The organism is Achromobacter sp. 18P8.1.1, from assembly GCF_057799415.1.
The window spans coordinates 57672-115342 of record NZ_JBYOKH010000016.1 but is presented as its reverse complement, the minus strand read 5'-3'; the positions used below and the strand labels follow the sequence as shown (position 1 = coordinate 115342).

Here is a 57671-nt window from a genome sequence, read left to right as displayed (position 1 = left end):
TGCACCCCCACGGTGGGAAACTGATCGGCGCGCTGGATGCCGTACAGGGCGCGCGCTTCCTGCACACGCGCCAACGCCGTGCGCAGATCGCGGTTGTTGACCAGCGCGGTATCGATCAATGCCTGTAGCGCGGGATCGGAGAAGTACGTCCGCCAAGGGATGTGCGACGCGGACAGTTCGGCGGGGTGGGCCGCCGGCGCATCGTAGGCGGCGGGCACGGGCAGGGCAGGCCGGCTGTAGGGCGGCGCCATAGACACGCATCCGGCCGCCATCAGCAGGGCCAGCATGGCGGGCGCGATGCGCAGGGCGGTTTTGACTGGAAGCGGACAACGGGTCATGCATGGGTCTCCAGCGCAGGGTGGGCCGGGCGCGTCCGTGGCGGACAGGCTTGTGGCCCGGCGCCTGGACGGACCCGCTACCCGGGTCATGCAACCATTGTGCCGAGGACGCGGCGCGCATTCCTTGATGCGCATCAAGTTAGCGACTGACCAGTCGGTTTTTAATGGCGGAAATTGTTCGAGGGATCCGCCATGCGCGAGCAACGCCGCCGTTTACCTCCTGCCGTGCGCGTCGGGCAGATTCTGGACGCGGCATTGCAGGCCTTCTCGCAAGCCGGCTATGCCGGCACGAGGATGGACGACATCGCGCTGCAGGCCGGCTTGTCCAAAGGCGGCCTTTACGCCCACTTCTCCAGCAAGGAAGCGGTGTTCGAAGCCTTGTTGGCGCGCCATCTGGACCCGGCCCCGCTGGATGTGGATGCCGTGGTCGACGGCGCCTCGTCGCCCCGCCATCTGGCCGAGCGCATCGTGAACCACTTGTATGCCAGCCTCGCCGACCCGGCCACGGTCAGCACGATGCGGCTGCTGCTGGCCGAAAGCGGCCGCGTGCCGCATCTGGCCGCACGCTGGCGCCGTGAGACCGCCGGCGCGCGCCAGGCGGATATCGGCCGGGTGCTGCAGCGCGCGCGGGCGCGGGGGCTGTGCGGCGATTGCCTGGCGCTTGAGCACCCTTGGCTGCTGTTGGCGCCCGTCATCCACACGATCGTTATGTCGGCGCTGATGGGGCCGCAAGAATGCGTGAACCTGGCGGCGCGGCGCCGGGGGCACGTGGCGCTGATCCGCCGGCTGCTCGAGCCGGAAGTCGTGGCCTGACGCGCAGCAGCCCTTAGGGCAGAATTGCGCCCGGCGCGCAGCCGCCCACCCGCCCACCCGCCCCAAGTTTCTTGACGCTGAGTCTCGCTTGGTGTCCTATCCATGCACGGAGTCATTGCACATTGACGGAATATCCAGCGAGGCGCTTTTGTCGACATCAGGGATGACGGTTCGTGTGCCATCTTGGCGCTATCTGCCGGTGGCGTTCGCCTTGGTTGTTCCCGTCCTGCTGTGCGTGGGCTGGACCTGGCTGCACGCCAAGAACGAGCAGCGCAGCGCGGCTGAAGCCGCGGCGAAGATCGTCCGCGTCCAGGTCGACAACATGCTTTCCCACGCCTGGACCCTGCTGGACCGGGTGGCGGAACTGACGCCCAAGCCCTGCGCCGAAGTACTGTCCTCGTTGCAGCGCTGGAGCTCGCTGAATCCGTATTTCCGGTCACTGATCCTGGCGAACAACGAACATATCTACTGTTCGTCTGTCGTGGGGGACGTGGACTTCACACTTGGAAATTTCCGCCATTGGCTCGACGGCATCCCGCCCGAGCGCTGGCTGTTTTCGGTGGCGGGCACGCCGCTGGCGCCAGGACGCCCCGCGATCCTGCTGGGTAAACCGGGCGCGCCAGGATATAGCGGCGCGGTGGCGGTGGACGGCCGTTACGTGCTGGACTTGCTGAACGCCGTGGCGACGTTGGGCGCTTACCGGTTCGAGCTCACGGTGGGTAAAGGGGCGCCTATTCGCAGCGACTCCTGGAACGCGCGGCAGGGCCCTGCTGAACTCGTATACGAGGACGTCACACGCGACAATGGCCGGGTGGCGCTGTCCATCAAGGTCATGGCGCCATCCGAAAGCGTGGTGAGCGCCTGGCAGCAACTGATGCTGAGCTATTTGCCGGTGGCCATGCTGATCGGCGCCGGATTGGCGTTCGCAGCCTACCGCCTTCAGGTGAACCGGCTGTCGTTCAAAGAGCAATTGCGCCGCGCGATGCAGGCCGATGAATTCCAGGTGTACTACCAGCCGGTGTATGGCCAGTTGACGGGGCAATGCGAAGGCGTCGAGGCGCTGATGCGTTGGAACCGGCCCGGGGTGGGCTTCGTGCGGCCGGACATTTTCATCGCTGCGGCCGAGGCCGAAGACATGATCATTCCGCTGACGCAACACCTGCTGCGGTTGATCGAACGCGACCTGCAAACCTGGCAGACGCCGCCGGACTTCCACATCGGCGTAAACATCGCGCCCGAGCACCTCTCCAGCCCCGGTCTGGTGCCCGAAATCCAGGCCTTCCGGGCGAACGTCGCAGCGCGCCGTCCGTTGATCGTGCTGGAGATCACCGAACGCAGCCTGATCTCGGACAATGGGCAGGCCCGCCGCAATATCGATGCGTTGCGTGCAGAGGGTGTGCGCGTGGCCATCGACGATTTCGGCACCGGCCACTGCTCGCTGTCGTACCTGCAGAAGTTCCCCGTGGATTACCTGAAGATCGACAAAGGTTTCGTGCATGCCATCCAGCCTACGGGCGAAGAGGCGCCGGTGCTGGACGTGATCATCACGCTGTCGCACCGGTTGAACCTGGCCGTCGTGGCCGAGGGCGTGGAAACGCAGGTGCAGTTCGACTACCTGACCTCGCGCGGGGTGGCGTTCATCCAGGGCTACCTGTTCGCGCGCCCCATGCCCTCAGCGGAATTCGTGCCCTGGTACGCGGGGCATTCGCCGCCCGGCTCCCAGCCCGCCTGAAACGCTCAGGCAGGCTTGGCCGGGGTCGCGGCCTTGGCGAAGAACAGGTCGGTGATGGCCTGGCTGTCCATGGGCTCGCCGTTGATGGCGCGCGTCAGCAGTTCGGCGCCCAGCAGTTGCACCGAAAACACCATGTCGGGCTGCACGCGCCGGATTTTCTCCAGATGCTTGCTGGTGTTGACCAGCGCCACCGTCTTGGCGCCGCTGTCGCCGGTGGCTTCTTTGGCCGCCAGCACGATGAACGCGTTCTCGGCATCGTCGGCGCGCAGCGCCAGCACATAGCGCGCGCGGGTCACGCCCGCGGTGTGCAGGACTTCCACGCTTGAAGAGTCGCCTTCGATCAGGTCTGCGGCGGCGGGATATTCTTGCGCCGAACCGGTGGGTACGATGACCGTGACTTCTTCGCCGCGACGCCGCAGGCCGTCGTAGACGCTCAGCGCCAGTGGGGTCTCGCCTGCAATGATGATGTGGTTTTTACGCATGGCGGTGGAGAACCTGCCTTTGACCAGCCGCTTCAGATTCCCGCCGATCACCGGGCCGGCGATCGCGCTGATGGAAGTGGCGAATACGGTGATGCCAAGAATGATAATCGACGCGGTGAAGAGCCTGGCAGTGATGGTGTGCGGCGTGATATCGCCATAGCCCACCGTGGACATGGACACGATCGAGAAATAGAACGCGGTGCCCGCGTCGGTGACGGGCGGATTGAATTCGTTGCCCAGGTACAGCGTGCCGAACACCGCGTAAATAAGCAATGACAGGACGCTGACCAGCGCGAACAGCGAACCCGCGGTGACGCTGGCGCGGTCAAAGCGCCGCCAGTACACAATCAACGCAATGACCAGCACCAGCGTGTAGATGCCCAGCCCCGCGCGGCCGCCGTCACCCAGAATGCCGAAGGTGCCGATGCCGATCAGCAGCACCAGCGAAAACGCCCACGCGATGCGGGCCTTCAGGATCAGGCCCAGGGCAATCACCTGCAAGCCCACGCCTAGCACCAGGCGCGGGATCTCCAGCAGGCCCACCACGCGCATCACTTCATGCCAGTTGTCCAGCGCCAGCCAGAAGGAATACTCGCGGGCGCGCACCTCGCGCAGCACCGGGTGCATGAAGGCGTATCCGTCCAGCGCCACCAGGATGGCCAGGCACCAGTTGGGCGGAAAGAACGCCAGCACTTTTCTGAAACGCTGCCGCAGGGATGGGAGGGTGATGGGCATGGGAAGGCGTGTCCTTTTGCGCCATTTTAGGATGGCGGCTACAACGCTTTGCTATATCTAATAGGTATAGAAGGCTATCAACAAAGAATTACTGGATTCACGTCCGAAGTCCTAAACTTCCCCCATCACGCGGCTATCCAAGAGGAAAACCGCTGATACGGGCGATAAGCCCGCCAGCAGTCAGGGCGGGCCCAGACCCCGGGCGTTGATCACGTTGCAGCTTGTGCGGGGACTAGAGACCCCGCTCAGGTTCACGGTCGGACCGTGCGTGAGTAGTATGAGGCACGAATGTTGGAATCGCGTGATCCAGGTAGAAGGCATCAGTGCCGGCTGATGACTCCGGGTTCACGTGTTGTTTTAGCGCGGCGTCTTACCTCTCGGGGGCAGCGCCGCGTTTTTTTCGCCTGTCGCATTGCGCGACCGGCAGGGCCGCCGGGCCGTGCCGCCCGGTTCGCCTTACGGGTTCGCCTTACGTTGACGCGCTTGCGTCCGCCGTCTCCCGGCGCCAGTCTTCCAGCCCGTCCACGCGGCTGTCATCCCCAACATCCCGATAGTCCAGATCCAGCGTGATGTCCGCGGCGAACATGTAGCCCCAGCCATGCACCGCGCGGATCGGCAGCGTCATCTGATTGGCGGCCGCCTTGCGCCGCAGGCGGCTGATCATCACGTCCACGAAGCGGCGGCGCGTGATGCCGCTGTCGGCATCTTCCGCGCCATCGGCGTAGAAGGCGTCGCGGCTGACTTTGCGGTCGGGCGCCGTCACCAGGCGCGACAGGAAGTCGCGTTCCCCGGTCGTCAGGCCCAGTATGCGGCCCGCCGGGTTGATCAGGGTCCAGCCTTTGTTCGCCAGCCGCCAGGTTTCCTGGACGGGTTCTTCGGCGTGCGTGTCGGGCGTGGCGTCCATGCCGTCCAGCCCCACCGCGCGGCGCACCAGCGCCTGCAGTACCGCGGCTAGCTCCAGCCCGCTGACTTCAGGCGGCAAGCAGGCATCCGCGCCGCAGAGCAGCGTACGGATACGGCTTTCGGTATCCGCGAAGGTGGCGATCGCCACGATGCCCAGGCTTCGATCCACCGCGCGCAGGCGGACGGCGGCGTTGTGGATATCGGGCAGCGGCGCCTCCAGCACGATCAGCGGGCTGGGCCGGCGGGAATAGCGGTCATAGACATCCACGAGGTCGTAGCAGCGGCGGATGCTGAAACCCAGGTGGGACAGGGCGTCCACAAGCCTGGCGTGCCTGGCATCGTCCTGCCCGAGGAAAATGACATCCAGCGTGTTGTTCATTGATGCTTCCAATGAGGTGGCGCGGCATGGAGGCGGCGCTTGAAGAGGAGGCGCGTTGACGTCGGCAGACCTGGCATACCCCCCTCTCCCTAAGCTGCGCGCCATGACGGGACCGTCTGGCGGTGTTGTTTGAATGTGGGCGAGAGGTCTGGACAACTGCCCAGGTTCTATGTGCTTGCGGCCAGCCTTGGCCGGGTCCGGGATCCCGTTCGGCGCGTGGCCGACGCGCTGTCGCCGCTGGCCGCCGATGACCCGATCCTGCATGGAAGTCACGCCCGTGTTTCATTTAAACACGGGCGTGTTTTTTTGTGAAGATACGTTTCTGTAGTTTCTGTTGGTAACTTTGCGAGCAGCCGAAACCCTCAGGAAAGGGTTGAAACACTGTTTGTTTTCGCGTTTGCGACAGTAAATTATTAAGTATTACCGATACATTATTTTCTATTTTTGATCCAAAAATACCCATAAACTTATGCGGGTTTTTGGTGCGCGCAGCGTCCGAGCGCGCGCAGGGATGCCTTGGGCATTCTTGCCTGCAATTGCGGTAAGTCAATGGCGGATATGGGATTTTTGATTTTTCGCCAGCATGGGGTGAAGCGGGGCGAGCCGTGGGTAGCGGCAGGCAAGCAGGCAATTGTTGCGATTTACGGATTAACCCTGAAATTGGGGTGCAATCCGTTTATTTGGCACCAGTATTGAGATGTTTTAATCAAATAAATAAATTCATATTAATGTCTCAGGTTGATCGATTGGACACGTTTAGCCATCGTCTGCGCAACGCAAGAATGCTTCAGGGATGGACTCAAAAGGACTTGGCAGTCGCAAGCAACCTGTCGCAAAGCGCCATCGGCAACTACGAAAGCGGGCAACGCCTGCAACCCTCCAGCGATGCCCTCATCAAGTTGACCCGCGCCTTGCGGGTCAGCCCGATGTGGCTCAGCACCGGAGAGGGGCCGATGCTGAATTCCGGTTATGCCGATCCGCCCGTCAGTGTGGGCGAGGTCGCCCAGCCGCCTGCCTGGCCGTTCGAATCGGTCTCGTACGCGACCTACTCGCGGCTGAGCTCCCAGGAAAAGCGGCAGATCGAGCTTGTGCTGGCCGCCTACATCAAGGCGCGCGGCGAATAGATCCCAACGCTTGTCCCGGTTGCGCGGGCCGCCGCACATCCGCCGCTTGCGCTTGCCCGCGGCCCGGCGGTTCGCTGCGCAACCGGCTGCGCAGGCGTTCCACGGGATCGGCGATCAAGCCGTTCAGCAGCGCCGAGAACCCGATACAGCCCGTGACCACCAGCGCTGCAAAAAGCATGGGCTGATGCACTTCGACCTCGTTCAACAGCCAGCTGAAGAACATGATCACCAGCGAATGGCAGATGTAGATGGGGTAGCTCAATTCTCCGATCGCCTTGTCCAGCCGGTGCCGCGACTGGAACAGGAACGCCAGGGGCAGCAGGGCCGCGAACAGCAGCACCGCCAGCGCGTCGCGTACGTTGTGGTTCAGGCCGATCGAAAAATGAAGCAGGCAATAGACACACAACACGGCGGTGCCCAGTTCCGGCAGGCGGTGGATGCGCCGTGTCCAGGCCTTGCAGCGCGGCAGCAGTACCTGGTGCGACAACGATCCAACCAGGAACAGCGCCAGCTCCGTGGGGAAGAAGCGGTACGTCCACGGGTCGGTCGTGCCGATGCCGGTGGCGACCAGCACTGCGCGCAACGCCAGCGAGGCCGCCAGCAGCGCTATCAGCCGGCGTGGGGAGTGCAGTACGAAGGGGGCCACCAGATAGAAGCTCATCTCCACGCCCAGCGTCCACGCCTGCGGCACCAGCAGCCCCTGATACAAGGGCACTTCGCTATGCGCGAAGCTGCCCGTGAAGACCAGGGCGGAGTGTTCGATGCCGAAGAACATCAGCCAGTCCTGGCCCAGGATGAACAGGTTGGCCAGCACCAGGAACAATTCCGCGGAAAAGGGCAGGGCGTCGTAGATGCGAAAGAACGCACCGCCGCTCATCACGTGCGCCATCAACGTTAGCGCTGCCACCGCCAGATAGATGGGAAACAGCCGCAGGAAACGGTTGGCGTAGAACTTGCCGGTTGCGCCCTGGTAGTTGTCCGTTGCGGTCAGCACATAGGAAATCAGGAAGCCGGAAATCACATAAAACAGCTGCACCGCCAGCCGGCCGCCGACCAGATGGTCGGCATAGCCGCCGCCCAGGTGGTCCAGCACCACTGACAGCGCCAGTAAGGTTCTTAAAAAGCCCATCGCCGTGTCTCCCGGTCGTCTTATTGTTTGGCCCCTCGGGCCGGACACCTGCGTCTGCGGTACCGCTGTGACCGGTGGCGTCTGCCCGTGCTGCACGGGTGGGCCGGCAAGATGGTCTGCAATGATTCTGCGCGTCGCCCGGGGGCGCCGCCATGCGGCATTCGATGCAGCCCTCTGCCTCATCGGCGTGAGTACGGGGGCGGCGCTTGCTGCTTTTGGATACGGCTGTAGGGGGGAGAGAAAGGGCGTTGCGCCCCAGTGCCGGTTACAGTCGAGGGTGTGAATTTCTTAGGAGTCCCATCCATGCTTACTCATTTGTCTTCGCGTTGCCGGTTGCTTTGCCTGAGCCTTCTGACCGTGGCATTGGCGGGTTGCGCGGGGTCCACGGGGGGCGCGCGCGCCGAGGGCGCAGCAGCGGCCAACGCCGCCAGCAGCGCGGATTCCCTGGCGCAGACCAGCTGGGAACTAGTGCGATGGACGCAAGCCGGCGGTGCGCTGCGCGACATCCCGCACGGCGACAACGGCGAACCGGTGCGCCTCACGTTTCTGGCGCAAGGCAAGCAGTACCAGGTGAACGGTTTTTCGGGCTGCAATCGCTACATGGGCTCCTACAAGCTGGAAAGCGGCAAACTCTTCATCAACGCGCCTGCCTCGACCCGCATGGCGTGCGCCGCGCCCGAGCGCGCCAAGCTGGAAGCCGATTACCTGCGGGGCCTAACCATCATCGACACGTTCACGCTGGATAGCGGCGGCGCGCCGCGGCACCTGACGTTCAACCTGCGCGGCGGCGACGTCCTGGAGTTCGAGCGCCGCCAGGATCCCCCCACGCCGTAACGCGCGGCGCAGCGGATATCCGTTTCAGGATGTTTTCGCGCTGAAAACAGGGTCGGGGCACGCCTACAATGGCGCTGCCCGACCCTGGCGTGTCGCCTGGGGCCAGGGAATTCCTTGCATTCCGGGAGACCCCCATGTCCGTTACCGCTTCCTTGCGCTGGCTTCTGCCGTGCGTTCTGTCCTTCGGCCTGGCCGCTTGCGCGTCGCCTCCCCAGCGGGCCGCAGACGGGCAGGATCCTCGCTACCAGCCGGCCTCGGCGTCGGACATCCTGGCGCAGACCAGTTGGGACCTCGCACGCTGGACCCAGCCGGGCGGCGGCTTGCGCACCATTCCGCATCCGTCCACGAATTCCCGTCCGCTTACCGTCACCTTCATCCATGACCGGGGTGCGCCGCGCATGTCCGGCTTTGCGGGTTGCAACCAGTACAACGCGCCCTATACCGTCGCCAACGGCCAACTGATCGTGCAGGCGAATCCGGTGGCGACGATGATGGCCTGCGCTCCGCAGAACATGTCGCTGGAGCAGGACTTCCTAGCGGGCCTGACCCGCATCACCGCCACGTCGCTGGACAACACCAACAACCCGCAGCGCATGACGTGGGTGCTGAACACCGGCGATACGCTGGACTTCGGCCGCCGCGTCGACCCGGTGGCGGGTGGCCAGGCGGGGCCGACCAAGCTGGTCTATGTGAATTCCGAACGCGTGCCCTGCAACGCCGGCGCGGGGCGCACCCAGTGCTATCAGGTGCGCGACAGCGCTTCCCAGCCCTGGCAGTTCTGGTACGGCGACATCACCGGCTTCAACTTCCAGCCGGGCATCCGTTACCGCCTGCGCGTGGTCGAAGTGCCCGACGCGAATCCGCCGGCAGGCGGCTCGTCCATGCGCTGGGTGCTGGACGCCGTGATCGAGCAGGAAATCGTCACTCGTTGAGCAGGATCAAGGCGGGCGGGGGGCGGGGCAACCCGCCCAGCGATTACTATTACGGGCTTCGCCGTCCGTTTTCCTTCGCTTTGCCATGACTTCCGTCGTCAATATCGCTGCCTACAAATTCGTTTCGCTGGATGCCCTGCCCGACCTGCGCGCCCACCTGCTAGCCCAAGCCGGCGACGCGGCGCTCAAGGGCACCATCCTGCTGGCCGAAGAGGGCATCAACCTGTTCCTCGCCGGCTCCCCCGAGGGCATCGACGCCTTCCTGCAGACTTTGCGCGCGGACGCCCGTTTTGCCGACCTGGAAGTCAAGTTCAGCCACAGCGAAGGCGTGCCATTCCGCAAGCTGCTGGTGAAGATCAAGCGCGAGATCATCCGCATGGATCACCCCACCATCCGCCCCGAGGCCGGGCGCGCGCCCGGCGTGGATGCGCAGACGCTGGCGCGCTGGCTCGCGCAGGGCGCGGACGACGCCGGACGGCCCGTGGTGATGCTGGATACCCGCAACGCGTTCGAGGTGGACGAAGGCACGTTCAAGAACGCCATCGACTGGCGCATCGACCGCTTCACGCAATTCCCCGCCGCCGTGCAGGCGCACCGCGCCGAACTCGAAGGCAAGACCGTCGTCAGCTTCTGCACGGGCGGCATCCGCTGCGAGAAGGCCGCCATCTACATGAACGAGGCCGGCATCCAGAACGTGTATCAACTGGACGGCGGCATCCTCAAGTACTTCGAGGAAACCGGCGGCCCGGGCTACGAGGGCAAGTGCTTCGTCTTCGACGAACGGCACTCGCTGGACCCGGAGCTTGCGCCTAGCAAGTAAGGTGTTCTGCGGCGGATACTGACGGGAATCCGTCCGCTTTGGCACGCAGCCCACATCGCCGCTGCACGTTGACGCGCTACCGTTCCCCTGATGGCTATTGATCAGGAGAAACCCATGACGATTCAACGCACTTCACGCCAGGCGACCTCGGTTACCGCGGAACGCCAGACCCGGGCGCGCATGCCGGCTCGCACCGTGGCAGCACGCCTCGTATCGGGGCGTCGCAATAGCATTGCGGACGTGCTGGCGACGCCCGGCGCTGCCGATATCGAACTCGAACTTCCGCAGCGGCGAAGGCCGGCTGCCGCCGCGGACTTTACGTGATGTTCATCCTGGACACCAATGTGGTGTCTGAACTGCGCAAGGTTCGGATGGGCAAAGCCAGTGAGCCGGTGGCGCAGTGGGCCGATAGTGTGGATATCTGTGAACTCTACGTATCGGCCATCACTGTTCACGAACTGGAAATTGGCGTACTGCGCCTGGTGCGGCGTGACCCTGTGCAGGGCGCTTTACTCAGATCGTGGCTGGACCAGCAGGTGTTGCCTACCTTTGATGGCAGAGTGCTGCCCGTCGATGACGCGGTGGCGTTGCGCGGCGCGCAACTGCATGTGCCGGATGCACAGCCATTGTTCGACGGGCTGATCGCCGCTACGGCCCTGGTTCACGACATGACCGTAGTCACCCGGGACGCGTCGGATTTTCTGCCTTGCGGCGTCAAAGTGTTCAATCCCTGGCAAAGCGGTGGCGCAGTTTGCCGGCCGCCAACGCAAAAACGGCCAACTCGCTGAGCTTGCGCGAGTTGGCCGTTTGGCCTGATGGGCGTTGCGCGATCAGCGCACGCGCATGCCGGGTTTCGCGCCGGGGAACGGTTCCAGCACGTAGATGCCGGCGTCCACGGCTTCGTCCGCGTGGCTGGCGGCCAGCACCATGCCTTCGGAGACGCCGAACTTCATCTTGCGCGGGGCCAGGTTGGCCACCATGACGGTCAGCTTGCCGATCAGGTCTTCCGGCTTGTAGGCCGACTTGATGCCCGAGAACACGTTGCGGTGGCGGCCTTCGCCCACGTCAAGCGTCAGGCGCAGCAGCTTGGTCGAACCTTCGACGTGTTCGCAATTGACGATCTGCGCGATACGCAGGTCGACGCGGGCGAAGTCGTCGATCGAGATCGTTTCGGCCAGCGGCTCGCCACCGGGCACCACGACCGGCGCGGCGGGCGGTTCGAACAGGTCTTCCAGCATTTGGGGTTCGACGCGCTGCATCAGGTGCTTGAACGGCGCGACGCGCTGCGGCAGGACGGCGGCATCGGCCCACGTGAACGGCGCCTGGGCGCCGAAGAGTTCCAGCGCCACGCGCTCGGCCAGCGACGGCAGCACGGGGGCCAGCATCACGGACAGGGCCTTGAAGCCTGCCAGCGAACGCGAGCAGATGTCCTGCAGCGCGGCCTTTTGCGCGTCGTCCGACGTGGCGATGCCCTTGGCCAGCACCCACGGCTGGGCCGTGTCGAATGCCTGGTTGATGCCGTCGGCGTAGGCCATGATTTCGCGGATGGCGCGGTTGTATTCGCGGGCTTCGAACGCGGCGCGGATGGATTCGGCCTGTTGGGCGTATTCCGCCGACAGCGCGGCGGTGTCGCCCGAATAGCCCAGGGCGCCGTCGAAGTGCTTCGTGATGAAGCTGGCGGCGCGGCTGGCGATGTTGACGTACTTGCCGACCAGGTCGCTGTTGACTCGGGCGATGAAGTCTTCGGGGTTGAAGTCCATGTCTTCGACGCGGGCGTTCAGCTTGGCGGCAATGTAGTAGCGCATCCACTCGGCGTTCATGCCGATTTCCAGATAGCGCAGCGGCGAGATGCCGGTGCCGCGGCTCTTGGACATCTTTTCACCGCTGACGGTGATGAAACCGTGCACATTCACCGCGTCCGGCGTCTTGCGGCCGGCGAACTTCAGCATCGCGGGCCAGAACAGCGCGTGGAAATACACGATGTCCTTGCCGATGAAGTGGACTTGTTCGGTGGTGCCATTGGGATCGAGCAGGGCGTCGAAATCCAGGCCCTTGACTTCGCAGTACGACTTCAAGGACGCCAGGTAGCCGACCGGCGCGTCCAGCCACACATAGAAGTACTTGCCCGGGGCATCGGGGATCTCGATGCCGAAGTAGGGCGCATCGCGCGAAATGTCCCAGTCGCCCAGCTTGGCTTCGCCGTCTTCGGCGCCCAGCCATTCGCGGGTCTTGGCCAGCATTTCCGGCTGCAGGTGCTTGCCGCCATTGGCGTTCGAGCCCGTGGTCCATTGCTGCAGGAATTCCACGCAGCGCGGGTCGGACAGCTTGAAGAAGAAGTGGTCCGACGACTTCAGCACGGGCGTGGCGCCGGTCAGCGCCGAGTACGGGTTGATCAGCTCGGTGGGCGCATATACCGCGCCACAGACCTCGCAGGAATCGCCGTACTGGTCCTTGGCGTGGCACTTGGGGCACTCGCCCTTGATGTAACGGTCGGCCAGGAACATGCCCTTGACGGGGTCGTAGAACTGCTCGATCGAGCGCGTTTCGATCAGGTCCTGGGCTTTCAGCGCGCGATAGATGTCGTGCGACAGCGCGACGTTCTCGGCGGAATCCGTGGAATGCCAGTGGTCGAAACGGATGTGGAAGCCGTTCAGGTATTGCGGGCGCTCAGCGGCGTAGCGGGCGACCAGCGCCTGCGGCGTGATGCCTTCCTTTTCAGCCTTCAACATGATGGGCGCGCCGTGCGCGTCATCCGCCCCTACGAAGTGCACCGTGTGGCCCGCCATTCGCATCGAACGAACCCAGATATCGGCCTGGATGTACTCCATGATGTGGCCGATGTGGAAAGATCCGTTGGCGTAGGGCAGCGCAGTGGTGACAAATAGGGTGCGAGACATGGTTGTCAGTAGAGGTTGAGGGGAAAAAGGGGATTGGCCGGCCATTTTAGGGCAACGGCGCAGACTTGGCCGCCGCAGGGGGCGCCGGTGCCCGGGAATGACGCAACCCGCCTATCGCAATGCAGCGAACGAGGCGGGTTGAGGGAGGCGGCCAGACGCCGCATGCGGGCGACCCACGCGAAGGCGCCGGGGTGGCCTGCCAAAAGCATCGGCCGGCGTGCGCCGCAGGGCGGCGCAAGCGCTTTCGGGAAAGCCGCCGTTAGCGGATTTCGCGGGCTTCGACGTCGATCACATCGCCGCGCGGTTGCGTGGCGAAGGGGGCGGTGGCGGACTGGAACGGACCCGGGCGGGCGCCTTGGCGCTGGCTCCAATAGGCGCGTACGCCGAAAGGTTTGCCGCGCACCTTGGCGACCACGTACAGGATCGCCACGGCGATCGCCGTGGACAGCATGAAGACCAGCGCCATCGCCATGCCGATCAAGGCCAGGGCGGCGAATAGGACGGCACGGAAGAAGCGGATAAGTGTGTTGGTCATGAAGGTCGGATGCAAAACGCAGCGAAAGGTTCCCGTGTATCCGCTATCCTTTAGGGGATGGCGGCCCGCAGAAGCCGCGCTGCCTACGGAACCATAGTGACATGAGTATAACGATAGAACACATCCGCGCCGCTTTGCGCGCCGCGCACGACCCGAACACCGGATTGGACCTAGGCGTTTCTGTAAAAGATCGTGACATTCAATTAACGGGGCCGCGTGTCGCCCTGACGTTGGAACTGGGTTATCCGGCCGACGGCGTCCGCGACCAGATCCGCGATATTGCCGTGGCGGCCCTGGCAGCAGCCGGCTCGCCGGACGCGCAAGTCACGGTTACTTGGAAGGTTGCCGCCCACGCGGTGCAGAAGGGCCTGAAGCCCCTGCCGAACGTGCGCAACATTATTGCAGTGGCCTCGGGCAAGGGCGGCGTGGGCAAAAGCACCACCGCCGTGAACCTGGCCCTGGCCCTGACCGCCGAAGGCGCCAAGGTCGGCCTGCTGGACGCCGATATCTACGGCCCCAGCGTGCCGACCATGCTGGGCATTTCCGGCCGTCCCGAGAGCCTGGACAACAAGAGCATGGAACCGCTGACGGGCCACGGCCTGCAAGCCAATTCCATCGGATTCCTGATCGACGCCGATTCGCCCGCCATCTGGCGCGGCCCCATGGTGACGCAGGCGCTGGAGCAATTGCTGCGCCAGACCAACTGGCGCGACCTGGACTACCTGATCGTCGACATGCCTCCGGGCACGGGCGACGTGGCGCTGACCCTGGCGCAGAAAGTGCCGGTGGTGGGTGCCGTCATCGTCACCACGCCGCAAGACGTGGCGCTGCTGGACGCGCGCAAGGGTTTGCGCATGTTCCAGAAGGTGGAAGTGCCGATCCTGGGCGTCGTCGAGAACATGGCCATCCATATCTGCTCGCAATGCGGGCACGCCGAACACATCTTCGGCGAAGGCGGCGGCCAGCGCATGGCCGAGCAATACCAGACGCCCTGGCTGGGCAGCCTGCCGCTCACGCTGGCAATCCGGGAACAGACGGATGCCGGCACGCCGACCGTGGTGTCGGACGCCGGCAGCGAAGCCGCTTCGCTGTATCGGGGCATTGCACGGAAGCTGGCAGCGGGCGTGGCGGCGTTACCGCGCGACATGGCCGGAAAATTTCCGTCCATCGTCGTGCAGCAGCCGACCTGACGCATGCGGTGGGCAGCCCGAGCCTTCTTGGCTGGACTTTGCGTAGTATCGGGCGAGGCGCTGGCCAAACGCCCGGAGATCATCGTGGACCCTGGCGGCGTGCCGCCGGCCGCGCTGCAGGCGATCACCGAGGCGGTGGACGCGATTGCGCGCTTGGCCGAAGACCAGGACGGCGGTGAAATCAACCGCTTGCGCCGGCGCGCGCGCGACGCGACGCTGGCTGCCCTGGCGACCCAGGGCTATTTCTCGCCCACGGTGACGCTTGAAGCCGGCACCGATATCGGCGGGGAAACCTGGGATATCGGCATCGTGTCCGGCAAGCGCACGACCGTGTCGGAAGTGGACCTGAAATTCACGGGCCGCATCACCCGCCCCGAATATGCGCAGCGGGTGCAGAAGCTGCGCGACGACTGGCAGTTGAAGGCGGGGCAGCCGTTCATCAACAGCGACTGGAACAGGGCCAAATCGAGCCTGTTGGACCAAGTCTCCACGCGCGACTTCATGTTGGCGCGCATGACGGCGTCGCAGGCCGATATCGAGGCGGACACGGCATCGGCCGTGCTGCGCGTCACCATCGACAGCGGACCCCAGGTCCGCATGGGCGAGCTGAATACCGAAGGCCTGAAACGGGTGCCGGACAAACTGGTGCAGCGCTACGTGCGCTATTCCGTGGGCTCGGCCTACGATCAGAACCGGTTGGACACCTGGCAGCAGGACTTGCAGTCCACCGCGTTCTTCCGGGGCGCATTCGTCTCGCTGGAGCAGCCGGGCGCCACGCAGCAGCAGCAACAGGCTCAAGAGGCGAAATCGGACCGGGCCCGCGCGCCGGGGTCGACCGATCTGGCCGCGGCTACGCCGGCGGGTGACCCGTCCGTGTCGGGCGCCGTGCCGCCGCCGCCGGCCGCCTATGACTCCGATGGCGAAGTGACGCTGCCCGTGCAGGTGCGGGTGGTCGAAGCGCCGCCCAAGCGTTTCACGGCCTCGCTGGGCGTGGACGATGAGGCCGGCCTGCGGGTGGAGTCGCTGTACCGGCAGAACGTGGTGTTCGGCCAGCCGCTCACCATGGAGACGGGCTTCAGCGTGGACCGGCTGCGCCAACGCGCCTATGCCGACTTCCTGCTGCCGCCTACCGAGCGCGGCTACAAGGATTCCTTCGGCGTCCTGGCGGACCACTCCGATATCCAGGGCCTGGACGTGACGCGCTACGCGTTGGGCGCCACGCGCCTGCAGGAACGCAAGGGCGCGGGCGACAGCCGCGTGGAATACGAAACCCGTTGGGGCCTGCTGCTGGCGCAGGATCACGTGAAGATCGACGGCGGCGACGAATACACCTTGCCGACGCTGACTGCGACGGCCGAGTGGCTGCGCCGCGATGTGGACAACAAGTACGACCCGCGCGAAGGCAACCTGATCGCGGTGGGTGGCGGTGTCGGCGTCACGCTGGATACCGGCGAGCCCTACACGCGCGCCCGGGTGCGGGCCCAGAAATGGTGGCCGATCGGCAAGCTCGACGTGCTGACGGTGCGCGGCGAAGTCGGCCGCGTCTGGTCCAGCAGCAAGGTGCAGGTGCCGGACGATTTCGGCTTCCGCACGGGCGGCGCGCGGTCTATTCGCGGCTACAAGTACCAGAGCATCGGCTTGCAGCGCGACAACGCCGTCGTGGGCGCGCCCACCCTGGTGGTCGGCAGCGTCGAATACGACCACTATTTCAATGAACGCTGGGGCATGGGCGTGTTCGTGGACGCCGGCGACGCGGCCGAATCGTTCGGCGACATGTCGATGGCGGTGGGCTATGGCGTGGGCGCCCGGGTGCGCACGCCGGCCGGCCCGTTGTTCCTGGACCTGGCCTACGGGCAGCGTGAACGCGACCTGCGCCTGCACTTTTCGTTGGGGATTGCGTTTTGACGGTGTTGCGCAAAATCCTGCGCCAAATCCTGGTGTGGTGGTTGCCGGGCCTGGCGATGCTGGCCTTGCTGGCCAGCGGATTCCTGTTTTGGCTGGTGGGCTCGCAGAACGGCACACGGCTGCTGCTGACCACGGCTGCCCAGCAATTGAACGGGCAGGCGCTGGACGTGAACGGTTCGCTCTTGCGCGGCGTGTCGGTGGGCAAGCTGGACCTGGACATGGGCGGCACTCGGATCGACATCAGCGACTTGCACCTGGATGTGCATTGGCGCGCCTTGGGCGACCGCCTGCTGCATGTGCGCGACGTATCGGCGAAGTCGGTGCGCGTGGCCTTGACCTCGTCGCCCGACGCGGCGCCCAAGGAAGACGACGGCGCCCCGTTCACGCTGCCGTCACTGCCGGTGGACATCGCCGTGGACCGCGTGGCCCTGGGCGATTTCCAGCTGGATCAGGATGGCCAGCCGTTGCCCGTGACGCTGGGCGACCTGAACGCCACCTTCGCGGCGGGCAAGCAGGGCGCGCAGTTGCGCATCGCCAGCCTGCGCGTGGGCCATGCGGTGGGGCAGGCGGACGTGTCGGGCCAGGCCGAATTGCAGGGCATGGCCGACCCCTGGCCATTCGCCGCGCGGCTGGACGTGACCGCACGCGGCTCGGGTCCGGATTCCCCGCTGTGCCAGGCGGACAAGCTGAGCGGCGTGTTCGACACGCGTCCGGTCAAGGCCGGCGCCGCAGCCAAGCCCGACCCTAAGGCCAAGATTGATTCCAAGCCTAAAGCCGACCCCAAGGCCAAAGCCGACCCCAAGGCCAAAGCCGACCCCAAGGCCAAGCCGGCGCCTGATGCCGCGGCCGACGCAAAGCCCGCTGAACTGGCCGGCCCGCCGGCGCCCGCCTGCCAGGTGGTGTTGCGCGCGGACGCCGCGGGGTCGATGGAGGGCATCCAGGCCAAGCTGGACGGCTCGGGATCCGGGCTGTTGCTGGACGTGGTGGCCGATCTGGCGCCGCGCACGGCGCTGGTGTTGCGCAGCGCCCGCGCGAATGCGCAATTGCCCGATAAATCAACGCTTTCCGCGCAATTCGATTTGCAGTCCGACACCGCGCAAGGCGCGGGCCGGGACCGTATCGTGGGCACCGTCAGCGCCCAGCGCCTGGATCTGGCGCCGTGGCTGGGCGAGGCCATCCCGCCCGCCGTGCTGACCGTGCGCGGCGACGTGCAAGCCGATATCGAGAACCTGAGCCAGTTGCGGCATGCGGCCGTCGATCTGCGATTCGAAGACGGCACGCGCTGGAACAAGCAGCCCTTGACGGGGGCGCTGAAGGCGCAGGTGGACATTGCCGCGCCGGACGCCGCGACGCCGGGCACCGCGGCAACGCCCGCCGATCCATCTTTGGATCCGCTGGCCGGGCTGCGCATCCACGGACTGGACGTGGACCTGAAGCTGGGCCGCAACCGGGTTCAGGCCAAGGGTGAACTGGACGCCAAGGACGGTGCGCTGACGCTGGACGCCCAGGCGCCCCAATTGGATGCGTTCTGGCCGGGCATTCCGGGCGGCGCGGAATTGAAGGGCAAGTTCGCGGGCACCGTGGCGGCGCATCGCGGCGAGGTCACGGCCGGCTACACGCCTGCCAAGCCGCGTCCCGGCGTGCTGGGGCAAGCGCCCGCCAAGGCCAATATCGTATTCACCGGCGCCTGGGGCAAGGGCGCCGCGGGCCAGCCGGATGCCGCATTGCTGGGATGGCGCGGCGCGTTTTCCAAGCTGACGGCCGATACGGCCGGCTTTACCGTGACGACGGACCGGCCGGTCACGTTGGCCTATCTGCCGTCCGCCGTGGCGCCGCAGTGGCAATGGCAGGTCGGACAGACCGCCTTGAGCCTGACGCTGCCCGGCAAGGAACGCCTGACCCTGGCGCATCAGGGCTCGCGCGGCGGCGGCAAGCGCTGGGAAACCGCTGGCCAGGCCGACAACCTGGTCATCACGGCCGCCATGGCCCGCCAGGTGATCGGCGCCGTCGACCCCGAGGCGGCTTCCAAGCTGGGCAAAGGGCCCAGCCGCGTGAACGCGATGATTCCCGAAGGCCAGCGCCGCATTGCCCTGGACCTGTTGTGGGACCTGAAATTCGACGGACGGCTGGGCGGCAAGGCCCGCATCGCGCGCCGCGATGGCGATCTGCTGATTCCGGGCGACCCGCCCATTCCGCTGGGCGTGAAGGCGCTGGTGTTGGACGTGACCGCCACCCCCACCTCCGCGAACGCCAGTCGGCTGGATGCCAAGATCAACCTGGCGACCGCCAAGATGGGCACGATCAACGGCACCGGTTCGGCCGTACTGATCGTCGACGCCAAGGGCGGCATGGCGCTGGACGAGCGCCAGCCCCTGCGCGCCAAGCTGGACGCCGATATTGCCGATCTGGCCTGGATCGGCCTGTTCGTCGGCGATTCGATGGAAGTCGGCGGCGCGGTCAAGGCCAACCTGGAAGCCCAGGGCACCCTGGCCGGCAAGTGGTCCGCCACCGGGACGATCCGTGGCGAGAAGCTGCGCGTAGTGCGCATCGACGACGGCGTGCGCCTGATCGACGGCACTTTGTCGGCACGCCTGGATGGCGACCGGCTGGTGCTGGACAGCCTGCGTTTCCCGGCATCGCTGCGAGTCATGCCGGCGGAATGGCGTACCAAGGAATGGATCACGACCAACCCCGAGGCCAAGGGCGGTTATGCCGAGGCCCGCGGCCAGTGGAACATCATGGACGGCGGCGGTGACATCAAGCTGACCCTGTACCGGTTCCCGGCGCTGCAGCGCTCGGATCGCTACGCCATGGTGTCCGGCGTCATCGACCTGAAGGCGGCCATGCCCCGGATCGAGATCGTGGGCGACCTGAAGGCGGACGCAGGCTGGTTCAGCCTGGAGATCCTGCAAGGCGTGCCTTCCCTGGACGACGACGTGAAAGTGATCCGGGCCGGGCAGGACCCGACTGCGGTATCGACGCCGTTGCAGACCAGCATGAACCTGAAGTTCGACATGGGGCCGCGCTTCTACATTACCGGGATGGGCCTGGACGCGGGCTTGCTGGGTTCCATCCAGATCCTGCTGAACGACGGCCGGCTGTCCGGCGTGGGACAGTTGCGTACGCGAGGCGGCGGCATCGAGGCCTACGGCCAGAAGCTGCGGCTAAGCCGGGGCACGCTGACCTTCCAGGGCCGGCTGGACAATCCTCTGCTGGACATCGAGGCCCTGCGCACCGGCGAACAGGTCGAGGCGGGCGTGAAGGTCGTCGGCACGGCGCAACGTCCCCGGATCGACCTCGTGTCCTATCCCGACGTCAGCGACGTGGAAAAGCTCTCCTGGCTGCTGTTGGGCCGGGGTCCGGATGAAAGCGGCAGCGACGCGGCCTTGCTGGTGTCGGTCGGTACGGCGCTGCTGGGGGGCGGGCAGCCGTTCTACAAGCAATTCGGCCTGGACGACGTCAGCGTGCGCACCGGGAATATCGGAAGTTCCGGCAGCATCTTGCCGGACCGCACGGTGGCCGGCGATGTCAACCGGGACAGCGACAGCCAGCTGGCGACCCAGTTCCTGGTGGCCAGCAAGTCGTTCGCCAACGGCATCACGCTCAGCGTCGAGCAGGCGCTGGCGGGCAGCGACACGGTCGGCCGGGCCAGTTACCGGCTGGCGCGCGGCCTGTCCGTTGACTTGAAGGGCGGTTCGGTCAACGGCATCGCGCTGGTCTATCGGACCTTCTGGGGCAACTGAACGTCGGTTGGCGGGGCGGGATCAAGGCGTCCCGCCCCGCCCGCAGGCAGCTCGGGCGCGCTCGGGATAAAATGAGGCCCATTCCTTACCCTTAGCACCAATCCCACCATGAGCATCAAAAGCGACCGCTGGATCCGCCGCCAGGCCGAAGCCGGCATGATCGAACCCTTTGAAGCGGGTCAGGTCCGCACGGCCAATGGCGGGCGCATCGTCAGTTACGGCACCAGCAGCTACGGCTACGACGTGCGCTGCGCCGACGAATTCAAGATATTCACCAACATCAATTCCACCATCGTCGATCCGAAGAACTTCGACGAAGGCTCTTTCGTGGACTTCAAGGGCGACGTCTGCATCATCCCGCCCAACTCGTTCGCCCTGGCCCGCACGGTCGAATACTTCCGCATCCCGCGCAGCGTCCTGACGATCTGCCTGGGCAAGAGCACCTACGCGCGCTGCGGCATCATCGTCAACGTGACGCCGCTGGAACCCGAATGGGAGGGCCACGTCACGCTGGAATTCTCGAACACCACGCCCCTGCCGGCCAAGATCTACGCCGGCGAAGGCTGCGCGCAGATGCTGTTCCTGGAAAGCGACGAAGTGTGCGAGACCTCGTACGCCGACCGCGGCGGCAAGTATCAGGGCCAGCGCGGCGTCACGCTGCCGCGTACCTGATCCGTCAGTCGTCCTGCCCCGGCACGGGGCGCAGGTAGTCGATATCCCATTCGCTTTCCGCCGTCTGGACAAATCCATGACGGCGATAGAAGCGGTTGGAATCGCTGCCGCGCAACGCGCCCACGGCGACCGGCAGCCCGCGGCTGTCGGCATCTTGCAGGATCTTGCGCATCACCTGGCTGCCCAGGCCTTGCCCCTGCGCGGCGGGCACCACATACAGGTGGTCCAGCCGCAAGCCCGCGCCTTCCGGACGCAGGGCGTAGAACCCCACCCATTGCCCGTTGTGCTGGATCGCCCACGTGTGTTCCGGCTGGAAGGTATCGCGCAGCCGGCTGCGCGCCCGTTCCGGGTCGAAGCGGCCCAAGCGCTCAAGGCTGTCGCGCATGGCGTCGATACGCAGGGTGGCCAGCGCGTCGAAATCCACTGCCGACACCGGCCGGTACTGGACGTTACCGTCTGACAGTTCGTCATAGCCGCGGCCCAGGAATTGCAGGATGCAAATGCCGTGGCCGTAAGGGTCGCTCAGGTGCGCGATGCGGCCCCAGGCGTGCGAGGCAGCCGGATCTTCCAGGCGGGCGCCGGCCGCAACGGCCTGATCGACGGCGCGGTCCACGTCATCGACCACCACGTCCAGATGCACGGGCGTCCAGTGCCGCGCGTAGTCGCGAGTCTGGCGCGCCGCGCTGGCCGCGGGGCTTCCAGCCGCCTTCTCCAACAGATAGATGGGTGCATTGGCGCCCAGCATTTCCGCTGCTTTCGGTCCCAGTCGTCGATGCAGGCTCAATCCGAAGGCACGCCGATAGAAGTCGATGGCGTGTTCAAGATCGGGGACATCGATATTGACCAGGATGTGCATAGGGCTTTTCCTTTGAATGGGCCTGGAAACCATATCACGGGTCCGACGCGGCGTGCGGCCGGCAGTGTGCGCGCCGCGCGCTAAAGAAAACCGCTGGCGTGGCCGTAAAAAGGTTATATGTGTTTGCCGATTTGGCGACGTCATCTCTGCAAGCTGAGCAAGGCCCCGACCCGTGCGTTACCCCCATATCCCCTGGCTGCCCCTGTTGTTCTATCCCGCGCTGCCAGTGGCCGCCGCGGTCGGGCTGATGCTGTGGCGCGAATGGCCGCCGGCGCTGACGCTGATCGTGCCCTTCGTGCCGTGGGTGATGGCGCTGATCGGCGCGGCGATCTGCCTGATGTACCAGCGTTCGCAAACCATGGCGCTGATGCTGTGCGTGCTGGCCGCCACCGCCGTCTGGCCGACGCTGGCCCGCGAGGCGCCGTGGGCGCTGGGGCCGGTGCTGGCCTGGTGGTCGATGGCCTATACGATCAATGCGCTGTGGTCGGAGCGGTCAAGCATGCTGCTGGACATGGTGGCGCGCATCGGGCTGATGGCTGTAGGCGTGGCGGCGATCGCGCTGGTCGGCAAGGATGGCCTGGCCGATGTCTTCGGGACGTTGGCGGTGCAGGGCAAGCTGGCGCGCCTGGGCGTGCCGGTCGAGGCGCTGGTGGGGCTGCTCTTGACGGGCCTGACGCTGACTTTGCTGTTGCTGCGCTACGGGCGTCCACAGCAGGCGGGGCAATGGCTGGGCTTTGTCTGCATGGCGTGGGCCTTGCCGCGCGGCGCGCAGCATCCCATCGAACTGGCCCTCATGTCGGCGGCAGCGCTCACGGCGCTTTCGATTTCGCTGGCGCACGAAGGCTTCCATATGGCGTTTCGCGACGAGCTGACCGGTTTGCCGGGCCGCCGCGCGTTGAACGAACGCCTGCAGCGCATGGGCCGCGTCTACACGCTTGCGATGGCCGACGTGGACCACTTCAAGATCTTCAACGATACGCACGGGCACGACGTGGGTGACCAGGTGCTGCGCATGGTGGCGTCGCAATTGCGGCGCGTGCCCGGCGGCGGCCAGGCTTACCGGTACGGCGGCGAAGAGTTCACGTTGGTGTTCCCGGGCAAGACGGCGGCGGAAAGCATGCCCCACCTGGAAACCGTCCGGCGCGCCATCGAGGCCTATCAGATGCGCCTGCGCGACAAGCCGGCCCGCCCCAAGGCGGACCAGGTCGGCCAGCGCCGGCGGGGCGGTCGAGGCGGACGCGGTTCGCGTCCGTTGCGGGTGACGGTCAGCATCGGCGTGGCCGAGCGCGGCGACGCCTTGCGGGCGCCGGACGCGGTGATCAAGGCGGCGGATCAGGCGCTGTACAAGGCCAAGGACGGCGGCCGCAACCAGGTGTGCGCGTACGGCGTCCGCCGCAGGGCGAGTGCCTGAGCCGCTGGCCTACTTGCCGGTCAGCGCCAGCGCCATCAGGGTTTCGTCGTAGAGGTTGCCGTTCACGCACAGCGCCTCGCGTTCCCTGCCGTATTCAGCGAAGCCCAGGCTGGCGTACAGCGTCGCCGCGGCGGTGTTGTTGGCGGTCACGCTCAACTGCACCTGCCGGATGCCGCGCATGGTCTGGGCGTGCGCGATCGCCGCATGCATCAGTAGCCGCCCCAGGCCGCGCCCGCGCTGCGCAGGGGCGACGTACATGCTCCAGATATGCGCCTTGTGGCGCATCTTCAGTTTGCGCTGGCGGCCCACGCCCACCATGCCGGCAAGCGCGTCGTCCGTGAATACGCCGAACATCGCGCCGTCATCCAGCGGCGTGATCCACCCCCGGATGTCTTCCAGTGTCAGCGTGTGTTCCTCTTCGTAACTCGATCCGAACGATTCGGGGGTTTCCACCAGGGCGTCCAGGCGCAATTGACGCAGGGACGGGGCATCCGGGGCGGTCAGACGTCTGACAAGCGGTGAGGGCATGGCTGGCGAAGTGTTGGGAATACGGAACGGTTGGGGGCGTTTGGGCAGTATAGGCGGGCCGCTTGCCTATAATGGGACCATTGCCGCTTGCGGTTTTCACAAAGGAGCCAATGATGTTCGGTTTCCTCAAGATAAACCAGGACGCCAAGCGCGACGAAGTGCAGGAAGAATTCGTCGCCCGTGTGGCGGATGCTGCGCAAGACTTTGTACAAGCCGCCAGTTCCACTGGCGCAGTGTTGGACTATTCCCTGTCCAGTGTCCATGCGCTAGATGACGCGCTGGAGGCCGCCCACGTCGGGACCTTGCCTCTTACCCCCATGCAGACCGTCGGCGCCGCCGCCTACCTGTACGAGATCGGGCGCCGCGCCCACGGCGGCCTCTACGAGGTCTGCGACGACGAAGACCCCGTCGTGCTGGTCTGCGGCGACCCCGGCTCCGAAGTCTGTTTTGGCGCCATTGCCAAGGTCGAACGGCGCATCCGCTACGGCGCCGCCGAGGCTATCCCCGCCTACTTCGAGCTCTTCACGGCCGCCTTGCAAAAGGGCGAAGCCCACACGATCCGCTAGCCCGGCGCCGTTGTCGCCGCGCTGAAAGCGCCCGCTTTTGGCGCGATGACAACGGCCGTGCAGGCCTTCTGGGGATTTCCCTTAGGACTGTAAGAAAAACAGCCCTACAATTCCGCCATTCCCGCCTCCCCGGTGGGTGGTCGCGCCGTCTGTCATCAGGCGGATTTTTACTAGAAGTACACTCGCGCCGCGATAAGCGTCCGATCCCGCCTTGCCCCAGGAGCGCCTGCATGAAATTCCGCTTCCCCATCTTCATCATCGACGAGGACTACCGTTCCGAGAACGCGTCCGGTTTGGGTATCCGTGCCTTATCTGAAGCGATCGAGGCCGAGGGCGTCGAGGTGATCGGGGTGACCAGTTATGGCGACCTGAGTTCGTTTGCGCAACAGCAAAGCCGCGCCAGCGCCTTCATCCTGTCGATCGACGATGAAGAGTTCGACGTGGATTCGCCCGAGGACGTGGCCAGCGCGATCAAGAACCTGCGCATGTTCATCGGCGAACTGCGCTTCCGCAACGCCGATATCCCCATCTATCTGTATGGCGAGACGCGCACGTCGGAACACATTCCGAACGACATCCTGCGCGAACTGCACGGCTTCATCCACATGTTCGAGGACACCCCCGAATTCGTGGCGCGCCACATCATCCGCGAGGCCCGCAGCTACGTGGATTCGCTGCCGCCGCCGTTCTTCCGCGAACTGGTGAAGTACGCGCAGGACGGTTCGTACTCCTGGCACTGTCCCGGCCACTCGGGCGGCGTGGCGTTCCTGAAGAGCCCGGTCGGACGCATGTTCCACCAGTTCTTCGGCGAGAACATGCTGCGCGCCGACGTCTGCAACGCCGTGGACGAACTGGGCCAGCTGCTGGACCACACCGGCCCCGTTGCCGAGTCCGAGCTGAACGCCGCGCGCATCTTCCATGCTGACCATTGCTTCTTCGTCACCAACGGCACCTCGACCTCGAACAAGGTCGTGTGGCATGCCAACGTCGCCGCGGGCGACGTGGTGGTAGTGGACCGCAACTGCCACAAGTCGATTCTGCACGCCATCACGATGACGGGCGCGATCCCGGTGTTCCTGCGCCCCACGCGCAACCACCTGGGCATCATCGGCCCGATCCCGCTGGAAGAGTTCCACCCGGACAATATCCGCAAGAAGATCGAAGCCAACCCCTTCGCGCGCGAAGCGGTGAACAAGAACCCGCGCATCCTGACCCTGACGCAAAGCACGTACGACGGCGTCATCTACAACGTGGAAATGATCAAGGAGCAGCTCGGCAGCTATGTCGATACGCTGCACTTCGACGAAGCCTGGCTGCCGCACGCCTCGTTCCACGAGTTCTACAAGGACATGCACGCCATCGGCCAGGACCGTCCGCGCAGCCATGACGCGATGGTCTTCGCTACGCACTCCACGCACAAGCTGCTGGCCGGCATCTCGCAGGCCTCGCAAATCATCGTGCAGGAGTCCGAGACCCGCAAGCTGGACCGCAACGTCTTCAACGAGGCGTACCTGATGCACACGTCGACGTCCCCGCAGTACGCGATCATCGCGTCGTGCGACGTGGCGGCCGCCATGATGGAGCCGCCGGGAGGCACCGCGCTGGTCGAGGAAAGCATCCGCGAAGCGCTGGATTTCCGCCGCGCCATGCGCAAGGTGGAGTCCGAGTTCGGCAAGAACGACTGGTGGTTCAAGGTCTGGGGCCCGAACCGCCTGGTGTCCGAAGGCATCGGCAACCGTGACGAATGGATCCTGGAAGCCAACGACCATTGGCACGGCTTCGGCGAAATGGCCGAAGGCTTCAACATGCTGGACCCGATCAAGGCCACGGTCATCACCCCGGGGCTGGACATGTCCGGCAGCTTCGGCGAAACGGGCATCCCCGCCGCCCTGGTCTCCAAGTACCTGACCGAGCACGGCGTGGTGGTCGAGAAGACGGGCCTGTATTCGTTCTTCATCCTGTTCACCATCGGCATCACCAAGGGCCGCTGGAACACGCTGCTGACCGCCTTGCAGCAGTTCAAGGACGACTACGACCGCAACCAGCCGCTGTGGCGCATCCTGCCGGACTTCTGCAAGGTCCATCGCCGTTACGAGCGCATGGGCCTGCGCGATCTCTGCCAAGAGATCCACGAGGCCTACCGCGCGCGCGACGTCGCCCGCTTGACCACCGAGATGTACCTGAGCGACATGGTGCCGGCGCTGAAGCCGTCGGACGCTTTTGCCCGCATGGCGCACCGCGAGGTCGAACGCGTCGACATCGACAAGCTGGAAGGCCGCGTGACCGGCGTGCTGCTGACGCCGTATCCCCCGGGCATCCCGCTGCTGATCCCGGGCGAACGCTTCAACCGCACGATCGTGCAGTACCTGCAATTCGCGCGCGAGTTCAATGAGCGCTTCCCCGGCTTCGAAACCTACATCCACGGCCTGGCCGACGAAGTGGGTCCGAATGGCGAAAAGCGCTACTACGTTGATTGCCTGATCGAAGAGTAAGGCCTGCGGGTCTGGAGTCCTGATGTTTGATGTAGCCGTACTCGGCGCCGGCGCCGCTGGCATGATGTGTGCAGCGGTGGCCGGCCAGCGCGGCTTGCGCGTGGTGCTGGTCGACCATGCCGAACGCCTGGCGGAGAAGATCCGCATTTCCGGCGGCGGCCGCTGCAATTTCACCAACATCGGGGCCGGACCCGCCAATTTCCTGTCCGACAACCCGCATTTCTGTCGTTCGGCGTTGTCGGCCTACACGCCGCAGGATTTTCTGGCGCTGATGAGGCGCCACCATATCGCCTGGCACGAGAAGCATCGCGGCCAGCTGTTCTGCGACGATTCCAGCGAATCCATCATCGACATGCTGCGCGCCGAGTGCGACGCCGGCAAGGTGCAATGGCGCATGGGCTGTTCGGTATCCGAGATCGGCCACGGTGAAGCGGGCTTTGAGCTGCGCACCGCCCAGGGCGTGATCCGCGCGGCCAAGCTGGTCGTGGCCACCGGCGGCATGGCGATCCCGCAACTGGGCGCCACTGACTTCGGCTTGAAGATCGCGCGGCAATTCGGCCTGAAAGTCGTCGAGCCCCGGCCGGCGCTGGTGCCGCTGACTTTCGACCCCGCGCAATGGCAGGCGTTGTCTGAGCTGTCGGGCGTGGCGCTGGAAGTCGGCCTGCACACGGGGCAGGGCAAGGCGCGGGGCGAATTCCTGGAAGACCTGCTGTTCACCCACCGGGGCCTGTCGGGCCCGGCGATCCTGCAGATCTCCAGCTATTGGAAGCCCGGTGAGCCCATCGTGATCGACCTGGCGCCGGGCCGCGATCTGGCCCAGGAACTGCTGGCCGCCAAATCCGGCAACCGGCAGCAGTTGCATACCGTGCTGGCGGGGCTTTGGCCCAAACGGCTGGCTGACCGCTGGCTGCATCTGGCCGAGCAGGGCGGCAAACCCGGTCTGGCCGCGTTGCGTCTCGCCGACGCGCCGGACAAGACGCTGCGGGCGCTGGCGCAGGACATCCATCAATGGTCGCTGGTGCCCAGCGGCACCGCCGGCTACAAGAAGGCCGAAGTGATGCGCGGCGGTGTGGACACGCGCGGGCTGGACCAGAAGTCCATGCAGGCCAAGACCACCCCGGGGCTGTATTTCATCGGCGAAGCCGTGGACGTCACCGGCTGGCTGGGCGGCTACAACTTCCAGTGGGCCTGGGCGTCGGGCGTGGCTTGCGGCAAGGCGCTGTAGGCAGGGTGCCCGGCGCATAGCCAGGCGCTATGGCACGAATTGCAACAATACCATTGTGATATCAAATAAAAATACATATCATTTATGTTTTCGCTATTGACTTGCGCCTTCCATCGGGAAGGCGGGTCCACCGGAGACATGCATGGCCTACACCCTTCCGACCCTGCCGTACGCCTATGACGCCCTGGAGCCTCACATCGACGCGATGACGATGGAGATCCACTACAGCAAGCATCATCAAACCTATGTCACCAGTCTGAACGCGGCCCTGGACGGCGCCGGCATCAGCACCGATGAACCCGTCGAAGCCCTGGTGGCCCGCCTGGACCAGTTGCCCGAGGCCATCCGTGGCGCCGTACGCAACCACGGCGGCGGCCACGCCAACCACAGCCTGTTCTGGTCGGTGATGTCGCCCGAAGGCGGCGGCGAACCCGACGGCGCGCTGGCGGCCGCCATCGAATCCGAACTGGGCGGTTTGGCCGCCTTCCGCGAGGCCTTCACCAAGGCGGCGCTGACGCGCTTCGGCAGCGGTTGGGCCTGGCTGTCGGTGACGCCGGCCGGCAAGCTGGTGGTGGAAAGCAGCGCCAACCAGGACAGCCCGCTGATGCAGGGCAATACCCCGATCCTGGGTCTGGACGTCTGGGAACACGCCTACTATCTGAAGTATCAGAACCGCCGTCCCGAATATATCGGCGCCTTCTACAATGTCGTGAACTGGCCCGAAGTGGCTCGCCGCTATGCGGCCGCGAAGGGCTGAGCGCATCTCTCTCAAGGAGGGGAGCGGCCCTATGAACACCTTCAGCCGTCATCGCGTGCGGCCCGCGGCCACCAGCATCAGCGTGTGGACGCTTGCCGTCATGGTGTCCTGCCTGGCGCTGCATCAGCTCTGGGCCTACCTGGACGTGCGCGCGCCGCACGTGGCCGACGCGCTGCTGGGCGGCTTGGTGGCGGCTGCCGCCACCGCGCTGGGCACGCTTCCCATCCTCTTTGCCCGCACCATCCCGCAGAAGGTGCAGGACAGCATGTTCGGCTTTGGCGCCGGGGTGATGCTGGCCGCCAGCGCCTTTTCGCTGGTGGCGCCCGGCATCGAGGCCGCCAAGACCCAGGGCATGGGGCCGTGGGGCGCAGGCCTGACCGTCGGCGCGGCCATCCTGCTGGGCGCGGCGGTCCTGCTGGTGATGGACCGCACCTTGCCGCATGAGCATTTCATCAAGGGCCGCGAGGGCATCGAGGCGCACCGCCTGCGCCGCACCTGGCTGTTTGTGTTCGCCATCACCTTGCACAACCTGCCCGAAGGCCTGGCCATCGGCGTGGGCTATGCGGGCAGCGACCCCGTGCGGGGCACCGCATTGGCTACAGGCATTGCCATCCAGGACATCCCGGAAGGGCTGGTCGTGGCGGTGGCGCTGCTGGCCGCCGGCTACAAGCGCTCCTTCGCCGTGGCGTTGGGCATGCTGTCCGGGCTCGTTGAACCGCTGGGCGCGGTGATCGGCGCCGCCATCGTCGGATTCTCGGCGCCGATGCTGCCGTGGGGCCTGGGTTTTGCGGCCGGCGCCATGCTGTTCGTCATCAGCCACGAGATCATCCCGGAGTCGCACCGCAAGGGCCACGAGGTATATGCCACCTGCGGGCTGATGATCGGCTTCGTGCTGATGATGTTGCTGGACACCGCGTTGGGCTGACCCGGCTGGGCGTCAGAAGACGGGTTTTCCCCGCCGGGCCGCCCCAAGGGGAAAAAGCCCCCTCGGGGGGCAGCAAGCATGCGTAGCGCGCGCGGCGTGGGGGCATTTTCCCCGCCGGGCCGCCCCAAGGGGAAAAAGCCCCCTTGGGGGGCAGCAAGCATGCGTAGCGTGCGCGGCGTGGGGGCCTTTTCCTCGCCGGGCCGCCCCAAGGGGAAAAAGCCCCCTTGGGGGGCAGCAAGCATGCGTAGCGTGCGCGGCGTGGGGGCCTTTTCCCCGCCGGGCCGCCCCAAGGGGAAAAAGCCCCCTTGGGGGGCAGCAAGCATGCGTAGCATGCGCGGCGTGGGGGCCTTTCCCGGGGGCTTCTTTTCGTTGTATGCTTGGCGCCGCTGTCACGCATGTTTGCGGGAGAGAGCGGCCTTTCATTTCGGGCCGCCGCCGAAGGCGCAATTCGCCCAGAATCGCTCAGGTAACCGATACCGCACATGCTTGCCCTGTCCCGGTTTTTTACCGTGCGGATGCGGCAAAACAGTACTCTGGAGAGACCTGGCGCCGGCCCTGAACAAGGGACACAACGAGCAGCCCAGGCGCCGAAGGTGCAAACCCGCCATGCGCGGGGCAACTCTCAGGCAAAAGGACAGAGGGGCGGAAGATTCAGCCGTAGCCGCGCGGGCGTAGTCCGCCTGCCGCGACCGGCATTCCGTAACCCTGGCAGAGCCCTGCCGTCCCGGAGTTTCCGCGCATGTCCGCAACCCTCAAACGCACCCCGCTGGCCGAAGAACATATCGCCTCCGGCGCCCGAATGGTCGATTTCGGCGGATGGGACATGCCCTTGGCCTACGGCTCGCAGCTGGAAGAACACCACGCGGTGCGTCAGGACGCCGGCATGTTCGACGTGTCGCACATGCTGAACGCCGACGTCGTCGGCCCGGACGCCTTTGCCTTCCTGCAGCGTCTGGTCGCCAATGACGTGGCCAAGCTGACGGTGCCGGGCAAGGCGCTGTACTCCTGCATGCTGAACCCGCAAGGCGGCGTCATCGACGACCTGATCATCTACTTTTTCGCCGCCGACGAATGGCGCGTGGTGGTCAACGCCGGCACGGCCGACAAAGACATGGCCTGGATGCAGCGCGTGAAGCAGGCCGGCAATTTCGACGTCACCATCACCCCGCGCCGCGATCTGGCCATGGTGGCCGTGCAGGGCCCGAACGCCCGCGCCAAGGTCTGGGCTGCCCGCCCGGCCTGGCAGGCCGCAACTGAAGCGCTGACCCCCTTCGTCGCCGCCATCGTGGGCGACGACACGCTCGTCGCCCGTACCGGCTACACCGGTGAAGACGGCTTTGAAATCGTCCTGCCCGCCACCGAAGTCGTGCAGCTGTGGCGCGATCTGGTCGCCCAGGGCGTGCGCCCGGCGGGCCTGGGCGCGCGCGACACGCTGCGCCTGGAGGCCGGCATGAACCTGTACGGCCAGGACATGGACGAGCTGACCCACCCCGACCAGGCCGGCCTGACCTGGACCGTCTCCCTGAAAGACGCTGAGCGCCGTTTCATCGGCCGCGACGCGCTGGAGCAGTTCGCCACCCCCGCCGCCTTCGTTGGCCTGAAGCTGCAAGAGCGCGGCGTCATGCGCGCCCACATGGCCGTGCGTACGCCGGCCGGCACGGGTGAACTCACCAGCGGCACCATGTCGCCCACCCTGGGCGTGTCGGTCGGCTTTGCCCGCCTGCCGCAAGGCGTGCGTCCGGGCGACACGGTCGAGGTCGACATCCGCGGCAAATGGGTGCCCGCCCTGGTCTGCAAACTGCCGTTTGTCCGTAACGGCAAAGCCGTCGAACACTCGTAAACTCGAAGCTTCGCGCGAGCGCCGGCCCGGCCAGGGCAAGCGTCGCCCGCGCGAGGCGCGCAACACCATTCATCTACCCGCATTCCCTCAGGAGTTCCCATGAGTCTGCCCACCGATCGCAAGTACACCCAGTCCCACGAATGGGTCAAAGCTGAAGGCGACGTGTTCGTCGTCGGCATCACCGACACCGCCCAGGATCAATTGGGCGATCTGGTTTTCGTTGGCGACGTGAAGGTCGGCGCCAAGCTGAACGCGGGCGAAACCGCCGGCGTGGTCGAGTCGGTCAAGGCCGCCTCCGACATCTACGCACCCGTGGCCGGCGAAATCGTCGCGTTCAACGATGAGCTGGAAAACAACCCCAACCTGATCAACGAATCGGCCTTCACCGCCTGGATCTTCAAGATCAAGCCGGTCAACGCCGCCGATGCCGACAAGCTGCTTGACGCTGCCGGCTACGAAGCCGTCGCCAACGGCTAAAGCTGGCCCCAGGCGGGCGCAGCCCCTGTGCCGCGCCCGCCCTGACGCACCACCACCCCGAGATCCCCCCATGTCGCGCGCCCTAGACACCCATACCGACTTCATTCCCCGCCACATCGGCCCCTCCGATGCCGACCAGGCCACCATGCTGAGCGTGATTGGCAGCCCCAGCCTGGACGCCTTGATCGAAGAAGTCGTGCCCGCCAAGATCCGCAGCCAGGCCCCGTTGGCGCTGCCGCCCTCGCGCAGCGAAACCGACGTGCTGGCCGAACTGAAGCAGATCGCGGGCCGCAACAAGGTGTACCGCAACTACATCGGCCAGGGTTACTACGGCACGCAGACGCCCAACGTCGTGCTGCGCAATATTCTTGAGAACCCCGCCTGGTACACGGCCTATACGCCTTACCAGCCGGAGATCTCGCAGGGCCGTCTGGAAGCCCTGCTGAACTACCAGACCATGGTCGCGGACCTGACCGGGCTGGACATTTCCAACGCCTCGCTGCTGGATGAAAGCACCGCTGCCGCCGAAGCCATGACGCTGGCCCGCCGCGGCGCCAAGTCGCAAAGCCCGGTGTTCTTCATCTCGCGCCATGTGCATCCCCAGACCATTGAAGTCGTGCGCACGCGCGCCGAAGGCCTGGGACTTGAAATCGCGGTGGGCGACGAGGCCGAAGGCCTGCCCGAGTGCTTCGGCGTACTGCTGCAGTACCCGCACAGCACCGGCTCCGTCGCCGACTACCGCAAGCTGACCGAAACCGCCCACGCGCAAGGCGCCGTGGTAGCGTGCGCCACCGACCTGCTGGCGCTGGCCGTGCTGGCCGCCCCGGGCGAGTGGGGCGCGGACATCGCCATCGGTTCGGCGCAACGCTTCGGCGTGCCGTTCGGCTTCGGCGGCCCGCACGCCGGCTTCATGGCTTGCAAGGATTCGTTCAAGCGCAACATGGCCGGCCGCCTGGTCGGCGTGTCCAAGGACTCGCAAGGCAATCCGGCGATGCGTCTGGCGCTGCAAACGCGCGAACAGCATATCCGCCGCGAAAAGGCGACGTCGAACATCTGCACCGCGCAGGTGCTGCTGGCCGTGATGGCCGGCATGTACGCCGTGTGGCACGGCCCGGTTGGCATCCGTCGCATCGCCTGCCGCGTGCAGCGCAGCACCGCCATCCTGCGCGCCGAACTCGTGAAGCTGGGCGTGAAGGTCGTGAACGACACGTTCTTCGACACGCTGTTGCTGGAAACCGGCCCCGCGACCCCGGCCATCCTGACGGCCGCCGAGTGCGAGCACATCAACCTTCGCCGCGTCGACGGCGCCCGCCTGGCGGTGTCGCTGGACGAGACCGTCACCACGGCCGATCTGCAAGCGCTGGTCAACGTGTTTGCCGCCGGCCTGGAGCGCGATGATGTCGAACTCGACATCGACGCGCTGGACGCCGCAGCCGCTGGCGGCATCCCCGCTTCGGTGGCCCGCGAAAGCGCCATCCTGACGCACCCGGTCTTCTCCAGCGTGCAGTCCGAAACCGACATGCTGCGCTACCTGCGCCGTCTGGCCGACAAGGATCTGGCCCTGGACCGCACGATGATCCCGCTGGGCTCGTGCACCATGAAGCTGAACGCCACCGCCGAGATGATTCCGATCACCTGGCCCGAGTTCGCGCTGATCCACCCGTTCGCACCCACTTCGCAAAGCCAGGGCTACAACGAGCTGATCGATCGCCTGTCGGCCGCGCTGTGCGAGATCACCGGCTACGACAACATCAGCCTGCAGCCCAACTCGGGCGCGCAGGGCGAATACGCCGGCCTGCTGGCGATCCGCGGCTACCACCAGGCCAACGGCCAGCATCAGCGCAACGTCTGCCTGATCCCGTCGTCGGCGCACGGCACCAACCCCGCCTCGGCGCAGTTGGCCGGCATGGACGTGGTGGTGGTGGCCTCCGACTCCAATGGCAACGTCGACTTGGGCGACCTGCGCGCCAAGATCGAACAGGTCGGTGACAAGCTGGCCGCGCTGATGATCACCTACCCGTCCACGCACGGCGTGTTCGAAGAAGCCGTGACCGAGATCTGCGATCTGGTCCACCAGGCTGGCGGCCAGGTCTACCTGGATGGCGCCAACATGAACGCGATGGTCGGCGTGGCCCAGCCGGGCAAGTTCGGTTCGGACGTGTCCCACCTGAACCTGCACAAGACGTTCTGCATTCCGCACGGCGGCGGCGGCCCCGGCGTGGGTCCCGTGGCGGTGCGCGCCCATCTGGCGCCGTACCTGCCGGGCGTGGTGAACGAGCAGGGCAAGCTGCCCGGCGACGCGAAGGTCGGCCCCGTGTCGGCCGCGCCGTTCGGTTCCGCCGGCATCCTGCCGATTCCGTTCGTGTACATCTCGCTGATGGGCGCCGACGGCCTGCGCCGCGCTACCGAAGTGGCCATCCTGAACGCCAACTACATCGCCACCCGACTGCGCGACCACTACCCGGTCCTGTACGCGGGCCGCAACGGCCGCGTGGCGCATGAATGCATCCTGGACGTGCGTCCGCTGAAGGAAGTCAGCGGCATCAGCGCCGAAGACATCGCCAAGCGCCTGATGGACTACGGTTTCCATGCGCCGACCATGAGCTTCCCGGTGGCCGGCACGCTGATGGTCGAGCCGACGGAATCCGAAGGCGTGGCCGAGCTGGATCGCTTCATCGACGCGATGATCTCGATCCGCGAGGAAATCGCCCAGGTCGAACGCGGCGAACGCGACCGCGAAGACAACGTCCTGAAGAACGCGCCGCACACCGCGCAGATGCTGCTGGCCGAAGAATGGCTGCACGACTACCCGCGCCAGCAGGCTGCCTATCCGGTGGCGTCGCTGCGCGAGGCCAAGTACTGGCCGCCGGTGGGCCGTGTGGACAACGCCTACGGCGACCGCAACCTGGTGTGCGCGTGCCTGCCGATCGAAGCGTACGCCTGATGGCATGAGCCGGGATCGGGATCAGGTTGATCCCGATCCGGCAATAAAAAACCCCCATCTTTCGATGGGGGTTTTTCTTTGGGTCTTCGTGGCAGCGGCTTACTTGGTGGCCGCGCCCTTGCTCAGCGTGCCGAAGTCTTCGGCGATGCTGATGAAGGTGTTCAGCAGGATCTGCAGGTTTTCCTTGCCGATGCCGCCTTCCGCGTTCATGTCCATCTGCAGCACAGCCTGGTTCTTGTCGTCCAGGTAGGCACGGGTCCAGCGGTATTCCTGGTTCCACGTGTTGATGGCTTTCAGGGACATCGGCTTCTTGGTCTTGTACGTGGCCGTCACGACCAGGTCCAGGCACTTCTCGGTGAAGTCGTTGCACAGGAATTCCAGGCGCAGGTCGCTGGCGCCTGTGGTGCCGGTATCCAGCACCAGCACGGGGCCTTCGTCACCGTCGCTCTTCTTCACCGTGTAGCCCATGTCGTCCAGCATGCTGCTGACCGTATCCAGGCTGAAGTCCTGCATCAGGCCGGCCACCGGCGTGTCGGACGCGGCCGGTTCTTCCTGGCTCATGCCGGGCATCTGCTCTTCTTCGTCTTCGTCGTCCATGGAACCCATGCCGGCTGCGCCCAGCAGGCCGGAGAAGAGTTCGTCGGCCGGGATCTTCTTGCCGTTCAGGTCGCCCATGCCTTCAGCGAAGGTGAACTTGCCGACGATGTTGTCGCCTTCGTTCTTGCCCACGTTGAACATCTCGGCCATGCCGGACATCTGGCGCACGTTCTGTTCGGCTTCCTCAGCAGCCTTGTCGGCAGCCATGCCGTCCTTCTTGACGGCGTATTGCGTCATCAGGTCCTGGACCATCGGCTTGGAGATGATCAGCGTGGCGTCGATGCGCTTGATGGCCTGGACGGCAATTTCCTGCGGCGTCAGGTTCTTGACGTCGGGCGGGTTGGCCAGGTCCAGCGTGAAGGTCAGCTTGCTTTCGCCCTTGCCGGTCTTCCAGCTGAGCGGATCGATGCTGAACGACGGGTTGCCGGCCAGCAGCTTGCCGGCGTTATCCAGCAGCACCTGGACCTGTTCGTCCTTCAGGCCTTCGTCTTCGGTGTTCGCCATGTACTGGCGCATCAACTGGTTGTAGGTGTCCGACAGCTGCTTGACGGCCTGGCCGTCCAGCTTGGCCAGCTTGATCACGGCTTGGCCGTTGCCCAGCGCCACGTCGTTCACGGTGATGTCGCCAGTCTGGTAGGCGGCCTGCACGTTGATCGACTTGTCGTCTTCCGACAGCTTCACGCCGTAGCCGAAGTTGTCCAGCGACACCTTCAAGTCGTCGCCGGGGCGGGTGGCGTCGATGCGCTTGATCTTCAGGTCGGAGTCGCCCATAGACAGGCCGAACTTGCCCACGCGGCTGTTGGCGTCGATGGTCAGGCCGGCGATGGCGACCTTGACGGGGTCGTTGCTCTTCATACCGTCGACGGACAGCATGTCCATCACGCCATGCGCGGTCAAGCCTTGCAGGGCGCGGTCGAACTCTCCCGTCACGGTCATGCCGCTGAAGTCAACGGCGTTGCCTTCGTGCGTGATCTTGACCGGGGCGATCTTGGACGTGGAGCTGGTGGTGCCGCTGTAGCTGATGGTGGCGTCGCTGATCAGGGGCGATACACCCTTGGTCAGTTCGAACACTTCCTTGATGTTGTCCGTCTTGGCCATTTCGGCATGGACGTACGCCAGCTTGGGCGCAATGGCGCCGCGCGCGAGTGCGCTCTTGGGGAAGGGGCCGTGTTCCACGACCGCGTCGAATTCGATCATGCCGGCGGGCATGGCTTCCGGGCTCTTGTCGTTCTTGACGAGCGACAGGCCATAGCGCGCCTGGGTCGAGAACAGGCCGCGTTCGTACTTCAGCTGGTCGATGCGCAGGCCGAACAGCGGCGTCAGCTTGGCCAGCTTTTCGTTCGCTTCGGCCAGATGGCGCTGCGAGCTTTCCTCGATGCGTTTGCCGGTGTACCACGTGGCGCCTACCCAGCTTCCCGCTCCCACTATGACCACACCGAGGGTGATCGCTACGCTCTTTTTCATCGTTCTGCTTTTTTCGTTGATTATCGAGTCATATCCGGCAGGCGAGGCGCTTGTGGCCATCGCGCTCTGGCGGCCAGGGGCTGCTGCCGGCATACACGTATTCATCGGCCTGTAAGGGCCCGGCGGCGAGTATACCGAGGCGCACCGTCATGTAACCGTGCGCGCAGTTACTGAAGATTTCAAAATGAAAGGGCCGGAGCTCGGGCTCCGGCCGTTTTGTCGACAACTATTGGGCGAGAGGGTTTACAGCGGGTCCAACGGATAAATCGGTCGCCGCACGTGCTTGAAATCCAGCTGGCTGTAATCAGACGTAGTCACGCCGACGCCAGTGCATTCGATCACTTCCGTCGCCATGTCCGAGAAGCCCGCGCGCCAGTGCACGCGGCTCTTGAGCACAACATAGCGCTTTTGCAGCGGGTCGATGCCGGCCGACAGCAGGCAATTGATGTCGAAGGGCTCCTGGTGGCGCGACACCACCACGATCTCGACGCGGCCCGTGTCGATGACGACGGTCAGCCCGGTGTCGTTGCGCACGCCACGGTACATGGGGCCGCGGTTCAGGTAGACGCCATCGAACACCAGTTTCACCCGGCCGGTCACCTCCAGCGGTTCGCTGGCTTCCTTGATGGCGGGCATGGGCAGTTTGCCGCCCAGTTTCAGCGTGATGGTGTTGCCCACGCCGGCAGCCGCGGCCTGTTGCGCGGCCTCTGGGTCGCAGATGGCGTAGAAGACGACGTTGTCCAGTTCCTGGCGCAGCACCTCGGCCAGCACCGCGGTGGTGTCCATGGTGCCGCCGGAGCCGGTGTTGTCGAAGTGGTCCAGCAAGACGACGGGGCCCTGTTCAATCGATTTTGCGCGCGCGATGGTGGGCGAGAGCGGTTCGGGGTGGAACACCCAGTCCGCGCGGCCGGCCCAGGCGCGTTCCAGCAGTTCGTCGCGGTACTGCCGCGCTTCGTCGGGCTTGCCGTCTGTACAGACGACGGCGCTCAGGCCGGCTTCGCGGATGTCGGCATGCGGGAACCCCACGAAGACGGACGCCGCCAGCACGCCGTTGGCCTCCAGCTCCTTGCAGCGTTCCTGCAGGGGTTTGTTGGGCGCGGCATGGGTGCCCTGGCACATGATGTGCGGCAGCATCGGCTTGTTCGCCCAGCTCATGACGGGGTTGATCTCGCCCTTGAGCGTGCGCACGATCACGTTGGCGGCGCGGACGCCGGCCTCGCGGATGTCCACGTGCGGATAGGTGTGGAAGCCGCTGATGACGGTGGCGTTGTCGACGATGTCGTCATAGATGTTGGCATGCATGTCCAGCGTGACGGCCACCGGCGTCTTGGGATCGATCTCGCGCAGGCGGCGCAGCAGGTCGCCTTCGGCGTCTTCCACGCCCTCGGCGACCATGGCGCCGTGCAAGTCCAGCAGGATCGCGTCGAAACCGCCCAGCTTGACCTGGTCCAGGACCAGCGTGCACAGCCGTTCATGCGTTTCGGCGCTGGCGGGGCCGCTGGGCCAGGACTCGGCCGCCACGGGCACGACGATTTCGGCGCCTTCGCGGCGGGCCACCTCGATATAGCCGCCTAATCCGCTGTCGGTGTTCTCGTAGGCCTTGATGGCGCGCTCGCCCTCCAGGATCTCGGGGTTGCCGCGGAAAAAGCGTTCAAGCGGGGTCGGCACGGGCGAATACGTATTCGTCTCGTGCTTGATCATTGCCAAAAGCCAACGCATGGGAATTCCTGTGGGTTGCTGTGGAAAGTCAGTTTGCTTGGGGCGGCTGGGGCCACGGATGCTGGGCGGGGCGCATCTGCTCCCAGGCGCGCGCCACGCGCAGCACGCCCAGGTCGTCGAATCGCGCGCCGGCGATCTGCAGCCCGATGGGCAGGCCGGCCCGCGTGTAGCCGCAATTGACCGACGCGGCGGGCTGTTCGCTCATGTTGAAGGGCAACGTGAAGCCGATGTGGTGCATGGTAGTGGCGACTTCATTGGTGGGCGACGGCCATTCGGCGTTGTAGGCCACCACGGGCGCGACGGGCGACAGCACGTAGTCGAACGGGGCGCAGGCCGCGACGGTCTTGGCGCGCACGTTCAACGTTTCGTAGTAGCTGCGGAACACGGCTTCGCCGGATTGGCCGCCGCCGCTTTCCGCCCAGGCCCGAATGAACGGGAGGATCTTCGCGCGGCGCGCCTCGGGCAGCGCGGCCAGGTCGATCGCCGAGCGCGTGCGCCAGAAGCGGTCCACGCCGTCCAGCATGTCGGGCGTCATCCACGGCAGCATGGGGGTGACGATGGCGCCGGCGGCCTCGAAGGCGTGCGCGGCGGCTTGCACCGCGTCGCGCACTTCGGGGTCTAATGGCAGGCCGCAGCCGGCGTCCATCAAGAGGCCGATGCGCAAGCCGCGCACGTCTTGCGCCAGGTTCAGCCAGTCGAAGTCCTGGAACGGCAGGCTCATGTGATCGCGCGCGTCAGGTTGCGACAGCACGCCCATCATCAGCGCGGTATCCGTAATGGTGCGGGTCATGGGGCCCGCGCAGCGGCCCATGAACGGCGGATCGATCGGGATGCGGCCCAGGCTGGGCTTGAGCGTGGCGATGCCGCACCAGGCGGCCGGCAGGCGGACCGAGCCGCCGATGTCGGTGCCGATGTGCAGCGGGCCATAGCCGGCGGCGGCAGCGGCGCCGGCCCCCGCGCTGGAGCCGCCGGGGTTCTTGGACAGGTCCCAGGGGTTGCGCGTCAATTCATGAAAGCTGGACAGACCCGAGGACAGCATGCCGTAGTCGGGCATGGTGGTCTTGCCCAGCAGCACCGCGCCAGCTTCGCGCATGCGGGCAGCCGGGGGCGCGTCGGCGGTGGCCGGGGTCAGGTCGGTCGCCGCCGTGCCCAGCGGAATGGGCGTACCGCGTGTGGCGATGTTTTCTTTGATGGTGGCGGGCACACCATCCAGCGTGTAGCCGCCTGCGGACTGCGGTTCGCCTTTCATCCAGCGGGCTTCGGACGCCCGGGCCATCGCCAGCGCGCCTTCCGGGTCCAGCGCGTAGGTAGCCTTCAGGTGCGGTTCCCAGCGTTCGATATGCTCCAGCACGGAGCGCGTGGCTTCAACGGGCGACAGCGTCTTGTTGCGGTAGGCGTGCAGCAGTTCCTGGGCAGACAATTCATGCGGTTGTGGCATCTCGGTTCCAGTGTGCGGAGGAGGGCAGTCAGGGCATCAGGGCGCAGGCGCGTGCGCCAGGGTGGCCGCGACGGGCCGGAAATTGCGGAAGTCCCAGTCGCGTCCGGGCGCCGCGTCGATCAGGGCGCGGGTGTATTCGTGGCGCGGCTCGGTCAGCACGGTTTCGGCGGAGCCGGTCTCGACCACCTTGCCGCGCTGCATGACCATGATGGTGTCGCAGATCTGCGCGGCCACGCGCAGGTCGTGCGTGATGAACAGCACGCCGACGCCGGTGCGCTGGCGTACTTGCTCCAGCAGTTCCAGCACCTGCGCCTGCACCGATACGTCCAGCGCCGATACGGCTTCGTCGGCCACCAGGATCTCCGGGTCCATGACAAGCGCGCGTGCGATGCAGATGCGCTGGCGCTGGCCGCCTGAGAACTGGTGCGGATAGCGCTGCATCGCGTCCGGGCTCAGGCCCACGACGGTCAGCGTTTCGCCCGCGCGCTTGAGCGCCTGTTCGCGCGGCATGCCGAAGTTGAGCAGGCCTTCGATGATGGATTCGCCTACCGTGCGGCGCGGGTTGAGCGAGCGGTAGGGGTCCTGGAACACGATCTGGATGCGGCGGCGCACGGGGCGCAGCGCCGACCCCGACAGCGTGCTCAGGTCTTCGCCACCCATCATCATGTGGCCGGCGGTGGGTTCGATCAGGCGCACGATGCAGCGCGCCACCGTGGACTTGCCCGAGCCGGATTCCCCGACGATGCCCAGGATCTCGCCTTTGCGCAGCGTCAGGTTCACGTCGGTGGCGGCGATGACGTTCTGCGCCGCCTTGCGGGAAAACAGGGAATGCTTGCCGGCGTAGGTGCGGCCCAGTCCCTTGACGTGCAGGACCAGTTGGCCGTCGGGTGCGTCGCGGCGCGTCGGCACCAGGCTGGGCACGGACGACACCAGGCGCCGGGTATAGGACTGCTTGGGTTCAGCCAGGATCTCGTTGCGGGTGCCGCTTTCGATCAGGTCCCCGCGGTTCATCACCACGATGCGGTCCGCGATCTCGGCGACCACGCCGAAGTCGTGCGTGATGAACAGCACGGCGGTCTGGTGCTTGACCTGCAGTTCCTTGATCAGCGCCAGGATCTGCTTTTGCGTCGTCACGTCCAGGGCGGTCGTGGGTTCGTCGGCGATCAGCAGCTTGGGTTCCAGGATCAGCGCCATTGCGATCACGATGCGTTGGCGCTGGCCGCCGGACAACTGGTGCGGATAGGCGTCGAAGATGCGTTCGACGTCGGGCAGGTGTACCGAGCGGAACATGTCCAGCACCTTGGCGCGGCGTTCGGCCGCGCTCATGTTCTTGCGGTGCAGGCGCAGCACTTCATCGACTTGCTTGCCCACCGTATGCACGGGGTTCAGCGCGGTCATGGGTTCCTGGAACACCATCGCCATGCGGGTGGCGCGCATTTCGCGCAGCCGGCGTTGCGAGGCCGTGGCCACGTCTTCGCCTTCGACGCGGATGGATCCGGCGCTGATGGACAGGATGCCCGGCGGCAGCAGGCCCATCACGGCCAGCGACGTGACGGACTTGCCCGAACCGGACTCGCCGACCACGCACACGGTTTCGCCGGCATGTACGTCCAGGCTCAGGTTGCGCACGACGCGGTTGCCCGCGCCGCCGACTTCCACCGACAGGTTGCGGATGGCCAGGATGGCGGACGAGGTATCGCCCGCAGGGGGAGTGGGGGAATAAGTCATCGGCATCAGATCCTGCGCACCATTTTGGGGTCCAGCGCATCGCGCAGGGCGTCGCCCAGGATGTTCACGCTGAGCACCGTCAGCGACAGGAACAGTCCGGGAAAGAGAATCAGGCCGGGCAGCATGCGGAAGTACATGCGGCCTTCGGACATGATGTTGCCCCAGGAGGCGATTTCAGGCGGAATGCCCGCGCCCAGGAAGCTCAGGATGGCTTCGGTCAGCATGGCGGACGCGAACACGTAGGTGCCCTGCACGGTCAGCGGCGCGATGGTGCTGGGCACCATGTGGCGCCACAGCAGCAGCGGCAGCGGCGTGCCCAGCGCCAGCGCGGCTTCGACATAGGGTTCGCCGCGCACCGTCAGGATCTGGCCGCGCACCAGCCGCACCACCCGCGGGATCTCGGGAATGGTGATGGCGACCAGCACGGTCGTGATGCTGGCGCCGGTGACCGAGACCAGGGCAATCGCCAGCAGGATGCCGGGGATCGCCATGATGGCGTCCATCGTGCGCATGATGAACCCGTCCAGCGTTCGGAACCAGCCGGCGATCACACCGATGACAAGCCCGATGGCGACGCTGACGACGGCGGCGCCCAGGCCCGCGATCAGCGAGATGCGGGCGCCGTAGGCCACGCGCGACCAGACGTCGCGGCCGAAGGCGTCGGTGCCAAGCAGATAGTCGGTGAAGGGCTGCTTGAGGCGGGCGCCCGGGTTGATGAAGGTGGGGTCCACCGTGCCCAGGAGCGGGGCGAACAGCGCGATGGCGACGATGGTGACCAGCACCACCAGCGCCAGCATGACCGGCCAGCTCTTTAAGCCTTGGCGGATTTGCCGCCAGGCGGTGACTTGAGGGTTGCCGCCTCCGGGAAGGTCGGCGGCCGCTTGCACGGCGGCGTCGGTTGGCGTTTGCATGGGGCGGCCTCAGTATCGGATACGCGGGTCGAACACCGTGTAGGCGCAATCGACAACCAGATTGATGAACACGTAGACGAACGCGAAGAACAGCGTCAGCCCCTGGATGACGGGATAGTCGCGTGCCAGCACGGCTTCCACCACCAGCCGGCCCAGGCCGGGGATGTTGAATACCGATTCGGTCACCACCACGCCGCTGATCAGAAGCGCGATGCCCAGGCCCACCACCGTGGCGATGGGCACGGCGGCGTTACGCAACGCGTGGCCCAGCAGCACGCCGGTTTCACCCAGGCCCTTGGAACGGGCCGTGCGGATGAAGTCTTCGCCCATGACCTCGATGACGCTGGTGCGCGTGATGCGCGCGATCAGCGCCACGTAGACCGTGGACAGGGCAAGCGACGGCAGGATGAGCCGGTGCAGATAGAGCCAGAAGCCCTTTTCCAGCGGCACGTAGCCCTGCACGTTGAACCAGCCCAGCTTGATGGCGAACAACCAGATCAGCAGGTAGCCCGTGACGAACACCGGCACCGAGAAGCCCAGCACCGAAAAGCCCATCACGGCGCGGTCCAGCAGCTTTCCCTGCCGCCACGCCGCCAGGATGCCCAGCGGAATGGCGACGACGAGGGTGAACAGCAAGGTCAGCACCGCCAGGCTCAGCGAGGGTTCGAGGCGTTGCGCGATCAGTTTGGTGACCGGCACGCCGGACATGAGCGAAGTGCCCAGATCGCCTTGCAGGAGCTTGCCGCCCCAGATGAAGAACTGCTTGATGACCGGTTGGTCCAGGCCCATCGTCTGTTGTATCTGAGCGATACGTTCAGGCGTGGCGCCGTCGCCTGCCATGATGATGGCCGGATCTCCCGGGCTGAAACGCAATATCGCGAAGACCACCACCGCGACCATCACCAGAACGGGGATGGTCGCGAGGAGCCGGCGTGAGACGAATGCCAGCATGTATTTCCCCCTGAACTACTTGCCCTTTAAGGGGCTTTTTTAACGTTCCAGAACGCGAAGACCGGTGCATGCACCAGGCCGGAGAGCTTGGTCGAGTAGACGGTCGGCACGGACATCTGGCCCAGCGGCACGTACAGGCCTTCGTCGATGCCGATGCGCTGCAGTTCGTCGGCGATCTTCTTCTGCTCGGCAGGGTCGGACGTCAGGGCGAACTTGGTGCGCAGTTCTTCCACCTGCGGGAAGTCGGGCCAGCCGAACCACGCGTTGTCGCCGTTGGCGGCGGCGGGCGCGGAGCGGACCGGGTCCATCACGTCGGTGGCATACCAGTTGGTGTTGTGGATGTTCCAGCCGCCCTCAGCTGGCGCGGCCTTGGACGCACGGCGGGTGGCCACGCTTTGCCAGTCCATCGCGGCCAGGTTGACGTTGAAGCCGGCCTTGCGCAGCGCCTGGGCCATCACCACCGGCTGGGCGGACAGCGTGCCCACGTCGGTTGCGTGCATGACGAGGATGGGCGTGTTGTCGTAGCCCGCTTCCTTCAGCAGCGCCTTGGCCTTTTCGATGTTCGACGGGACGACCACGTCCTTGCCGATATCGGATTCCATCGGCGTGCCGCAACCCCACAGCGAGGCGCACGTCTTCCAGTATTTCGGATTGCCGACCAGCGCCTTCATCACGTCTTCCTGGCCGATGGCGTACATCGCGGCCTGGCGGATCTTCTTGTTGTTGAAAGGCGGGTACTTGAAATTGAAGCGGTACATCGTGAAGTAGCCGACCGGGCTGAGCGACTCTTCCTTCAGGTCCTTGTTGCCTTCGATCATCGGCAGCAGGTCGTAAGGGAATTGCTCGACGAAATCGATCTCGCCGCCCAACAGCGCGTTGGCGGTGGTCAGGGCGTCGGGCATGACGTCCCATTCGACCTTGTCCACGTTCACGACCTTGCCGCCCGCCAGGCCGCTTGCGGGCTCTTTGCGCGGCACGTAGTCGGCGTACTTGGCGTAGACGGTCTTCACACCCGGCTTGAATTCGATGACCTTGAACGGGCCCGAACCGGTCATGTCGGTGATCGGCTGGCCGATGGCCTGTTCGGCGATGCGCTTGGGCATCATGAACGGCGCGGTGCCGGTGGGCTTGGACAGGGCGCGCAGCGCCAGGTCCGTGGGTTCCTTCATGACGATGCGAAAGCTGTTGTCGTCGATGACTTCGATCTTGTCGGTGAACTTCAGCAGGGTGCGGCCCATGCCGTCGCCCGCCGCCCAGCGCTTGATCGACGCCACGCAGTCTTCGGAGGTCACGGGCTTGCCGTCATGCCATTTCTGGCCCGCGCGCAACGTCATCGTGTAGGTCTTGCCGTCGGGCGAGACCTCCCACTTTTCCAGCATCTGGGGCTGGATCTTGTTGTCGGCGTCGGTGGCCAGCAAGGTGTCGTAGATCATGTAGCCGTGCCACGTCGTGATGTACGCGGTGGTGGCGTGCGGATCGGTCAGCCGCAGAGGCGAGTGCATGACGGACTTGATGACGGTTTCGGCGTAAGCGCCGTGAGCCATCATCAGCGTTGCACCGGCCAGCGCGGCCGCTCGGACAAACTTGAGCATGGAGATTCCCCTTGAAGCGTAGTGAGCGGCACTGTCGGCCGCTACGTCGTTAACGCGCCGCGCGATGGCGGCGTGCGAGGGTCAGGCTGTCGCGGGCCGGCCCGAAAACACCGGTCCGCAAGGCGCCATTCTGATGCCGGGACGCAACCGTGTCCATGGTTGTTTTGCCGCATCCATCAGCATGGAGCCGGGGGCGGCGCACACCAGGATCGTCTGCGCGATGGACGTGAAATCCGCACGGAAGTGCGCCGAACTCTTCACCACCAGAATCGCGGCGCGCGAGGGTTCGACTCCCGCGAACCGGAACATCTCCTGGTCCGCCATCTGCACCTTGTTTGAGGCGACGATGATGCGCACCCCGCCCACACGCAGGCAGGCGCTGGGGCCCAGGTCCATGTGAAATCCGCGGTAGAACGCGCCGTGCGTATCGAAGCGCCCGTCTGAAGTTTTCTCGACAATGAATTCGCTGTCCAGCGGTTCGTCGTCGGGAATACCCGAGTGTCCACCCAGTGCAATCCGGACTTTGTTGCCGACGCCTGCGCGGTGCGCGGCCAGCGCGGCGGCGGGGTCCACGATCAGACCGATGGAAGCATCGCGCGCATCGTGCCGGATCAGCGCGCGCAGCACGCCGGTGGTGTCGGAACTGCCGCCCGCGCCGGGGTTGTCCTGCGCGTCGGCGATGACGACGGGCTTGCGGGCGTCTTGCGCCAGCCGCATGGCTTCCTGCACGGCTTCGTCGGGGGTGTAGAGCCTGCCGCCGAAGTCGCGTTCGGCGTTCAGCACGGCGCGCGCCATTTCCGCGGCTGCCGCGTCGGCGTCGGCCTGCGTGGTGCCGTAGGCCCATACCGTCGGCGCGCATTCGGGGAAGTCCGCGGCGGGAAAGCCCGTGGCGAACGACAGGCTCGTCGCGCTGCGCGATTCGATCTCGCCCACCAGTTCGTACAGGCTGCGCGAGGGTTCGATATCGGTGGACTGCCAGCACAGCGAAATCAGGTAGGGCAGGGTGCGCAGCGATGCATAGGGCCGCGGCACGCCGGCCAGCCGCAATGACAGCAACGCGGCTGCGCGCTGCCCGGTCTCGGCCATGTCGATGTGGGGATAGGTGCGGTAGCAGACCAGCGCGTCGGCGTGGCGCACCATGGCGCGGGTCACGTTGGCGTGCAGGTCCAGGCTGGCGACGACAGGCACATGGGGCCCCACCAGATCCCGCACGCGCTTGAGCAATTCGCCTTCGCCGTCGTCCAAGTGTTCGGTGACCATGGCGCCGTGCAGGTCCAGGTATACGCCATCCAGCGGCATCGCCACCGACAAGCCTTGAAGGATCATCGCGCTGATGCGTTCGAACGCGTCCCGGGTGACCGGCCCCGAGGGGCTGGCGGCGGCCCAGGTGGTGGGCACCAGCGTGTGCTGCCCCATGGCTTCGATGAAGCCCGCCACAGGAATGTTCGCGCCGGCGACGGCGGCGAACATCGCGGGCCCGCTGACAAGGCGTGGCCAGCCTCCGCCCTTCTCGGCAAAGTCTTCCCACGTGGCGCGCGAGGGCGCGAACGTATTGGTCTCGTGCTGAAAACCGCCAATCCCGATGCGCATCTGGCATCCCCTTGTCGTCTTGATGTTCGGAAGGCGCGGGAACGACGCCACGCCTAAGTCAGTATTCCCATGGCGCCCCCTTGAGGGGGGGCGCCTCAGGGGGGAGCGCGCCGCGCTTCGGGGGTGGGTTCACTTCGCCACGGGCATGGTGAATTCCGCGCCCTTGGCGATGCTGTCCGGCCAGCGCTGCATCACGCTCTTGTAGCGGGAATAGAAGCGGATGCCTTCTTCGCCGTAAGCGTGATGGTCGCCGAACAGCGAACGCTTCCATCCGCCGAACGAATGCCACGCCATGGGCACGGGGATCGGCACGTTGATGCCGACCATGCCCACCTTGATCTGGCGCGCGAAGGCGCGGGCCACGCCGCCGTCGGACGTGAAGCACGCCACGCCGTTGCCGAATTCATGGGCGTTGATCAGTTCGACCGCGCTGGCGAAGTCGGGCACGCGCACGATGCACAGCACGGGGCCGAAGATCTCTTCGCGGTAGATGTTCATGGCGGGCTTGACGTTGTCGAACAGCGTGCCGCCCAGGAAGAAGCCGCGCTCGTTGCCGGCCACGGTCAGGCCGCGTCCGTCCACGACCATGTCGGCACCAGACGCGATGCCGTCTTCGATGTAGCCGATGACCTTGTTGCGATGCTGCGCGGTGACCAGCGGGCCCATTTCTGCATCCGCCTGCATGCCGTCCTTGACGATCAGCGCCTTCACGCGCGGGATCAGGCGTTCGACGACCTTGTCGGCCACGTCGCCGACCACGACGGCTACCGAGATCGCCATGCAGCGTTCGCCGGCCGAGCCATAGGCCGCGCCCATCAGCGCGTCGGTGACCTGGTCCAGGTCGGCGTCGGGCATGACCACCAGGTGGTTCTTGGCGCCGCCCAGAGCCTGCACGCGCTTGCCGCGCTTGGTGCCTTCGGAATAGATGTATTCGGCGATCGGCGTCGACCCGACGAAGGACAGCGCTTCGACGTCGGGATGTGCGATCAGCGCGTCCACGGCCTGCTTGTCGCCATGCACGACGTTGAAGACGCCACCGGGCAGGCCGGCTTCGGTCAGCAATTCAGCCAGGCGCAGCGAGGCCGACGGATCGCGTTCCGACGGCTTGAGCACGAAAGTGTTGCCGCAGGCGATGGCCACCGGGAACATCCAGCACGGCACCATCATGGGGAAGTTGAACGGCGTGACGCCTGCCACCACGCCCAGGGGCTGGCGCATGCTCCAGTTGTCGATGCCGCCGCCGATCTGGTCGGAATACTGGCCCTTGAGCAGTTGCGGGATGCCGCAGGCGAATTCGACGATTTCGATGCCGCGCATGACTTCGCCCTTGGCGTCGGAGAAGACCTTGCCATGTTCGCGGGTGATCAGTTCGGCCAGTTCGTCCTGGTGCTTGTCCAGCAGCGCCTTGAAGTTGAACAGGATGCGGGCGCGCTTGAGCGCCGGCGTTTCGGACCAGGCGGGGAAGGCGGCCTTGGCGGCGGCCACGGCCGTCGCGACGTCTTCAGTGGAGGCCAGCGGAACCGACGAGCAGATTTCGCCGGTGGCGGGATTGAAGCCGTCGGCGTAGCGGCTGCTGCGGCCGTCGTAGTGCTGGCCGTTGATGAAATGGGAGATCTTCTTCATGGTGTGGGACCGGAAATCGGGATTCGTAAAAACGTCCGAGGGCGGCCATCGGCCGCCCGCGGGACAGGGTCAGGTTGCGCGGCGGCGCCGCGGCAGGGGGCTCGCCATGTTCCTCAAGCGATCTCTTTCAGGACCTTGCCGATCTGTTCGAAGATCTGGCCGATCTGGGCCTCTTCGATGATCAGCGGAGGCGAGACGGCGATGATGTCGCCCGTGTAGCGCACCATCAGGCCGCTGTCGAAGCACTTCTGGAAGACTTCGGCGGCGCGGGCGCCCGGCGCGCCGGCGCGCGGCGAGAGTTCAATGCCGGCGACCAGACCCAGGTTGCGCACGTCGATGACGTGCGGCGCGCCCTTCAGGCTGTGCACGGCTTCCTCGAAAGCGCCGGAAAGCTTGCGGGCGCGGGCGAACAGGTCGTCGCGGCGGTAGATGTCCAGCGTCGCCAGGATGGCGGCGGCGGCCAGCGGGTGCGCCGAATAGGTGTAGCCGTGGAAGAACTCGATGCCGCCTGCCGGGCCGTTGACGATGGCGTCGTGCACTTCGCGCTTGACCGCGACCGCACCGGCCGGCACTGCGGCGTTGCTCACGCCCTTGGCCATGGCGATGATGTCCGGCGTCACGCCGAAGAATTCGGAGGCCGTGGCGGCGCCCAGGCGGCCGTAGGCGGTGATGACTTCGTCGAAAATCAGCAGGATGCCGTGCTTGGACGTGATCTCGCGCAGCTTTTCCAGGTAGCCCTTGGGCGGGATCAGCACGCCCGTGGAGCCGGCCATCGGTTCGACGATGACGGCGGCGATGGTGGAGGCGTCATGCAGCGCGACGATGCGTTCCAGCTCGTCGGCCAGGTTGGCGCCCCAGGCGGGCTGGCCCTTGGAGTAGGCGTTCTTTTCCAGGTTATGGGTATGCGGCAAGTGATCCACCGCGGGCAGCAGCGCGCCGGAGAACGTCTTGCGATTGGTCGAGATGCCGCCGACCGAGATGCCGCCGAAACCCACGCCGTGATAACCGCGTTCGCGGCCGATCAGGCGGGTGCGCTGGCCTTCGCCGCGGGCGCGGTGGTAAGCCAGGGCAATTTTCAGGGACGTGTCGACGGACTCGGAGCCGGAGTTCGTGAAGAAGACGCGGTCCAGGCCCTGGGGCATGAAGCCGGCGACAGCCGTGGCGGCTTCGAAGGCCAGCGGGTGGCCCAGCTGGAAGCCGGGCGCGTAATCCATGATGCCGGCTTGGCGGGAAATCGCGTCGACGATTTCCTGGCGGCCGTGGCCGGCGTTGACGCACCACAGGCCGGCGGTGCCGTCCAGGATCTGGCGGCCGTCGGCCGAGGTGTAGTACATGCCTTTGGCCGTTGCCAGCATGCGCGGGTGAGCCTTGAACTGCTTGTTGGCAGTGAAGGGCATCCAGAGATGGGACAGGTCGGGCAACTCGGCGGGGGCATTCATGGCGGCTCCAGGGGATGGACAACCGGCGGGCCTGCAAGGAAAGGGCCCAGCCGGGATTCGAATGATTCTGGTACGTCCCGCGGGGAATGAAAATATACGATCTGCGCAAATGCCGCTAACTGTATAGTTGCAGGTGGTCTAACTGTACAGTTTTCTCCGTGATCGATTTCCAGCCCAACCGCGCCCGTGGACTTGCGCCGACCCTGGTCGAACAACTGGTGGCGGCCATCTTGCGCGCCATTGAAGAGCAGACACTGCGTCCGGGTATGTCCCTACCCTCGGTGCGCGAGTTCGCCCGCCAGTACGGTGTCAGTACGTTCACGGTGGCCAGCGCCTACAGCCGGCTGGTGTCGCAGGGCTGGCTGGCCGCGCGGCCCGGGGCGGGCTACCGGGTAGCCTCGCCGGACGCGCCTGCACGACGGGGCGAACCCCTGTCCTGGGAGCCGCCGCGCCTGAACGCGGGCTGGCTACTGTCGGACATCTTTGCCGACCATTCCATCCCGATCAAATCGGGATGCGGCTGGCTGCCGGGGGAATGGCTGAACGAAGAGGGCATGCATCTGGCGCTGCGCCACATGGGGCGCGTGCCGGCGATGCGCATCGCCAATTACGGGCACCCCTATGGCTATGCGCCGCTGCGCGAGACGATCGCGGCAAGCCTCAGCGCCCAGGGCATGGAAGTGGAAGTGTCCCAGGTGCTGCTGACCCAGGGCGTGTCGCACGGCCTGGACATGGTGACCCGCACGCTGCTGCGGCCCGGCGACACCGTCGTGGTGGAGCAGCCCGCCTATGCCAATCTGCTGCAGCTGCTGCGCCTGGTGGGCCTGCGTGTGGTGGCGGTGCCGCGCACGGCCGACGGGCTGGATTGCGAGGCGCTGGAGCGCGTGGTGGCCCAGCACCAGCCGCGCGCGCTATACATCAATACGGCGCTGCAGAATCCGTCAGGCGCCAGCATCGGGATGGCCAATGCCTTCCGCATCCTGCAGGTGGCCGAACGGCACGGCCTGTGGGTGATCGAGGACGACATCTCCCGCGACCTGGCGCCCGGCGTAACGCCGATGCTGGCCGCGCTGGACGGGGCGCGGCGCGTCATCTACCTGGGCGGTTACTCCAAGGTCATCAGCCCGTCGGTGCGGGTGGGCTATGTGGTGGCGCATCGCGACCTGGCCCGCGACATCGCGCGCACCAAGATGGCGGTGGGCCTGACCTCGCCGGAAATCATGGAGCGCATCGTGCACCAGGTCATCCGCGAGGGGCGCTACCGCGCGCACATCGCACGCACCCGCGAGCGGCTGGCCGAGGCGCACACCGCGGTGGCCGGCCAGATGCAACAGCACGGGTTCGAGATCCATGGGAGGCCGCAGGGCGGGCTGTTCCTGTGGGCCAAGGTGGCCGGGCAGTGGCGCGAACGGGGTGCCAACGGTCTGGCGGAACTGGCGCTGAAGGACGGTATTTGGCTGGCGCCGGGGTCTTACTTTGAAGTGGATGAGGCGGATACGCCGTGGGTGCGATTCAACGTGGCGTATTCAGAGGCGCCGGCGTTGTGGCGGTTCATGAGGAATGCGGGGGCGGCTTGATGGGTTGCGCGCGCTGGGATGGTCGAGTGCTTGCCACGGAAATCTCGCGCTTCACCCATCCTGCGACCGGCAACCGCGACACTCAACGCACGCAACCCGTCACGCGTCCGCAGCGCTTTGCAAAAATTCAGCGTTCGTAGGTAACGAAGTCGTACTCGTAGCCGTTTTCGGCGGGCTGGGTTTCGCGCGCGGTTTCCTTCCATTGGAAGGCGGGCAGCAGCGGGAAGAAGGCGTCGCCGTCGACCTGGGCGTGGACTTCGGTGGCCAGCACGCGTTGCGCCTGCGGCAGCGCCTGCGCGTAGATCTGAGCGCCTCCGATCACGAAAGCCTGTTCCACCTCGCCGCAGGCGGCGATAGCGGCTTCCAGCGTGGGCACGACGGTGGCCCCGGGGGCGGCGAAATCGGGATTGCGGCTGATCACGATGTTGGCGCGGCCGGGCAGCGGACGGCCCAGCGAATCCCAGGTCTTGCGGCCCATGATGATGGGATGGCCCAGCGTGCTGCGTTTGAAGTGCGCCAGATCTCCCGGCAGCTTCCAGGGCAGGGTGTTGTCGCGTCCGATGACGCGGTTGTCGGAATAAGCAACGATCAGGGTAAGGCTGGCGGGCATGCGGGCGGGCAATGGTGGGGACGGCCGGGAGTCGGCCGATCAGACGGCGTAAGCGTAGCAAATTCCGCTGGGGCCAGCCGGCCGCGCCTGGCCGGCCGCACCTAGCCGACCGCACCCAACCGGCCGCACCTAGCCGGTCGCACCTAGCCGGCCGCGTGTTCCAGGAACTCCGTCGCGGGCATCGGGCGGCCCAGCAGGAAGCCCTGCAAGGAATCGCAGCCCAGGCCGGTCAGAAATTTCTGCTGGGCTGCCGTTTCGACGCCTTCGGCGACGATTCGCAGGTTCAGCTGCTGCGCCAGCGCGACGATGGCCGACACAATGGCGGCGTCTTCGTTGTCGTTTTCCAGCTGGTTCACAAAGCCCCGGTCGATCTTCAACTCGGTCGCGGGCAGGCGCTTCAGATACAGCAGGCTGGAATAGCCGGTGCCGAAGTCGTCGATGGAGATGGTCACGCCCAGCCCGGACAGGCGCTTGAGCACGGCCAGGCTGGCCTCGGCGTCGCGCATGGCGGTGGATTCCGTCACTTCCAGCGTCAGGCACGCGGGCGGCACGTCGTGCCGCGTCAGCGCCGCACGCACGGTTTCGACCAGGCTGGCGTGCGCGAACTGCAAGGCCGAAATGTTGACGGCGATGGTCCAGTGGCCTTGGCCGGCGTTGATCCATTCCCGCATCTGGCGGCAGGCCTCGTTGATGACCCATTCCCCAATGGACAGGATCAGGCCGGTCTTTTCGGCGATGGGGATGAACTGGTCCGGACCGACCAGGCCGCGTGTCGGGTGGTTCCAGCGCAGCAGCGCTTCGGCGCCCATGATGGGGCCTGCGGGCGCTTCATATTTAGGCTGGTAGTGCAGCACAAACTGGTCGCGCTCCTGCGCCAGGCGCAGGTCATGCAGCAGTTCGATCTGTTCGTGCGCGTCCGCGTTCATGGACGGCTCGAAGAAGCTGTAGCCGGTGCCGCCCAGGCGCTTGGCATGGTACATGGCGGCGTCGGCGTTGGTCAGCAGGCTGTGGGTGTCTTCGCCATCGTTCGGGTAGATCGCGATGCCCACGCTGGACGTCACCAGCACCTCGTGCCCGTAGACCATGACGGGGCGGGCGATCGCTTCGATCAGCCGGTCCGCCACGTTGGCGGCATCGGTCGGTTCGATCACTTCGCTCAGCACGATGAATTCGTCGCCGCCCAGGCGCGCCACCGTGTCCTGCGTGCGCAGGGTCTGCCGGATGCGCTGGGCCAGATCGATCAGCAAGGCGTCGCCGGTGTGGTGGCCGTAGGCGTCGTTGACCGCCTTGAAGCCGTCCAGGTCGAAGAACAGCACGGCGAAGTAGCCCTTGCGGCGGCTGGCGCTTTCGATGGCCTGCTCCATCCGGTCTTCCAGCAGGATGCGGTTGGGCAATTTGGTGAGCGTGTCGTGCAGCGCCAGCTGCACCAGCTCTTCGTTGGCCTCGGCCAGCGATGAGGCCAGCGCGGACGTGCGCGCCTCAAGCCGGTTGTCCAGCACGGCGACCACCAGGGCGATGGCCAGCACGCTGAGCGTGACCGCCGTCACCGCGATGGCCAGCCAGCCGGCCGAGATGCCGCCGTCGGCGGCCATGCAGATGCTGCCTGCCGGAAACCCCGCGGCTTCCATGCCGGAATAGTGCATGCCGACGATGGCGATGCCCATGACGACCGACGCCAGCGGCCGGGACAGGGCCACGCGCGGCCCGTCGTGGCGCAACCGATAGGTGATCCATAGCGCGGCGCCGGAGGCGGCCACGGCGATCACGATGGATAGCGCAAACCATTTGGTGTCGTAGACGATGCCGGGCGCCATGCGCATCGCGGCCATGCCCAGATAGTGCATGGCGGCGATGCCTGCGCCCATCAGCAGGGCGCCGGCAATCAGCCTGCGCCAGGGCAGCTCGTCCTTGCACACGATCCACAGGGCGAATGCCGAGCAGCCGATGGCGATGCCCAGCGACAGGACGGTCAGGGGCAGGTCGTAGCCCATGGGAATGGGCAGGTTGAAGGCCAGCATGCCGACGAAGTGCATGGACCAGATGCCGATGCCCATGGCGAGCGCGCCGCCCGCCAGCCAGTAGCGCGCGGCTGGCAGCCCGTTCGAGGCCCGTACGCGATTGGCCATGCCCAACGCCGTATATGACGCCAGGATGGCGACCCCTAGGGATACGAGGACGAGCGAAGGGTTATAAGTTCCAACGAGCATTTGTGGGGTCCTGTCCTGAGCGCTTACTGCGATCGCGCCGGCCTCAAATCAAATCAATTAGTAGTCAACAGTTGCAATTGGGTCGCAAGACAATTCCGGCTGTCGACGCTGGCGATTTACATACTCTCTTGTAGGGAAGGGGGATGCGGAGGGCGCTGCCTGCGGTCGGCGCTGCCGGGTGGGCTGCGCAATCTCGCGGCAAGCGATACGCGCGGCGCGGCAAGCGCCGGTCGGAAGCCGTGGCGCGCACCGCATTCTGGACGCGCGTCCGAGGCTAAGGGATGGGTTATACCGAAATCGCGCTTCCAGAAGCTCACCAATCTTCACTTATGCTGCCAAGCGCGGTTTGCCAGCCCGAGGGCAAGCGCCCACGGCGGCTGCCCGCGTGCTTTCTGGGCCGCCGGAGTCGGCGTTCCGGGCGCGATCTTACACGGCCATGGGCGCGGTGAGCGGCGCGTGGTGGGTGTAGCCGGACAGCGAGAAATCGCCCGGTTTCACCTTTTCCAGCCATTCAGGTTCGTAGCGACCCGTCACGGCGAAATCGGGGATGCGGTCGGACAGGATCAGCTTGGGCGATTCGTAGGGCTCGCGGGCGAGTTGCTCACGCAGCATCGGCAGGTGGTTTTCGTAGATATGCGCGTCGCCGATGAAATACGTGAACCAGCGCGGGGTGTAGCCGGTCAGGCGTCCCACCAGGTGCAGCAGCGCGGCGCCTTCCGTCAGATTGAAGGGCGTGCCCAGGCCGACGTCGTTGGAACGGATATACAGGCAGAGCGAGATTTCGCGGGTGGTCGCGTTGGGCAGGAACTGGTAGAGCAGATGGCAGGGCGGCAGGGCCATTTCTTCGATCTGAGCCCAGTTCCAGCCGTGGAACAGGATGCGGCGATCGCCCGGGCGCTCGTGGATGGTGTCCAGGCATTGGCGCAATTGGTCCACCGCCTTGTACAGCAGCACCTTCGGCACGCCGCCTTCTTCCAGATCGGCCACCTTGGCGTAACCACGGGCCAGCGCGTCTTCGACCTGCGCGGTGCGGTTGGCGTCCAGCACCTTGTAGGCCGGCCACTGGCGCCATTGAACGCCATAGACGGGGCCCAGGTCGTCCGGGCCTTCGCGGTACGGGTTGGCCAGCCACTGGCTGTTTTCGTTGGCGTTCTGGTCCCAGACCTTGCAGCCCAGTTCGCGGAACTCCGCGGCGCTGCGCGAGGCGCGCATGAAACCCACCATCTCGCCGATGGCGGACTTGAACGCCAGCTTCTTGGTGGTGACGGCGGGAAAGCCCTTTTGCAGGTCGAACCGCAACGACGCGCCCGGCATGCTGAGTGTGCGTATGCCCGTCCGGTTCTCCTGCCACGCGCCGGTGTCCAGGATGGATTGAACGAGGTCCAGGTATTGTTTCATGGCGGTCCTTGTGTTCGCCCGCCCCGCGGGTGACGCAAATTGGCCGCCGCGTGCGACGCGGCGGCGCTTGATCTAGATAGGGAAGAAGGGATAGGGCGAATTACACCACGCGGGCGTGCCTCAGGCGGCGGCCGGCGCTTCCTGCGTGTCGACGATTTCGACCGAAAACGTCAGCGCCGCGGTCTTCTCCAGCATGGCCGAGGCTGAGCAGTACTTTTCGTGCGATAGCTGCACGGCGCGCTCCACCGCGGCTTGCGGCAGGTTGCGACCTGTGACCGTGAAGGCGAAATGGATGCGGGTGAAGACCTTCGGGTCGGCATCCGCGCGGTCGGCATGGAGCTTGACGCTGCAACCGGTGACCGCATGGCGGCCGCGCTTCAGAATCAGCACCACGTCATACGCGGTGCAGCCACCCGTGCCGGCCAGCAGCATTTCCATCGGGCGCGGCGCCAGATTGTGGCCGCCGCCGTCCACGGCGCCGTCCATCACGGCCACGTGGCCACTGCCGGTGCTGGCGGTAAAGAGCATGCCGTTGGGGCCGCCCCAGTCGATCGTGCATTCCATGTCGTGTGTCCTTGAGCTTTGAGCGCAGTCAATGGTTGATGATACCTGTTGCGTACAATTCCAGGCACGAGAGCCCCGCCCCGCATCAGGGGTGTGTGCGCTAGTTTTGCCAAGGAGTTGTCCATGTCCACCGCCCTGTCACAATCCGGCCCCCTTTCCTTCCTGCGCCGCACCAGTCCGCTGGATGCGTTGCTGGCCGAAGCGGACCGCGCATTGCGAGTGCTGTCCAACAGCGCGACCGCCGGCCGTCCCTATCCGGCCAAGTCCGAAGAGGCGCCAAATGCGATGTCCGCGCAGGAAAAACGGCACGCGGCGGGCCTGATGCGCGTGAACCATGTGGGCGAGGTCTGCGCGCAGGCGTTGTACCGGGGGCAGGCTTCGGTCTGCCGCGAACCCGCGCCCCGCGCGCTGCTGCTGAATGCGGCTTCAGAAGAAGTCGATCACCTGGTCTGGTGCAATGAGCGCCTGACCGAACTGGGCAGCCGGCCCAGCCTCTTGAACCCGGTCTGGTACGCCGGATCGTTCGCATTGGGCGTGCTGGCCAGTTATGCGGGAGTGCCACGCAACCTGGGTTTCATGGCCGAGACCGAGCGGCAGGTGGAGGCGCATCTGGAAGAGCATCTACGCACCTTGCCGGTGCAGGATGAACGCTCGCGCGAGATTGTCCGCAAGATGAAGGACGACGAAGCCGAGCATCGCGCCAGCGCCGAGCGGGCAGGGGGCGTACCCCTTCCTGGCCCGGTAAAAGCGGCGATGCGGGCAATGTCCAAGGTCATGACGACGACGGCTTATTGGGTCTGAGAACCGCTAGCGGCTGAAATGTTGCAGTGCGCAATTTCGGCCGCATGCTGGTGCAGAACGCACCATTAAGGTGCAAAAGACAGGGTGGGATTACCCGGTATCGTCTAGGGTTAGTCCGCAATGGGTTTACCCGTTCGGCGAAAACCCTTTTTTTGGCCAAGTCATGTGTTGATGCGGGTCTCCAGGGGGCGCAAGGGAATTTTGCGGCGAAAACGCAACGCGAAATCCGGGCTTCAAAAGAGATTAAAAAAATTCTTGCATCGCACAAAAAACCTCGG

The 57671-nt window shown here is 65.7% G+C and carries 45 protein-coding genes and 2 riboswitches (1 of these 47 only partly in view); of the genes, 23 read left to right on the top strand and 22 right to left on the bottom strand.

The window, feature by feature from the left end; translation table 11 throughout:
- Window positions 1-338, bottom strand: the 5' portion of a protein-coding gene (locus AC27VE_RS12945; RefSeq protein WP_488704055.1) for an efflux transporter outer membrane subunit. The gene continues 1120 nt to the left of window position 1, outside the view; the window shows 338 of its 1458 coding nt (coding positions 1-338); it begins with the start codon at window positions 336-338; its stop codon lies off the left edge, out of view.
- 192 nt (window positions 339-530) lie between these two features.
- Here AC27VE_RS12945 and AC27VE_RS12940 point away from each other — a divergent pair, with 192 nt between their 5' ends.
- Entirely contained in the window at window positions 531-1151 is a 621-nt protein-coding gene (locus AC27VE_RS12940; protein WP_488704054.1) for a TetR/AcrR family transcriptional regulator, read from the top strand.
- A 211-nt stretch (window positions 1152-1362) separates the two neighbouring features.
- Window positions 1363-2883 carry an EAL domain-containing protein gene (locus AC27VE_RS12935; protein ID WP_488704053.1) on the top strand — a complete coding sequence of 507 codons (1521 nt, stop codon included), beginning with the start codon at window positions 1363-1365 and terminating at the stop codon, window positions 2881-2883.
- 5 nt (window positions 2884-2888) lie between these two features.
- Here the strand turns inward: AC27VE_RS12935 and kch are convergent, their stop codons facing one another.
- Both kch and AC27VE_RS12925 read right to left on the bottom strand, forming a co-directional pair.
- Window positions 2889-4100 (bottom strand): voltage-gated potassium channel protein, encoded by a 1212-nt coding sequence (gene kch / locus AC27VE_RS12930; RefSeq protein ID WP_427957477.1) that lies wholly within the window; start codon window positions 4098-4100, stop codon window positions 2889-2891.
- A gap of 469 nt (window positions 4101-4569) precedes the next feature.
- Window positions 4570-5382 carry a response regulator transcription factor gene (locus AC27VE_RS12925; protein WP_488704052.1) on the bottom strand — a complete coding sequence of 271 codons (813 nt, stop codon included), beginning with the start codon at window positions 5380-5382 and terminating at the stop codon, window positions 4570-4572.
- Between the two features lie 728 nt (window positions 5383-6110).
- Between AC27VE_RS12925 and AC27VE_RS12920 the strand changes: the two genes are divergently transcribed.
- Complete coding sequence (locus tag AC27VE_RS12920; RefSeq protein WP_427957479.1) at window positions 6111-6506, top strand: helix-turn-helix domain-containing protein; 396 nt, start codon at window positions 6111-6113, stop codon at window positions 6504-6506.
- On the opposite strand, the gene AC27VE_RS12915 is transcribed toward AC27VE_RS12920, so the two are convergent.
- Window positions 6487-7635, bottom strand: coding sequence for an acyltransferase family protein (locus tag AC27VE_RS12915; RefSeq protein WP_488704051.1), 1149 nt, complete (start codon window positions 7633-7635; stop codon window positions 6487-6489). The genes AC27VE_RS12920 and AC27VE_RS12915 overlap by 20 nt on opposite strands.
- A 303-nt stretch (window positions 7636-7938) precedes the next feature.
- Here AC27VE_RS12915 and AC27VE_RS12910 point away from each other — a divergent pair, with 303 nt between their 5' ends.
- The 5 genes from AC27VE_RS12910 to AC27VE_RS12890 all read left to right on the top strand — a co-directional run bounded on the left by AC27VE_RS12910 (window position 7939) and on the right by AC27VE_RS12890 (window position 11009).
- Window positions 7939-8469, top strand: a complete 531-nt coding sequence (locus AC27VE_RS12910; RefSeq protein WP_035213732.1) for an META domain-containing protein — start codon at window positions 7939-7941, stop codon at window positions 8467-8469.
- A gap of 134 nt (window positions 8470-8603) precedes the next feature.
- The gene (locus AC27VE_RS12905) at window positions 8604-9401 is read left to right on the top strand and encodes an META and DUF4377 domain-containing protein (RefSeq protein ID WP_488704050.1); all 798 of its coding nucleotides are present in this window, start codon (window positions 8604-8606) and stop codon (window positions 9399-9401) included.
- An 85-nt stretch (window positions 9402-9486) separates the two neighbouring features.
- Window positions 9487-10221, top strand: a complete 735-nt coding sequence (locus tag AC27VE_RS12900) for a sulfurtransferase (protein ID WP_488704049.1) — start codon at window positions 9487-9489, stop codon at window positions 10219-10221.
- Between the two features lie 114 nt (window positions 10222-10335).
- Window positions 10336-10545 carry a hypothetical protein gene (locus AC27VE_RS12895; protein ID WP_488704048.1) on the top strand — a complete coding sequence of 70 codons (210 nt, stop codon included), beginning with the start codon at window positions 10336-10338 and terminating at the stop codon, window positions 10543-10545.
- Window positions 10542-11009, top strand: a complete 468-nt coding sequence (locus AC27VE_RS12890) for a type II toxin-antitoxin system VapC family toxin (protein WP_427957485.1) — start codon at window positions 10542-10544, stop codon at window positions 11007-11009. The genes AC27VE_RS12895 and AC27VE_RS12890 overlap by 4 nt, the downstream gene beginning before the upstream one ends.
- 42 nt (window positions 11010-11051) lie before the next feature.
- On the opposite strand, the gene metG is transcribed toward AC27VE_RS12890, so the two are convergent.
- Window positions 11052-13118, bottom strand: a complete 2067-nt coding sequence (metG, locus tag AC27VE_RS12885) for a methionine--tRNA ligase (RefSeq protein ID WP_488704047.1) — start codon at window positions 13116-13118, stop codon at window positions 11052-11054.
- Between the two features lie 259 nt (window positions 13119-13377).
- Entirely contained in the window at window positions 13378-13653 is a 276-nt protein-coding gene (locus AC27VE_RS12880) for a hypothetical protein (protein ID WP_006226181.1), read from the bottom strand.
- A 101-nt stretch (window positions 13654-13754) separates the two neighbouring features.
- Here AC27VE_RS12880 and apbC point away from each other — a divergent pair, with 101 nt between their 5' ends.
- The 4 genes from apbC (at window position 13755) to dcd (ending at window position 21163) form a co-directional block, all read left to right on the top strand.
- A complete protein-coding gene (gene apbC / locus AC27VE_RS12875; RefSeq protein WP_488704046.1) occupies window positions 13755-14843 on the top strand; it encodes an iron-sulfur cluster carrier protein ApbC in 1089 nt (362 codons plus the stop codon).
- Window positions 14844-14846: 3 nt separating this feature from the next.
- Window positions 14847-16748 carry an autotransporter assembly complex protein TamA gene (locus tag AC27VE_RS12870; protein WP_427957489.1) on the top strand — a complete coding sequence of 634 codons (1902 nt, stop codon included), beginning with the start codon at window positions 14847-14849 and terminating at the stop codon, window positions 16746-16748.
- A complete protein-coding gene (locus tag AC27VE_RS12865; protein WP_488704045.1) occupies window positions 16745-20491 on the top strand; it encodes a translocation/assembly module TamB domain-containing protein in 3747 nt (1248 codons plus the stop codon). Before AC27VE_RS12870 ends, AC27VE_RS12865 begins: the two co-directional genes overlap by 4 nt.
- Window positions 20492-20599: 108 nt before the next feature.
- A complete protein-coding gene (gene dcd / locus AC27VE_RS12860; RefSeq protein WP_006226186.1) occupies window positions 20600-21163 on the top strand; it encodes a dCTP deaminase in 564 nt (187 codons plus the stop codon).
- A gap of 4 nt (window positions 21164-21167) precedes the next feature.
- Here dcd and AC27VE_RS12855 read toward each other — a convergent pair whose 3' ends face one another.
- Entirely contained in the window at window positions 21168-22019 is an 852-nt protein-coding gene (locus tag AC27VE_RS12855; protein WP_488704044.1) for a GNAT family N-acetyltransferase, read from the bottom strand.
- Window positions 22020-22191: 172 nt separating this feature from the next.
- Here AC27VE_RS12855 and AC27VE_RS12850 point away from each other — a divergent pair, with 172 nt between their 5' ends.
- Window positions 22192-23430 (top strand): GGDEF domain-containing protein, encoded by a 1239-nt coding sequence (locus AC27VE_RS12850; protein ID WP_427957494.1) that lies wholly within the window; start codon window positions 22192-22194, stop codon window positions 23428-23430.
- Window positions 23431-23439: 9 nt separating this feature from the next.
- Here AC27VE_RS12850 and AC27VE_RS12845 read toward each other — a convergent pair whose 3' ends face one another.
- A complete protein-coding gene (locus tag AC27VE_RS12845; protein WP_488704043.1) occupies window positions 23440-23958 on the bottom strand; it encodes a GNAT family N-acetyltransferase in 519 nt (172 codons plus the stop codon).
- Between the two features lie 113 nt (window positions 23959-24071).
- Between AC27VE_RS12845 and AC27VE_RS12840 the strand changes: the two genes are divergently transcribed.
- The 8 genes from AC27VE_RS12840 (at window position 24072) to gcvP (ending at window position 35184) form a co-directional block, all read left to right on the top strand.
- The gene (locus AC27VE_RS12840) at window positions 24072-24524 is read left to right on the top strand and encodes a hypothetical protein (RefSeq protein ID WP_315133729.1); all 453 of its coding nucleotides are present in this window, start codon (window positions 24072-24074) and stop codon (window positions 24522-24524) included.
- 230 nt (window positions 24525-24754) lie between these two features.
- Window positions 24755-27016 carry an arginine/lysine/ornithine decarboxylase gene (locus tag AC27VE_RS12835; RefSeq protein ID WP_006226191.1) on the top strand — a complete coding sequence of 754 codons (2262 nt, stop codon included), beginning with the start codon at window positions 24755-24757 and terminating at the stop codon, window positions 27014-27016.
- A 22-nt stretch (window positions 27017-27038) separates the two neighbouring features.
- Complete coding sequence (locus tag AC27VE_RS12830) at window positions 27039-28241, top strand: BaiN/RdsA family NAD(P)/FAD-dependent oxidoreductase (RefSeq protein WP_488704042.1); 1203 nt, start codon at window positions 27039-27041, stop codon at window positions 28239-28241.
- Between the two features lie 142 nt (window positions 28242-28383).
- Window positions 28384-28998, top strand: coding sequence for a superoxide dismutase (locus tag AC27VE_RS12825; RefSeq protein WP_006226193.1), 615 nt, complete (start codon window positions 28384-28386; stop codon window positions 28996-28998).
- 31 nt (window positions 28999-29029) lie between these two features.
- Window positions 29030-29923: a ZIP family metal transporter gene (locus tag AC27VE_RS12820; RefSeq protein ID WP_488704041.1), complete on the top strand. Its 894-nt coding sequence runs from the start codon at window positions 29030-29032 to the stop codon at window positions 29921-29923.
- A 392-nt stretch (window positions 29924-30315) separates the two neighbouring features.
- A riboswitch (glycine riboswitch) is annotated at window positions 30316-30412 on the top strand.
- A 34-nt stretch (window positions 30413-30446) separates the two neighbouring features.
- Window positions 30447-30571, top strand: a riboswitch (glycine riboswitch).
- 91 nt (window positions 30572-30662) lie between these two features.
- On the top strand, window positions 30663-31763 hold the full coding sequence (gene gcvT, locus AC27VE_RS12815) for a glycine cleavage system aminomethyltransferase GcvT (RefSeq protein ID WP_427957501.1): 1101 nt from the start codon (window positions 30663-30665) through the stop codon (window positions 31761-31763).
- Window positions 31764-31862: 99 nt separating this feature from the next.
- Window positions 31863-32240, top strand: coding sequence for a glycine cleavage system protein GcvH (gcvH, locus tag AC27VE_RS12810; protein WP_006226196.1), 378 nt, complete (start codon window positions 31863-31865; stop codon window positions 32238-32240).
- 70 nt (window positions 32241-32310) lie between these two features.
- A complete protein-coding gene (gene gcvP / locus AC27VE_RS12805; RefSeq protein ID WP_488704040.1) occupies window positions 32311-35184 on the top strand; it encodes an aminomethyl-transferring glycine dehydrogenase in 2874 nt (957 codons plus the stop codon).
- A 99-nt stretch (window positions 35185-35283) separates the two neighbouring features.
- Here gcvP and AC27VE_RS12800 read toward each other — a convergent pair whose 3' ends face one another.
- The 10 genes from AC27VE_RS12800 to aptA all read right to left on the bottom strand — a co-directional run bounded on the left by AC27VE_RS12800 (window position 35284) and on the right by aptA (window position 50236).
- A complete protein-coding gene (locus AC27VE_RS12800; protein WP_488704039.1) occupies window positions 35284-37245 on the bottom strand; it encodes a DUF945 family protein in 1962 nt (653 codons plus the stop codon).
- Between the two features lie 243 nt (window positions 37246-37488).
- Window positions 37489-38964, bottom strand: a complete 1476-nt coding sequence (locus AC27VE_RS12795; protein ID WP_488704038.1) for a M81 family metallopeptidase — start codon at window positions 38962-38964, stop codon at window positions 37489-37491.
- A 28-nt stretch (window positions 38965-38992) separates the two neighbouring features.
- Window positions 38993-40402 carry an amidase gene (locus AC27VE_RS12790; protein WP_488704037.1) on the bottom strand — a complete coding sequence of 470 codons (1410 nt, stop codon included), beginning with the start codon at window positions 40400-40402 and terminating at the stop codon, window positions 38993-38995.
- Window positions 40403-40438: 36 nt separating this feature from the next.
- Window positions 40439-42130 (bottom strand): ABC transporter ATP-binding protein, encoded by a 1692-nt coding sequence (locus AC27VE_RS12785; protein WP_052017913.1) that lies wholly within the window; start codon window positions 42128-42130, stop codon window positions 40439-40441.
- Between the two features lie 5 nt (window positions 42131-42135).
- Window positions 42136-43041: an ABC transporter permease gene (locus AC27VE_RS12780; RefSeq protein WP_006226202.1), complete on the bottom strand. Its 906-nt coding sequence runs from the start codon at window positions 43039-43041 to the stop codon at window positions 42136-42138.
- A 9-nt stretch (window positions 43042-43050) separates the two neighbouring features.
- Window positions 43051-43992 (bottom strand): ABC transporter permease, encoded by a 942-nt coding sequence (locus AC27VE_RS12775; protein ID WP_006226203.1) that lies wholly within the window; start codon window positions 43990-43992, stop codon window positions 43051-43053.
- 26 nt (window positions 43993-44018) lie between these two features.
- A complete protein-coding gene (locus AC27VE_RS12770) occupies window positions 44019-45584 on the bottom strand; it encodes an ABC transporter substrate-binding protein (RefSeq protein ID WP_006226204.1) in 1566 nt (521 codons plus the stop codon).
- Window positions 45585-45665: 81 nt separating this feature from the next.
- Window positions 45666-47174 (bottom strand): M81 family metallopeptidase, encoded by a 1509-nt coding sequence (locus AC27VE_RS12765; RefSeq protein ID WP_488704036.1) that lies wholly within the window; start codon window positions 47172-47174, stop codon window positions 45666-45668.
- Between the two features lie 129 nt (window positions 47175-47303).
- Window positions 47304-48797, bottom strand: a complete 1494-nt coding sequence (locus AC27VE_RS12760; protein WP_006226206.1) for a CoA-acylating methylmalonate-semialdehyde dehydrogenase — start codon at window positions 48795-48797, stop codon at window positions 47304-47306.
- A gap of 113 nt (window positions 48798-48910) precedes the next feature.
- The gene (gene aptA, locus AC27VE_RS12755) at window positions 48911-50236 is read right to left on the bottom strand and encodes an omega-aminotransferase AptA (RefSeq protein WP_280029768.1); all 1326 of its coding nucleotides are present in this window, start codon (window positions 50234-50236) and stop codon (window positions 48911-48913) included.
- 158 nt (window positions 50237-50394) lie between these two features.
- Between aptA and AC27VE_RS12750 the strand changes: the two genes are divergently transcribed.
- Complete coding sequence (locus AC27VE_RS12750; RefSeq protein WP_006226208.1) at window positions 50395-51813, top strand: aminotransferase-like domain-containing protein; 1419 nt, start codon at window positions 50395-50397, stop codon at window positions 51811-51813.
- A 127-nt stretch (window positions 51814-51940) separates the two neighbouring features.
- Here the strand turns inward: AC27VE_RS12750 and AC27VE_RS12745 are convergent, their stop codons facing one another.
- The 4 genes from AC27VE_RS12745 to AC27VE_RS12730 all read right to left on the bottom strand — a co-directional run bounded on the left by AC27VE_RS12745 (window position 51941) and on the right by AC27VE_RS12730 (window position 56592).
- Window positions 51941-52423 (bottom strand): dihydrofolate reductase, encoded by a 483-nt coding sequence (locus AC27VE_RS12745; protein ID WP_088590751.1) that lies wholly within the window; start codon window positions 52421-52423, stop codon window positions 51941-51943.
- A 143-nt stretch (window positions 52424-52566) separates the two neighbouring features.
- Window positions 52567-54630, bottom strand: a complete 2064-nt coding sequence (locus AC27VE_RS12740) for a putative bifunctional diguanylate cyclase/phosphodiesterase (protein WP_488704035.1) — start codon at window positions 54628-54630, stop codon at window positions 52567-52569.
- Between the two features lie 426 nt (window positions 54631-55056).
- Complete coding sequence (locus AC27VE_RS12735; protein WP_488704034.1) at window positions 55057-56028, bottom strand: thymidylate synthase; 972 nt, start codon at window positions 56026-56028, stop codon at window positions 55057-55059.
- A gap of 120 nt (window positions 56029-56148) precedes the next feature.
- Entirely contained in the window at window positions 56149-56592 is a 444-nt protein-coding gene (locus tag AC27VE_RS12730; protein ID WP_006226212.1) for an OsmC family protein, read from the bottom strand.
- A 123-nt stretch (window positions 56593-56715) separates the two neighbouring features.
- On the opposite strand from AC27VE_RS12730, the gene coq7 reads away from it, so the two are divergent.
- Window positions 56716-57393, top strand: a complete 678-nt coding sequence (gene coq7, locus AC27VE_RS12725; RefSeq protein ID WP_088590731.1) for a 2-polyprenyl-3-methyl-6-methoxy-1,4-benzoquinone monooxygenase — start codon at window positions 56716-56718, stop codon at window positions 57391-57393.
- Window positions 57394-57671 lie beyond the last annotated feature (278 nt).

What these genes read in the sequence shown, in the direction of transcription:
- AC27VE_RS12825 (WP_006226193.1), top strand. Translation starts at nt 28,384, where the DNA reads ATGGCCTACACCCTTCCGACCCTGCCGTACGCCTATGACGCCCTGGAG.
- AC27VE_RS12795 (WP_488704038.1), bottom strand. Translation starts at nt 38,964, where the DNA reads ATGCGTTGGCTTTTGGCAATGATCAAGCACGAGACGAATACGTATTCG.
- aptA (WP_280029768.1), bottom strand. Translation starts at nt 50,236, where the DNA reads ATGAATGCCCCCGCCGAGTTGCCCGACCTGTCCCATCTCTGGATGCCC.
- AC27VE_RS12740 (WP_488704035.1), bottom strand. Translation starts at nt 54,630, where the DNA reads ATGCTCGTTGGAACTTATAACCCTTCGCTCGTCCTCGTATCCCTAGGG.
- AC27VE_RS12780 (WP_006226202.1), bottom strand. Translation starts at nt 43,041, where the DNA reads ATGCAAACGCCAACCGACGCCGCCGTGCAAGCGGCCGCCGACCTTCCC.
- AC27VE_RS12920 (WP_427957479.1), top strand. Translation starts at nt 6,111, where the DNA reads ATGTCTCAGGTTGATCGATTGGACACGTTTAGCCATCGTCTGCGCAAC.
- AC27VE_RS12845 (WP_488704043.1), bottom strand. Translation starts at nt 23,958, where the DNA reads ATGCCCTCACCGCTTGTCAGACGTCTGACCGCCCCGGATGCCCCGTCC.
- gcvH (WP_006226196.1), top strand. Translation starts at nt 31,863, where the DNA reads ATGAGTCTGCCCACCGATCGCAAGTACACCCAGTCCCACGAATGGGTC.
- AC27VE_RS12910 (WP_035213732.1), top strand. Translation starts at nt 7,939, where the DNA reads ATGCTTACTCATTTGTCTTCGCGTTGCCGGTTGCTTTGCCTGAGCCTT.
- AC27VE_RS12730 (WP_006226212.1), bottom strand. Translation starts at nt 56,592, where the DNA reads ATGGAATGCACGATCGACTGGGGCGGCCCCAACGGCATGCTCTTTACC.
- gcvP (WP_488704040.1), top strand. Translation starts at nt 32,311, where the DNA reads ATGTCGCGCGCCCTAGACACCCATACCGACTTCATTCCCCGCCACATC.
- AC27VE_RS12800 (WP_488704039.1), bottom strand. Translation starts at nt 37,245, where the DNA reads ATGAAAAAGAGCGTAGCGATCACCCTCGGTGTGGTCATAGTGGGAGCG.
- AC27VE_RS12855 (WP_488704044.1), bottom strand. Translation starts at nt 22,019, where the DNA reads ATGCACATCCTGGTCAATATCGATGTCCCCGATCTTGAACACGCCATC.
- AC27VE_RS12940 (WP_488704054.1), top strand. Translation starts at nt 531, where the DNA reads ATGCGCGAGCAACGCCGCCGTTTACCTCCTGCCGTGCGCGTCGGGCAG.
- apbC (WP_488704046.1), top strand. Translation starts at nt 13,755, where the DNA reads ATGAGTATAACGATAGAACACATCCGCGCCGCTTTGCGCGCCGCGCAC.
- AC27VE_RS12770 (WP_006226204.1), bottom strand. Translation starts at nt 45,584, where the DNA reads ATGCTCAAGTTTGTCCGAGCGGCCGCGCTGGCCGGTGCAACGCTGATG.
- AC27VE_RS12760 (WP_006226206.1), bottom strand. Translation starts at nt 48,797, where the DNA reads ATGAAGAAGATCTCCCATTTCATCAACGGCCAGCACTACGACGGCCGC.
- AC27VE_RS12785 (WP_052017913.1), bottom strand. Translation starts at nt 42,130, where the DNA reads ATGACTTATTCCCCCACTCCCCCTGCGGGCGATACCTCGTCCGCCATC.
- AC27VE_RS12735 (WP_488704034.1), bottom strand. Translation starts at nt 56,028, where the DNA reads ATGAAACAATACCTGGACCTCGTTCAATCCATCCTGGACACCGGCGCG.
- metG (WP_488704047.1), bottom strand. Translation starts at nt 13,118, where the DNA reads ATGTCTCGCACCCTATTTGTCACCACTGCGCTGCCCTACGCCAACGGA.
- AC27VE_RS12830 (WP_488704042.1), top strand. Translation starts at nt 27,039, where the DNA reads ATGTTTGATGTAGCCGTACTCGGCGCCGGCGCCGCTGGCATGATGTGT.
- dcd (WP_006226186.1), top strand. Translation starts at nt 20,600, where the DNA reads ATGAGCATCAAAAGCGACCGCTGGATCCGCCGCCAGGCCGAAGCCGGC.
- AC27VE_RS12840 (WP_315133729.1), top strand. Translation starts at nt 24,072, where the DNA reads ATGTTCGGTTTCCTCAAGATAAACCAGGACGCCAAGCGCGACGAAGTG.
- AC27VE_RS12900 (WP_488704049.1), top strand. Translation starts at nt 9,487, where the DNA reads ATGACTTCCGTCGTCAATATCGCTGCCTACAAATTCGTTTCGCTGGAT.
- kch (WP_427957477.1), bottom strand. Translation starts at nt 4,100, where the DNA reads ATGCCCATCACCCTCCCATCCCTGCGGCAGCGTTTCAGAAAAGTGCTG.
- AC27VE_RS12895 (WP_488704048.1), top strand. Translation starts at nt 10,336, where the DNA reads ATGACGATTCAACGCACTTCACGCCAGGCGACCTCGGTTACCGCGGAA.
- AC27VE_RS12870 (WP_427957489.1), top strand. Translation starts at nt 14,847, where the DNA reads ATGCGGTGGGCAGCCCGAGCCTTCTTGGCTGGACTTTGCGTAGTATCG.
- AC27VE_RS12745 (WP_088590751.1), bottom strand. Translation starts at nt 52,423, where the DNA reads ATGCCCGCCAGCCTTACCCTGATCGTTGCTTATTCCGACAACCGCGTC.
- coq7 (WP_088590731.1), top strand. Translation starts at nt 56,716, where the DNA reads ATGTCCACCGCCCTGTCACAATCCGGCCCCCTTTCCTTCCTGCGCCGC.
- AC27VE_RS12925 (WP_488704052.1), bottom strand. Translation starts at nt 5,382, where the DNA reads ATGAACAACACGCTGGATGTCATTTTCCTCGGGCAGGACGATGCCAGG.
- AC27VE_RS12775 (WP_006226203.1), bottom strand. Translation starts at nt 43,992, where the DNA reads ATGCTGGCATTCGTCTCACGCCGGCTCCTCGCGACCATCCCCGTTCTG.
- AC27VE_RS12915 (WP_488704051.1), bottom strand. Translation starts at nt 7,635, where the DNA reads ATGGGCTTTTTAAGAACCTTACTGGCGCTGTCAGTGGTGCTGGACCAC.
- gcvT (WP_427957501.1), top strand. Translation starts at nt 30,663, where the DNA reads ATGTCCGCAACCCTCAAACGCACCCCGCTGGCCGAAGAACATATCGCC.
- AC27VE_RS12820 (WP_488704041.1), top strand. Translation starts at nt 29,030, where the DNA reads ATGAACACCTTCAGCCGTCATCGCGTGCGGCCCGCGGCCACCAGCATC.
- AC27VE_RS12765 (WP_488704036.1), bottom strand. Translation starts at nt 47,174, where the DNA reads ATGCGCATCGGGATTGGCGGTTTTCAGCACGAGACCAATACGTTCGCG.
- AC27VE_RS12905 (WP_488704050.1), top strand. Translation starts at nt 8,604, where the DNA reads ATGTCCGTTACCGCTTCCTTGCGCTGGCTTCTGCCGTGCGTTCTGTCC.
- AC27VE_RS12835 (WP_006226191.1), top strand. Translation starts at nt 24,755, where the DNA reads ATGAAATTCCGCTTCCCCATCTTCATCATCGACGAGGACTACCGTTCC.
- AC27VE_RS12880 (WP_006226181.1), bottom strand. Translation starts at nt 13,653, where the DNA reads ATGACCAACACACTTATCCGCTTCTTCCGTGCCGTCCTATTCGCCGCC.
- AC27VE_RS12790 (WP_488704037.1), bottom strand. Translation starts at nt 40,402, where the DNA reads ATGCCACAACCGCATGAATTGTCTGCCCAGGAACTGCTGCACGCCTAC.